Source organism: Bradyrhizobium sp. URHA0013 (assembly GCF_000518345.1).
GTDB lineage: Bacteria > Pseudomonadota > Alphaproteobacteria > Rhizobiales > Xanthobacteraceae > Bradyrhizobium.
The window spans coordinates 333,342-385,795 of sequence record NZ_JADK01000008.1; the positions used below are offsets into that span (position 1 = coordinate 333,342).

Here is a 52,454-nt window from a genome sequence, read left to right on the forward strand (position 1 = left end):
ACGCTGAAAGCGTGGAGAAAGAAGAATCGGCCGGGCTTGGAGTCGGTTGAGGCTGTGTTAGCGACTCTCGGGTACGGCCTTGTCCCCGTCCCCGCGCTTGAAGTACTGCCCCATCCCGAACTCGCGGGTGAACTCACTGCGCTCGCCCTCAAGATGCGAATGAGCATTCCCCAAACTTTTAGCGCGCTGATCGATATCGGAGTCGAGCAAAAGCTTCTCCGCATGCGAGCGGAAGAGCGCGCCGCTGTGCTGGCCGAGCACGATGCTCGCCTTGCTCGCATCCCCGCCAATGACAATGTAAAGCGGTCGCTCGGCAGTGAAACTTCGGCGACTTAAGGGGCGACCAAACTAGCCTCGCCGCCGGTTTCGATCTTTCCCATACTTGGCCCATTAGTTGGTGCTCCTCCACACCAACTAATGGGTGAAACCGAGGCCGGTGCGTTTGATAGCCAGATGCACCGGCCACTTCCAGATGGGACATCATGTCTAAAGTTTATTTCTCGCGCACCCAGGCCGCAAAGCGGGTCGGCCGTTGCGCGAAGACCCTCCGCAACCTCGCCAAGCGTGGCGATGGCCCCCCGTTTCTGTTGATCGGTGACCGGCCTGCTTATCCGGCCGATCAGCTTCAAGTCTGGATAGCAGCCGGCGGAGATGCCCAATGAGCCGTGCCAAGCTTCTCGCCGACCTCAAGGCGGCGTCCGCAGATTACGCAACGGCTCAGCGGCAGCTTGCGGCCGAGCGTTTCAACGTCCAGCACGGAATCGCGCACAATCTGATGTTCGCCGAGAGCCGCGAGCATGTTGCCTATCACCGCTGGCTCGGCGCTCATGAAGCATTCGCTACCAGTGCACCGAAGCCCGCTCCGAAGCCTGCCCCGAAGGCATCGGCCGTCGCGCCGCGAGACCCCGGCGCAGAAGCCGTTTCCGACTACTGGCGGCCGTGATTCAACCCCCTTGAGACCAAGTACAATGAGCATTCTGAAGTCCCTGTTCGGCAAGAAGCCGATTACCTCCACCGCCATCGCTGCCGAGATCGAAAAGGCGCGCGCCGAACAAGACGCTGCCCTTGCTAAGCGCGGCGCAGCGCTGGCCGGTCTCGGCTTGATGGATGATGCCGCCCATCAGAAGGCTGAAGCAGAATACGAAGTGCACCGGCGCGCTGCCGATCGCGCTGCCGCGCGCCTCGCTGCTCTCGATGCTGCGCATGCTAAAGCGCTGGCGGCCGAAGTGGAGGCCGAGAAGAATGCGGAGGAAGAACGTTTCAGTCAGCGTATCGCGGCCGCACGTCGAGCGGTAAACATTGAAGCCGCCGAGCTTCTCGCAAAATATGATCAGCACGCCGCCGCCATCGCCGACATCCTGGCGCGGCTCAATCAAATCGACGCGGAAGCGCAAGCGTGCAACGAGACTGGCCGATACATCTCAGGCTTCGAGGCCGTGCGCAGCACTGATGTCGCCCATCGCAAGAATCCTGACCGCTACGCCAGCGAACGGCGTGAGAAGCGTCTTTGCTGGGTGTTCAGGTACCCCGCCAGTCCGCCGGATACGGAGCGGGTTAGCTTTCACCGAGAGGCCGCACGCGAGGAAGTAGTCCAGGCAACCATCAGCGCAGACACCGGTAGGGCGATTCCTGTCGGCCCGGAACGTTACAACTACTTCGGGCGCGAAATCATCATTAAGCCGGTACTTGAGGAGCGCGAGATCGTCCTTGAGAGGACCAAGTTTAGGGCGGGCGGCCTCGAAGCCAGCCTGAGCGACATTATGCTTCCTGCGGGAATTGCCGGCGGCGTCCGTCACTGGCCGCGCTAGCGTTGCCGGCGCTGCGTCAGTCGATCGACGTGGTCACCGGCATGCCTACGTTCGTTTGCGGGTTCAGCCCAGCTTAGACGCCATTTGCGGATAAGCAGAGATACGCAACGAGCTACCTTTTCAGGCTGCACTCAGCACATTCGCCGCTCTGAATTGCACTTTGTAACTAGTGATTGCAGGGCTAGCCATATGCTAGCTACTATACTTGTACTGCTCTAGGGAATCAGAAGATGCTGCAACGCACAATATCAAGCGACTTAGTTATTTCGTGAAGAAATCCAGACCGCGCGCTTTCAGCCATGGAAAATCCGCCTTCTTACGCCGAACCCGGGTTACCGCCTTCCGAGAGATCGTGAAGATCCGCGATCTGCGGACTCGCAACCTAATTCGTGGAGCGCTTGCCGACGAGCGCGCAACACGGCCGCCGATCGCGGTCATGAACGCGTTGCGGCAGGCGGCGTCACCACGAGATCTAGCCCAGTGCGTGACGCTTCTGCTTGGCAAATCTGGGGCATTCCCGTTCGCGAACCTGGGGCGGGATTACGGCAGCCTCCTCCGCATTCATTCCTTAGAGCCTGCCTCCATCGAAAGAGAGATTGCATTCGTCGTAGGGCATCTAAACGGATGGAAAGAAGAGACCTGTAAGATTGTCGATGCGATCCGCACCTTCGCCGCTATCCCGACCTCCCCAGCGTCCGATGCAATGCAAGCGCTTGCCAAATTCACCGAACAATTTGGCGCTTCGAGTTATGGCGTTCGGAAAGTTGCCTATTTGATGGCTCGATTTCCTGATGACGCCGCGCTTCAGGAACCCTTCCAGCTTATTGCGAACAAAGTCGCTCAATCTCGAAATCCGGGCCCCTATTTCATAGCGATGGAATTGGTCGACGACAATTTCGCTTACTTTCCCGGCGTTTCCACACGCGTCCAGATTCATCAGAAGCTTAAGGAAGACGACTATCGCAAGCTTCTAGCCTTACATGACCTTGTCCCCGCGCCGCTCTCGCGGCCTGATCTGGGCGCGCTACTTCGCAAATCCCATTCGATGTCGCTCATAGATGAGATCTGCGGAATTACTTCTGCGCTGAATTTTGGTGATCGGTGGGATGATATCAGATCGCTCGTCCTCGATTTACTCGACCCAAGCATTGTCGGAGCTCTATCTGCATTCGCAAATACTCCGTTTGATGCCCGCGCACTGTACAACGACGTGTCAGCGGCCGAAGCCGACATGGTCTACTACCAACGCGCCTTCGCATTCACCGAGTTTGTGGATTGCGCGCGCTACCGCGCGTTTGTTGACGCTGTCCTAGCCCCCCGTTTGTTGTCGAAGCTGTCGCCCAAAATCGATCGTTCCTTTGCGGCACACGAGTCTCTCACGGTGCGCGATCTTACGAAGGCGTTGCAGGGCTTTCGGGAACCCAACGATTTCTTGAAGCATCAATGCTGCGGGTCGTTTTTGAAAACCGTTCAACTGATCACATATCTTCAAACGGTTGGGAATGCTGCTCGCTTTGATCAACACGAAATGCGCTTCATCTGCGAGCACACGACTGGTTTGGAATATCTTCTCACCGAAGTGGAGCTGGAGCGGCTGTATGTTTCCGCAGAGGAAGCATCACGGCCTCTAGTGACCGTCTTGGCATTGGCACTTCACAAGGCTCGAAGCCGCGACGAAGATGTTGATTTTAAGTTCCGCTTCGCGCTCTGCGAGACCGTCAACACGCAGTTTCGCGGAAGTCTACAAGAGTTTATCGAATGGCTCCTGAAGGGCACACCCCAGATCGCCAACTACCTAGTCAAAATACTCGACAGGCAGACCCTGCAAAAACTCTACTGGCTGGTGAGTTCAGCGGACGAAGCTGATACCACGAGGCAAGCTCTGTTGAGGGCGGTTGGTCGTCAACGAAACTCTATCGCCTACTTTGTCGAAGCCGACGCAATCGAAGCACAGCGCCAGGTGGCAAAACTGCGAAAATACTTCGATGATAGTCGCCTCTATGTTGATGGCATCGCAATGCAAGAATGGCTCGTCGCAAATCCTAGCACTTACGCGCAACAATACATCAAGATGATCGAGCATAATCTTAGCGTGCCGGCGAGATCTGCTAAGATTGAGCATGGACAGCTAGTGGACACAGGGACGATTGATATTCCGGCCGTTCAGGCCTTTGATTACGTATTGATGGAAGTCGCCAAAATCGCCTATGAGCAATTCTGCACAAACCGTCAATTTGGAATTGAATCTTATCTCGGACGGCGCATCCGGCACAATACCTTGACCGGAATGATGCGCGGAGGCGTCGAAGACCTTATCGAGCGCCCATCGTATCACATCCTTAAGTATGATGATCGATTTGTCGCGGCTAACGACGCGTGGATAGAGAGCTATCAGCGGCTCATTGAGCACCTGCGGCGCGACATTCTGCAATTCCGAACTGACTCGAAACCGCATGGCATCTTCATCGCTTCCCTAAAACGCGATGAGAATACCTTTCTAGGCATCGCGGCGCTGAGCAGCACGATGACTGCCGTACTACCGAGCATCGAACTAATGAATGAGCTTCTGATCCGCTTTTGCTGGCATGAGATCAACCCGCAACTGCAAGCCGCAGCCAGACTCATATCAGTCGACCTTTTGAAGCGGACCTACGACGACATAGAGGCGCATCTCGGGCATTTTGCGGACGATATGCAGGGACAGTACCGAGCGCAATTGCGTGAGGCCGTACACGAGCGATTTACGCGGCTGGCCAGCTGGTTTCGGCAACCGGAAGACGGGTTCGTCAGCGCCACTACGCGTCAAGTCGGCGACCTTATTTTCCTCGAAGCCAATGGCGGAAACCTGATCAACGATCGCGCGATCGATTGGCAAGGCGACGCATTTGAAGTTGTGATCGACGGTCTTTCAGTCCACAGAATGTATGACTGCCTATTCGTCCTTCTACGAAACGCTCTAAAATACGGTGACGCAGAGGCCCCTATTACGATTGCAGCAAATCAGACGGCGAAATCAAGCGAGCGGCTGTCACAATTGCGGGTGTCAGTCACGTCAACGTTTGATGATGTTGCTGAACGTCCTCTGCATGAGACGCGATTAGAAGAGAACTTCAGCTCCGATGACCCCGGAGAGGCAATGGTAGTTGAGGGTTACTCGGGCATAAAGAAATTGCGCTATATAACAAGGAGCAGCGAAGGGACAGCTACCGCTGCGTATAAGATCGATGGCGATCAATGCACGGTATCCTTTTTGTTGACGGTCGAACTCGCAAAAGCAAGCGGATCAACAGAATGAAAGTGCTGTTGATCGAAGATGAAGAGCACAAGGCAGAAGATCTTACGCGACGCCTCCTGAAAACGGGACTCGCGGCATCAGAACTAACGCGCGCGATCGGGGTGCGACAGGCGGTGCTCGAAGTGATGAAGGGAGCTTACGATCTCATCATTGTTGACATGGCTCTGCCGACCTTTTCAAGCACTGGTGACGACGGCAGTGGTGGCGGCGGTCAGGCAGTCGGCGGCATAGAGATCTTACGGGCCCTTTCGAGCACAAAGGTCTCTACAAAGGTAATCATCGTCACGCAGTATCCGGACATTATCGTCGGGGGCGAACGTGTAAGACTGCATCAGGCGGCACGCGTACTGTCCGCCAAGTATCGGCAAGAAGTGCTCGGCGCAGTTCTATACTCATACAAAACACCAGAATGGGAAGCTGCATTTGACGCGCTGTTGGGAAAGCTGAAATGGCAATAGTTGTTTTTGAGGACGACGAAAACAAATGGGCAGTAATACGAGACAGTCTGCGCGCAAAGGGCATTAAGGAGAACGGGATTAAACGCATTGGCAACATAGCGCAGTTCGCCCAATTAGCAGGCAAGCCGATCGATCTCTGCATCATCGACATCAGGATGCCAGCTGTTTCAGGTGGCGAAACGCGGAGCGCCGGATTGGAACTCCTCAAGATGCTCGACTACTCGCGATTGCAGCGGGTGCCTGTATTGGCAATCACGGCTTATCCGGATGAGGCGAACCTTCATCAAAGCGCATTCGCCTCGCGGGGCTGCATCATCTACGACTATAACGATCGCCAGACATGGTCTCAGGCCCTCGATATTTTCATAGCACAGTCAAAGGAAAAGGGCCGCTACGATTTCTTGCTCTTTACCGCACTCAAGAAGGAACGAGACGCCTACCTCAAGTTACCGAGATTCACGGAAGACAGCACCAAAAGAGAGGGCTTAGATCTATGGGAAACTGAGATTGAAGGGAGCGCTGGGGCCATCGTTCTCTTGCCGCGTATGGGTATTATCAATGCGGCCGTGACAACGGCGCGCGCCCTGGAGCTCTACAGCCCCTCCGTTGTTGCAATGAGCGGCATTTGTGCGGGCATCGGAGACAACGCGGAGCTTGGCCAACTTTTGATTGCCGATGTAGTCTGGGAGTATCAATCAGGAAAGTGGATCAAGGAGGCCTTTGAGGCCGAGCCTTATCAAGTAAGCATTCAACAAGATACCCGTCTAACTTTAAGCAAGCTTCTCGAGACGAGGGGTTTGATTTCACGTCTAGAAGCATCGTTTTCCGGAAGCGATCGCCCATCGAAATTATCGACGCCGAAACTGGCGGCATTCACGAGCGGTTCAGCCGTGATTGCAAGCGAAGCGCGCTTAGAAGCCGTAAAAGGTCAGCATCGGAAGGTTGCCGGGATCGATATGGAAGTTTACGGATTTCACCGGGCGGTCGAACTATGCGCCCGATCGATCCACGCTTTCAGCGCGAAAGTGGTCGTCGATAAGGCGAACGAAGCCAAGGGGGACGAATTGCAGGAGTATGGCTCCTTCGTGTCAGCGGCCTTCACAATGGAAGCTGTACGGTTGCTGCTCAACGAGACGAACGAAAGTTCCGGTCGCGCTTAACTCATGTAAGGCTTGAACCACACGGCCTCGCTTCGTGTATTCGGTGATCAGATACGATGGGCGAGTGTCTACCCAACAATCGGCTCCAGCGAGGCCGTTTTTGGATCGTAGCGGTAGTCCGTAATTGTTCCATCCTTGATCCGCTCTACAGCCTCATCGATCACAAATACCGGGACGAGAAACCATTCACGCGGGACAATCGGATGGCCAAAGCGATCCTTGATCATAATATCAAGGCGCGCTGGTTCGAAGACTCGATGGATCAGATTTTCGAGCTTCGTCCGATTGATATTGGACAGCTTGTAGGTGGCAACGATTTCTACGTCAGCCATTAAGAAAGTCGGATCGAGACGAGCATTGACGATCCGCGTTTCGACGTTGCCGCCTGTCACCCCGATCTTGTGCAGAACATCGCGGCTGGCGACGATCTTGGGATCGTCGGATTTGCTGCGCAACACGTAGATCGTGCCGCTGGCAAGGTCTCCATCTTCGCTCACATCGGCGAACAGCGGCCCAGCGACTGGATCAGTAATCCGTCGCCCCGCTCCGTCGCGGTGGAGTGCACGCTGTAGAGACCGCAAAAGCACGTCGCTTTCCGTTCCGTTGTCGTAAATAACGCGCAAGCGGCTGTCGCGCCGGTCGTACTCGGCCATAAATTCCTCGCCGACTTCCGCGACATAAGCGATCTGGCCGCCGACGATGAAAAACTCGCCCTGCTTGATCTCGGCCATCGTCTGGAATAGCCGCGTCTGGCGTATGCCGGCGTCGAGGTCTTTCTTCACCTGAACGAACAGCGGCTTGAAGTTATCGAAGTCCTTGCATGGCGTGCGGTTGGCGATTTCCTCTGCCGCTCGCTTGTCGGCGGCGGTGCGGACATGGCGAAGCTCGGTAATGTCGGACGCGCCCATGCCTTCCAGCTCGGCAAGCAATTCATCGTCATCTATCGATTCGGCAGGCTCGACGGCGGGCGTCGGCGCGCCTGCCAAAAGGCCGTGCGTGTCGAGCGGTGCGAGAAGCGAACGGCATTCTTCGAGTCCGCGCAGGCGGTCGAGGCGCACGGCATAAAGCCGCTCGAATATATCGTTGCTCTCGCCATGCGTTGGCGCGCGGCCGTGGGCCTCGGCGAAGCGCTGAATTTCTTCGAAGCCTGCGATAATGCGTTCCTCGCGTGGGCTACGGCCGCTTTTCTTGTCCTGCGGAGCGAAGTCGGCGAGGTCCGCCGCCAGTTCGTCAAGATCGAGGTCATCCGTCATAGCGGCCCTCCTTCTTGAAGCGCATGAACGCGACGGCGCCCTCGGCCATGCGCCTTTCCCAAGGGTCCTGGGCGTCGATCGAGGGTAACCGGCCGCGCTCCTTCTTGAACCGCGACGCGCGGACGGCAAGCTCCTTAGCGTCCTCCGGCGTCAGGCTGGTGCGCTTGGCGGCGATGGCCGCGGCAACCTGCTTCAGGCTTTCCTCGCTTATAGCCTTGGCGAGGATGGCATAGGCTTCGCCGAATGGATTAATCCGGTCGATGAGGTCGATATCAAGTTCACGAACGTCCATCGCGAATTTCCGCACCCCATCGATCAGCGCAGTGTTGGCGCTCGGCTGGTCATCGCCGCCAGCTCCGTCGCCGCCAAGCGCAATCTGCTTGGCCTTCTGCGTGATATTGAGGGCGGCGATGGCGTGCTGACGCACGGCCTCCTGATCTTCCTCGTCAAGCTCGGGATACTTGTCCTTGATGATCTTCCCCATCCGTACCTGGGTAAGTTCCTCGGGGATCAGTTCCTCGTCGAACAGCCCGCGCTCGATGGTGGTCTTGTCCTGAACGAAAGCGGCGATGACTTCATTCAGATCCTCGGTACAGATGCGTGCGGCTTCCTTGCTCTTGGGTTCGGCAAGCCCCTTGATCTCGATGTGGAACTGCCCGGTTTGCTCATTGAAGCCCACATTACCTTTGCTCGGGTCGTAGCCGCCTTCACCGTAGTCGAAGCCGTCAGCCGGGCCGCTCTGCGTATTCTTCGGCGTGAAGTTGAAGCGCGGCGCGAGCACCTGTTCCATCAGCAGGCTGGCGGCGATGGCTTTCAGCGTGTCGTTGACGGCCTCGGTGACCGCCTCCTCGGAGGCATCCGGCTCGGCGATCAGATTAGTGAAACGGGCGCGGGTTTTGCCCGGCGCATCACGGGTCGCGCGGCCGATTATCTGCACGATCTCAGTAAGGCTGGATCGATAGCCAACGGTTAACGCGTGCTCGCACCAAATCCAGTCGAAGCCCTCCTTGGCCATGCCGAGCGCGATGATGATGTCCACATGGTCGCGGTTGTTCTTTTGCGCGGGGTCTTTCAGCGCCCCCGAAACCTTGTCCCGCTTGGCCGGATCGTCATCGACGAGATCGGCGATGCGCAGCACCTTTCCGTCCGGCCGCTTGACCAATTGGAACCCGGTCGCAGGATCGGTCCCCTGCCATTCGCCCAAGGCCTCGATGATGTGCTCCACCTCCTTGATCTTGTCCTTCGTGCTCTCGCGCGAGTTGACGTTCGGGATGTGGATGATCGTCTTCTCGGCCGGGTCGAGGGCGGCGAGGATGTCGTCGGCATAGGAGCCAGAATAGAAGAAATAGCCTATGTCGAGTTGCTTGAGATATTCGTAGCCGTTGAGTTGTTCGTAGTAGGTGTAGGTGACGGGTTCGAACTTCGTCTCGTCCTGCGGGGCCAGCACCGGCACAGCATCACCCCGGAAGTATGAGCCGGTCATGGCGACGATATGCACCTTGTCGCGGGCGATGAACGCGCCGAGATGCTGGCCGAGCTTGCTCTCGGGGTCGGCGGAAACGTGGTGAAACTCGTCCACCGCGATCAGCCGGTTGTCGAACTTCTCAACGCCGAACTTGTCCACGGCGAAGCGGAAGGTCGCATGGGTGCAGACCAGAACCCTATCATCGCTGTCGAGGAACGCACCGAGAGAATTGACCTTGCCGCCATTGTCAGAGCCGGGCGCGTCGCAAAGGTTCCATTTGGGCGCAACGATCCAATCGGCCGAAAAGCCGAACTTGGTCAGAGGCTCGTCATGGAAGCTCGCGCCGATGGATTTCTCCGGCACAACGATGATGGCTTGCTTCAATCCCTGATTAGTGAGCTTGTCGAGGGCTATGAACATAAGCGCTCGGCTCTTGCCTGATGCCGGAGGCGACTTGATGAGAAGATACTGCTCGCCGCGCCGCTCATAGGCGCGCTCTTGCATCTCCCGCATGCCGAGCGCGTTGGCCTTGGTCGAGGTACCGTTGCGGGCATAGGAGACCGAAACGGAAGGAATGGTTTTCTTGTCGTCGGTCACGTGCTTGCCCCAGCCTTTTTCTTCTTCGTCGCAGCCCCCGGCGACGCGATCATCTTAGTGTAAAGCTCAAACAGCTTTTCCAGCCGTTCCGTATCGTTTCGAAAGCGGCGGCCGATGTAGATGCGCTCAAGCACCTCGTCGTTGCGGTCATGCGCAGCGCGTAAATCGGCTGGCATTCTTTCCGGATCGTAGAGGTCGCCGATGGTCGCGGGGAAATGCGCCTCGCGCGTCAACAGGATGTCCTCGGCGCAGCGAGTTAAGTCAGCTTTGTTCTTTTCTGTGAGCAAGGGGAGCGGAAAAGTGTTCCAGCCGAGAGTGGACGAATATCGAAGTCGAGTTTCCAGTTTTCCGCATACCGTGGCGACCCACGCAATATGCATTTTCGAACATACAACTGCGAACTCCCACAGTGACGGATCATAAACAGCGAAAGCGAGGTTGGAAATTACCGTGTTCTGATCGAAAATATCTGCGGGAAGGTATTCCCTTTCTTCCGATGAAGCTGCCGCCACCGCGATTGCTATGGTATTTTTGTGAGCGCGCTGCGCGAACTTATGGGGGATTGCGGCGTACCCTTTCGTCGTTTTCGCCGGAGACGCCTCCCGAAACGATCTCACCTCTTGAATGCGCTCACACACGGCAGCTATTTTTTGTGCGATCGGCAAACACTCATCATCAATCCAAAGACACTTCCTATTCCTATAGTGCACCAACTCCTTGGACCCGACGAGCTCTCTTAACAATTCCATCGCAGTCGGTTCGTCGTGGATTAGAGCTTTTGCTTCGTCGTGTGTCAGAATGAGGCTACCGCCATCGCGAGCCATGCTGCCAGAAACCATCCAGTTTAGTTCCTGAGATAGCGGCACATCTCTCGTTTTCACGTACAATTCTGGACCAGCTATCAAGTACGGAGAGACCGACTCGACGTCCCTCTTTGTCTCGCCTTCATACAACGTACACCGTGCTGGCTTGGACCTCCCAACGCCAATGATTACGCACTGCACCGCCGCGTTGTTAGATGCGTTGTTTCTCCACTTGAATCCTTGGTGTGCAAAAATGATATGGCAACCGAGCCTATAGAGATGAGACCAAAGATGAGCTACTTGCTCCCCTTCACTAATCGAACTGGTTGAGACAAACGCAAAGATCGCGTCGCAGTCTTCCGCAAACTCGGCTGCCTTTAAGTACCAGGCAGTCACATAGTCACAGTCCTTGAACTCGTTTCCTCCTCCAAAGACATGTGCCATGTCCTCTTTTTGAGCTTTTGTTTGCTTTCGTGCTCCCTTGAACTGGGGGTTGCCGCAGATGTAGGTTTCACCACCCTCGTTCTCGAAATCAATTTGCGCCTGATCAAGCGGCGTATGGAATAGATCATCAGCGTGGAGCTTCAGGCCTGTTCCCGTTGGGGGGCATACACTGAGCCAGTCCAGCCGCAGGGCATTGCCGCAGGTGATCCAGTTTTGCGCGTCGAGCGGCAGGAAGTCCTGCAAGGCTTCCTTTTGCCCGCGATAGAGTACGTCACACTGAAACTCCGCGATGATCAGCGCTAACCGCGCAACCTCAGCCGGGAAATCACGTAGTTCGATGCCGCGAAAATTAGTAAGCGGGATATGCGTGCGCCGGTCGGCCTCGCCCCGCCGCTTGTTGATCTCGGCCTCGATCGCGCGCATTTCCTTGTAGGCGATGACAAGGAAATTGCCGGAACCGCAGGCCGGATCGAAGACCCTGATCTTCGCCATGCGATTGCGGAGGTTCAGCAGTTTACGGGGATTGTCGTCCGCTTCCGCAAGCCGGGCGCGCAGATCGTCGAGAAACAGCGGATTGAGGACTTTGAGGATGTTCGGCACGGACGTGTAGTGCATGCCCAGCGCGCCTCGTTCCTCGTCCTCGGCGACGGCCTGGATCATCGACCCGAAAATGTCAGGGTTGATCTTCGTCCAGTCGAGGCTGCCGATATGCATGAGATAGGAACGGGCGATCTTGGAAAAGCGCGGCGCGTCGACGCTGCCGGAAAACAGTTCGCCGTTCACATAGGGAAAGGCATCGGCCCAACGGGGAATGTCGGCGCTCTCGCGGTCATCGCGCTTGGTGTTCATGGCGCGGAACAACTCGCCGATGATTTCATGGGTGTTGGACGAGTCCTTGGCACTCATGCGTTCGACGGTCTGGGTGAACAGGCCGCTGCCGTGGAAGATGTCTGTACGCTCGGCGAAGAAGCAGAAAATCAGCCGAGCCATGAAGTGGTTCATGTCGTGGCGGCGCGCGGCGGCACCCCAATCGGGATTGTCTTTCAAAAGCTCGACATAGAGCCGGTTCATGCGGCTCGTGGCGCGGATGTCGAAGGAGCTTTCACGGACCTGCTTGACGGTAGTGATTCCGGCGAGCGGCAGGAAGAAACCGAAATGATCGGGGAAGTCGGCATAGGCGCAGGCAATGGTTTCGCCGCTGTCAAAATCCTCCGCCTCGAAATCCTCACCGTCGGTTGAGAGGATGAACCGCGCCTTCGCCTTCGCCGTGGCCGGACTGGCCTTCAGCGCGGCCAGCGTTTTCGTTACCGCGCCGGGCGCAGCGGCGGCGATATGGATGTTATTGGTTTGCAGGACGCCGCCCAGGTCGGACTTGTTCGACGCGCCAGCGCGCAGCCGCTTGATCGTGGTTTCCTTATTCCCGAACGCTTGCAGGAACAGATACGGAAACTCGCCGCCGTTGAAAGGCTGCTCGGCAAGGACCGATATGGCTTCCTCAATCTCGACGGCGTTCATGCTTGTTCTTGATTCCTAGACACTATTCCTACCATTCAAAGCAATACGACTCGGGAACGAGTCAACTGAGTTGCGATTTTCGAGCGCCAGGCGCTGTGTATCAAGGGCTCAAGGGATTCAACCTTAGCTGCAATCACGCCGGCCGGACAGACTGACGGTAGTGAGCTAGTAGGCAGGGGGTAGTGCGCTGGGGAATGGCAGTCGCCAAAACCGGTAAGGCGCTTCATCGGGGCTTCTTCTTGACCTCGACGATGACGTCGCGCATCCGCTCGGCCAGCTTCGCGGCGATCTTCTTCGCTTGCTTCCGAGTCTTCGTCGGATCAACGGCTGGGCGCTGAAGCGCGGCCCTCATCTTCAACTTCTCGGCGCGAGCCGCCTGACCATCTTCCATGTTCTTCAGCTTGCCGCGCAGGCCCTTCAACGCCTTCGCGTCGACGATCATGTCGAGCTTGCGCAGCTTGGCGGCGTGTTCGCTCTTGCTCGACCGACCGACGCGGCGCTGGCTGTTCTGTGATGCACTCTTGAATACTAGCCTTTGCCCCCCTCGGCTCGAATCTGGAGCAGCTTAGGCCGTTACTGTTTCGGTGGCCAAGCTCGTGGACGACGGCCCGGGCCACCCCCGCCCCTTCGTCGGGGAAGGTAGCAACGGGATTAGTGGGGCCTGAAGTGGGGCTCGGAGGGAAAACGGAGGGATTGCGCTCGGAGGCAAAGGGGGGCAAGAGAATTAAAAATTCTCTAGCAATTACAGGATGGTGGGGGAGGCAGGACTCGAACCTGCGAAGCCATAAGGCGGCTGATTTACAGTCAGCTCCCTTTGCCACTCGGGACACTCCCCCGCTCGACGGCAGCACAATCGGGCCGGACCTTGCCGGCGACCGAAGACGGCCATGGAACGTGAAGGCCGCGACAGCCCGGATGGGGGCGCGACCGGGCGCGGTTATCGGCGAAGCGATGGGGTAAAGTCAACCGAGGCGAACAGCTAAAATCGCCCCCGAAGCCACCCAAATTGCCATATTCCGGGACCCGTGACACAAGCGAGCCCATGAAGGATCGAAAATTCAACCCGAGGGGCCCCCGCGGCGGGTCTAAGCCCTTCAACAGGCCCGGAAAATCCGCCGGGCGCCCGGCCCGGCGCGATCGCGATTCGGACACCGACGGTCCTGTCATCCTCTATGGCTGGCACACCGTCTCCATGGCGCTCGCCAACCCCCAGCGGCAGATCCGCAAGCTGACGCTGACCGAGAACGCCGCAAGGCGTCTGGCGGACGAGAACATCGCGATCCCGGTCACGCCCGAGATCGTCCGGCCCCAGGAGATCGACCGGCTGCTGTCGCCGGACGCGGTGCACCAGGGCCTGCTCGCCGAGGCCGACCCCCTGCCCTCGCCCGACATCGAGGATTTGGAGCAGGACGGCATCGTGCTGGTGCTCGACCAGATCACCGACCCGCACAATGTCGGCGCGATCCTGCGCTCGGCGGCGGCGTTTGCGGTGAAGGCGATCGTCACCACCGCGCGCCACAGTCCGGAAGCGACCGGCGTGCTGGCCAAGGCCGCCTCCGGCGCGCTGGAGCTGGTCCCGATGGTGACGGTGCAAAACCTCGCCCGCGCACTGACCACGCTGAACGAGCTCGGCTTCCAGACCGTCGGGCTGGACAGTGAAGGCAGCGCCGATCTTTCCGAGGTCACCCTGCGCGAGCCGCTCGCGCTGGTGCTGGGCGCGGAAGGCAAGGGCCTGCGGCAATTGACACGCGAAACCTGCAGCGTCGTGGCGCGGCTCGACATGCCCGGCGAGATCAAGAGCCTCAACGTCTCGAATGCCGCCGTGCTCTCGCTCTATGTCGGCGCCAGCCGGCTCGGGCTGATGAAGCGGTAACAAAACAAAACGCCCGTCCGCATCGTGGACGGGCGTTTCGTTGGCTCAACCGATCAAGCGATCAGTAATAGCGGCGCAGCACGCGGTGGCCGCCATAGTACGGCGCATGGCGCGGGGCGTAGCCGTAGCGCGGACCGTAGCCGTAATGCGTGCGCGGCAGATAGCCGGCGCGCGGGCCGTAGCCGTAGCGATACGGACGGTAATACGGGCGGCGGTAGGGATAGGCGGCGGGCGCTTCGACCGCGGCGGCGCGATAGCCATGGCCGTGCCCATAGCCATAGCCACGGCCGTAGCCGTAATTGGCGGGCGCAACCACCGCGTCCTCACGGTAGGTCGGATACGGCGCGAAGGCGCCCGGGCCGGTGTAGGTCGGGCCCTGATTGACGTGATAATATTGCGTGGTGGGCTCGGCGAGACGCTCATAGGCGCCATAGCCGTAGCCGTAGCCGGCCCCGTAACCGCCGCAACCGGTGTTGCAGCCGGAATAGACCGGCGCGACCGGCTGGCACGGATTGAAGCCGCAGGCCGCGGCGGGCGCGGTGGCAGCGAACATCACGGCAGCCGCCGCGACCAGTCCCGAAATCATCTGACGCATTACTCTCTCCTGTTGATTTTCGTTTGTTGTTTTCGTTTCTTAACCCGGCGGCCTGCCGGGTATCTCTGCACGCGGCCGCGGCCGAGGACGCCGCGGATAGTCGTTGATCTCAGGCGCGAGGATCACCGGCGGCGGATTGACGGGCACGTCCATCTGCGGCGGCAGCGGCGCCGATTGGGCGCCCCAGCTCTGGTGATAGCTCTCGGGCGGCTTGGGCAATTTGCGGTTCGCGGGCGGCTCGACCTCGAGCCGGCCGTAGCCGGGCCGCAGGCCCAGCGTCGGGTAGTAGTGGCCGACGTCCGTGGGCTGGCGCTCGGCGACATAGCGTCCGCCATAGATGGTGGGCTGCACCTGGACGTTCTTCCCCAAGCCCCAGGTCCCCTCGACCACGGCATAGGACGCGTCGATGTTGTTGATGATGATGGGCACGCCCGGCCGACCGGGAACGACGATATCGAAGCCGCCGCCGGCAAACGCCGTCGCGGGCAGTCCGATCAGAAAGGCAGCGAGCGCCACAACGCGCATGAAGAAATCCCATTTATCCGGCGACAAACCTACCCGATGGCGACGCAGAGAGGGTTAAGGCCCTCTCACCAATTGCCGGTAAGCCTAATGTGTAAGGATTGCGCGCCGCTCAAATGCGCCAAAGCGAGCTAGCGAAGCATTAACGCCGCCGGATCCAGCAGTCTGGAACCAAGGCGCGTGCTCACTTCCGTTTGACTGTTGCTGACAAAAATCCGCCGGTTTCAGCGGAACGTCCGGCGTCCTCGGCGTTTAGCCCCCGTCAACAAAATGGGAGCCAACAATCATGAATATCAAACTTCTCGGAGCCACGGCGATTGCGGCGACCCTGGTGACGGGCTCTGCCATGGCGCAGGCCGTGATCACCAATCCCGGCCGCTGCGCGGCGCAATTCCCCAACGCCAACTGCCAGAACGTCGGACCGGGAAATCCGTACACCGATAGCGGCTATCGGCATCGTCGCGTGTCCTATCGCCAGACCAACAACGGCGATTGGAATAACGACTGGAACAGGAGCCGCACCGGCTTCTGGCCGACCGACGTCGCCGCCGGCGCGGTCGGAGCAGCCGCTGGTGTGGCCGGCGCAGCCATCGGGACTGCGGGCGCGATCGCAACCGCCCCGTTCCGTGCCACCAACGACGCCTACGCCTACGACAATGGCTGGGATAATTCGTGGAATAATTCTTGGGACAACCGCGGCTGGGACACCCGCACCTACGCCCAGCGCAACGGCTTCGTCTGCACGCCCGGCACCTGGTTTAAGGGCCAAGACGGCCGTCGCCACATCTGCCAGTAAGGCGGTTTGAACACCGAACGCGATAGATCAGGCGGCCTTCGGGCCGCCTGATTCATGTCTGGATCGGGGGATCGCGGGTTCTGGCACTTTCCGGTCAAGTCTGGTATTGCGGCGCGCACGGGCGGAGGGCTCCGGCGTATGCTGGTCCCTGCCCGCTTCTCCAGGCGTCGCCGGCTTAGCTCAGCGGTAGAGCAGCGGTTTTGTAAACCGAAGGTCGGGGGTTCAATCCCCTCAGCCGGCACCACTGTTTACAATGACTTAGCCAACAAATGTAGCCCGGGTTTTCTGGGTCGTAGGCCGCGAATGATGTTGGGGGATACACGGGGCTACACTCGGAAACTTGCAACAATCGGATTTGCCCTCCAAAATTCGGGGGGAGTACCGTGGTGAGGACCGGGACGCCAAGCATTTAGCCAAACGCATAACCACTCCCCTTTCCGGCCGCCTTGCGCTGCGCTGAGGTGTCAAGCCAGCGTGAGATGCTGCCAGAACCGCGGGTTAGCGCGACATGCGGCAATAGCTTGGCGACCTGCCCAAGGAGATCACTTCGATCAGCCGCCACTCGATAAGTATCGGATGCTCCCTGCCTTGTTCGGGATCGCTGTGACACCTCAATCAACCCCGATGGCATGGGACCTATTGTGACCTCTCTGCTGTTGGTCGTGTAAAAACGCTGTTGCATGACGCGGACCGGCGCGGTCGAACTCAGGCTATCGCGGTCCGATCAATTTGGGCAAGTTTTACGGCCGCTCGACCAGAACTCATCCTGAGGCAATGTCGGGGCTCTTTTACGCGCCCCATGAACCGCAACGGCGCGCGGCAACGCCCGTATCACGCCCTCACCGCCGCCAGCAGCGGTTTCATCCCGACGATGTTCAGCACGCGTGTCAGATTGTAGCCGAGCACGCACAGCGCCATCTCGGTCGCTACTTTCGGCAGCGTCACGCACAAGAAGTGCGTCGCGCCCATGCGCATCTTCAGTGTGCCGAACGGATGCTCGACGGTCTCGCGGCGTGTGCGCATGGCGTTTGGATTCTTGTCGAGCCGCGCCTGAGCGCGTTCGAGAACGTCCTCGTGCACCCATCGCTTGATACGGCGTCGGCGTGCACTTCAGGCCGCGCGAGGCGACGAACCGCATGACCTTGTTCGCACGAAGAGGAGAATCGAGGCACAATCGCAGTCAAGGGCGGTCGTGATGGCATCGAGAGCGGCGCCGTAGATCTCGTCCAGCCTATTCGCGGCCTGCAGTCGCTCCGAAAGCGCGTGGATGGCCGTCAGCTCGGTCAATCGTTGTGCAAGCGAGGCTCGAATTGCTTTCGCTCGGTGATTTCGCGGCACATGGTCGAGGCGCCCAACACGTCGCCTGCTTCGCAGAGAATGGGTGAGACCGTCATTTCCAGATCCACTGCGGTACCGTCCTTGCGGATTCGCACGGTCTCATAGTGGACGTACGATGCACCAGCCCGGACGCTCGCGATGACGGCCTTGGCCTTGACGAGGCGATCGGACGGGATCAGGCGCAAGAGAGATGTTCCGATCATCTCCTCGGCGCTGTAGCGAACAGATGCTCGGCTGCCTTATTCCAGCGCACGATGGTGCCATCCGGATCCCAGCTCCAGATGGCGTCTCTGGACCCTTCCAAGACGGCGGCGAGCTCCGACCGTTCCGCCTGAAAGCGCTGATTAAGCGCCCGCGCGGAGGCCAGCTCCCGTCGGCAATCTTCGAGAGCCTGCTCGATCGAGCCGGCCGGCGCGCTTCTCGACTCGGACAAAGGCATGCGCGAAAATCGCCTCCATCAGGCGAACCCGATCAAAAACACCAAAAATGTGGCACGGCTTGCGGATGGTGGGCAAGCCGGATCCCTTAAATTCCTCGCCAGTGTATCGAGAGCTTCGGGGCCGCTATGCGCACAAACAACTGTGCAGCCAAGCTCCTTGAGCATAGATGCGGTCACGTCGAGCACGCCGGGATCATCATCTACTGCCAAAACTGTAATGACTCATGGCGAACACCTCGCCGACTTAACCTATATGCATCGCTGAGGTTCCCCGGGGTTGAGCCAGATGCCGTACCTAGAAACTCGGGATGAAGCATATCCGGGAAGCTGTTGAGATTAACCTGGATCAGCAAGTTTTCACGGTGCGGTAGCATTCGGCAATTGGGTGGGAACGGCTCAGAATGCGCGGGGTTGCGGGACATGGACGACACATTGTCTTCCTCCCCTTGACTGACCCGGTCAGCACCGCTGGCCGGGTTCTTCTTGCCGGACAGGTTGGACGCGAAACGGGGCAGCGACTAAGGGCTATGGGAACCCACTTACGATTTGTACCCGACCGGACCGCGATGCGCGACTACATCCATGTTTCCGATCTTGCCGCAGCGCACGTCGCCCCGCTGAAGCTGTTGGAAGAGGGATCTGCCGGCGGCTTCAACCTCGGCACCGGCTCCGGCTTTTCCGTGCGCGAGATCCTGAGTGGGATTCAGCAGGTACCGCACTCGGTCAAGCCGCGCCGCGCGAGCCGACCCCACTATCTGGTCGCCGATCCCTCCGCGGGCGAAAGCTGCTGACTTTCCTGCCGAGCCACCCAGACTTCCCCAGCGTGATCCGAACCGCCCGGCTTGGCACCAGAAGGCGGATCCGTTCAGGTCGCGCCAGTCTGCTGTCGTGAACTCGACCTGCCCGACGGCTTGAACTGCGCCGAGGGACCAAGCCGGTGGAGCGGGCTCATTCCCCAGGCCTGGGGATTACGGAGCTGCTTCTATGGTTTTCACCAGTGGTCTACCTTCGCGCAACTCGGTCGCTAGTGGAATCACGAGGGATCGACGCGCCCGTTTGACCAATTGTTCGTAAGTTGGCGGCCAGCCGCTCTTGATTTCATCGTCCGGAATATCTTGTTTCAGGATGACGTGGCCGGCAATCCACAGATTGCCCTGCTGATCGCGAAACGGGTTTGGACGGCCGATACCCCAGGTCGCATCAATCCTTTCTGAAAGCGAGCCGGTGATGTTGATGAGTTCTCCATCGTCATCAACAGCCGGTGTGAACGGACCGTCCAAGCCTTCGGATTTCAGGCGGTACGCATAATGGCTGCCATACTGGTCCGTGAAAGCGTCTCCTGCACTGAAGAACATGAGGTAGTAGTCCACCCCGTCGATCGCGACGTCTATGAGATGCGGGCCCTCGATCAAAAGCCCGCCTATCGAGCGTCTGGCCGCCTTGAATGGACGATTGGGATCGTCGGGCCGGGTGACCCTCAGCGCAAACCGTTTGGGACCAATTGCGCGCGTCCGCGAGCTATCGAGTTGACGAACGAGGATCTCGGTCCGATACGGCACCGGAGCTCCATTCAGCAGCTTCTGCTCGGTGACTTCATCGAAGAAAAGGAAAGGCCTGCCGCTGCTGTCCTCGATATAGTGGCTGCCATATCCATGCGCATGAGCTGCGCCCAGCCATGGGTCCTCGCTATGCTCGCAAGGCCGGTAGCCTTGCACCGAGCCCAGGTCCTTCCACAACTGATGGACTTTTGAAGTAACGCTGTCCCGCCACAACTGGACATCGAACGCATGGCGATTGCGCGTCCAGTTGTCTTTCGCTCGCACGGGCTCAACACCTTCCTTGCACTTTTCCATCATGCCCGCGTATCCCACCATGCGGCGTCCCGCATCCGAGCGAAAGAACGCCAGATCGGGATCCCAAGGTGCGGCCTTTATTCGGTAGGGCTTCGTGGTTACCTTGGTGCCGTCGGGGTAGAGGAAATCGATGTCATGAAGCGCGTGCGCGCCCCCTCTCAGAAACTCCTCAAGCGAGTTCGCATAAATCACCGTGCCGCCTGAAAAGATGATCATCCAGACCTGTTGCCCGTCGGGCAGTTGGACCTGGATGGGAGCTGACGGGTCCGCGGTATCGTAAGAGCCATCTGTCAGAAACTTCGGTCTCAGTTGCACCGGACCAGCCTCTGGATCGGCTATTTTCATTTGGTCGATTAGCTTTTGGTCCGCTGCGGTGGATGGCATCGCGAAGAGGCAAGCGGCGATCAGCGAGAGAAGAGCGGTGCGGGCACGAGCTCTCATGGACAGGTTCCGTTTGGCGCGTCCGCGCGCGCTGGGACTATACGTCACTTGTAAGGCGGCATGTCTCATGCAGCGATGCCGTCGAGGGAGCGCAAATCTAATCGCGCTGATCGGCTTTCTTGACCGTCAACACTTCTTCACCATTCTCGTCCACAACAACGACCGACTGAACGGGATACTGCGACGCGGCGCTTGCTTGGTCCTTATTCCCCAGAAGCGCCTCGGCGGCTTTTCTTGCGTCACCCAGGCTATCCACCTCGATGCCAAAGTCGTCCTTCGCGACCTGGCCGCCGCCTTTAAGATCCAGATAAAACTTCGGCATAGTCACCTCTTCCTGATCAGGCGCGTCCCAGAGGCTTGAGCGGTGACTGAATGCCTGGCCGAACTCATTCAGGGGCGCAATCTACCGAGCCGCCAACTGACGGGGATCGCGGTGAGGCGCTACAGGAGCGCTCCTCGTTCCGAACACCGCGCTGGGCGTGCCGTCCTGGACGACGCGGCCATGTCGTAGCACGACAATCCTGTCGAACACATCCAGCGTCGCAACGCGGTGAGTCGCCGCGATGATGGTCGTGTCCAGGCAGGCCTTGGCCAAGCCTGCGCGGAGCTTCTGTTCGGTCTCGATATCGAGCGCCGATGTTGCTTCATCGAGCAGCAAAATGGGGCATTTCTTCAGCAGCGCACGAGCGATTGCGATGCGTTGGCGTTGCCCGCCGGAGAGGATCGTTCCACCTTCGCCGACCACCGTGTCATAGCCGTCCGGCAGTTCGTTGATGAAGCCGCACTGAGCGATCTCTGCGGCGGCAAGAACTTCTTCATGGCGCGCATCCGGATGGCCATACCGCAGATTGTCCAAAATGGAGCGATGAAACAGGCCAACGTCCTGCGGAACGAACGCGACGAGCTCGCGAAGGCTTTCTTCCGGCAATGCGTTCAAACTCCGTCGAGCCAGTCTGATCTCGCCGCTCTGGGGCTCGTGAAGGCCATGCAGTAGCGCGAGCAAGGTCGACTTCCCGGCGCCCGATTCTCCGACGATCCCTATGCGTTGTCCCGGCGGGATATGAAGGCTGATATCGTTCAGAACCGGAGCATCGGTTCGATAAGCGAAAGACAGGCCAGCGACTTCAATGGATGGTGGTGAATTTCGGGCAAGGCCGGCCGGCTCTGGTCGGCGCGGGATTTCGGGACCCAGGACAGCAAGTGTTTCCTTCACCACCGCAATCTGATTGCTGGTGCCTATGAGTGCCATCGCAAGGTCGCGCGATCCGTGAAGAATGCGGAACGTCAACGCGCTGACCAGGACCACATCTCCTGGCGAAAAGCGGCCTTCGACCCAACGCAGGATGGCCCAGGCAAAAATACCGGCCGCAGCGAGCCACAAAAGGCAATCATGCGCCATGCGGCTCTTCTCGAGATAGGTCCAGCTCCGCCTCTGCGCTTCCGCCTCCTCGGAGAGGATTTCGGAAAGCCTTTGATGCTCGCGGCGGCGCATGCCGAACATCTTGACGGCCCGGATGTTGGCGATAGTGTCGATCAATTCCCCGGAGGCGCGCCCGGCCTGTTTGGCATACGCTTGGTGAAAGCCTGTACCCCTGCTGCCAAGGATCAACAACCCGCCACCAATGGCCAGGACGAGTGCACAGACCGCAGCGGCCATCCAAATGTCCATCAGGCTGAACAAGAACAACGCGCCGGCAAAATCGACGACGGGTGGCATGACGTTCCAGATCAGCGTGTTCATGATAGCCCCGAACGCGCCGCTGACGGCGGTGATGCGGCCCCCGAGCGCGCCGGAGAATGACGCGGAGAAGAACGTCAGAGGCCTCTCCGACAATCGTTCAAACAGGTCCAAACGGATCCGAACGCCGGTGTCGACGATGGCTCGCGCTCCTAGCCAACCCGCGGTGCGCCACAAAGCGGTCTCGATCGCGACGATGCCGATGAACAGGAGGAAGGCCTGGACGACGGCGCCGGTCTGGCGCGTCGGCAATGCCATTGCATCGACCAATGCCTTCATTTCGTACTGGACGGCAACGGCACAAACACCCGCCAGGATGACAAGCGCGAAGAGTGGCGCAAAGCGACGGCGCGCTACCCACACGTAGCGCGCAATGAAGTGAAGGGGACCAACTCCGTTCTTGGCGAGCGCAGCACCCTCGTCGGAATCCTCCGGAGCCATTGCCTCCGCCCTAGGCCGAAACCAATGCGGGATCGGCCGCTTCGGCGGTGACGCGAGACTCCGCCTCCCTGATCCGCCGAAAGGCCGAGAGTGCCTGGCCGACGACCTGATCCATGTTGTAGTATTGGTAGGTAGCGAGCCTGCCCACGAAGTGTACGCCGGTCTGCCTGGACGCCAGTGCCTGATACTGCCGATAAAGCGAGCGATTTTCCTCGCACGGGATCGGGTAGTAGGGATCGCCCACATCGCTGGGGTATTCGTAAGTCACAGTCGTGCAGGGATGAATCTGGCCTGTCAGGTGCTTGTATTCGCTGACGCGGGTGAACGGTTCGTTCCCAGGGTAGTTCACGACCGCAACTTCCTGATGCCTCTCCTTGGCAAGGGATACGTGCTCGAAACGAAGAGACCGGTAGGGTAGCCGCCCGAAGCAGCGGTCGAAATATTCGTCGATGGCGCCGGTATAGATCAGGTTGCGGTACGGCAGCATCTGCCTGACCTTGTTGAAGTCGGTCTGCAGCATGACCGATATTCTCGGGTTGTCCAGCATCCGCTCGAACATCCGCGTATATCCCTGCTTGGGCATGTACTGAAACTTGTCCCCAAAATACCTGTCGTCGGTGTTGACGCGCGTCGGCACGCGCGCGGTCACCGACTTGTCCAGTTCAGAGGGATCACGACCCCATTGCTTGCGCGTGTAGCCTCGGAAAAACAACTCGTACAACTCGCGGCCGACCCGGTCGATGACGACGTCCTCGGAGGTGCGGATCGTTTCCACCTGCTCGCGATGGCTCTCGTAGAACGCCTCAGCTTCCTCGTCGGTCCCGAGTTTCATGCCGTAGAGAAGATTAAGTGTCGTGCGATTGATCGGGATGGGCAGGAGCTGTCCCCGCACGTGGGCGCGAACCCGATGCTCATAAGGCTGCCACTCCGTGAATTGCGACAAGTAATCGAATATTTCACTGGAGTTCGTGTGAAAGATGTGAGGCCCGTAACGGTGCATGAGCACACCGGCCTCGTCGAAGCAGTCATAGGCATTCCCGCCGATGTGCGGCCTGCGATCAATGATCAACACCGTCTGCTTCAACTGACTGGCGATGCGCTCCGCCAATACACTGCCTGCAAAGCCCGCGCCTACGATCAACCAGTCAAACATTTCTGAAAACTCCTCGTTTATTGGCGGACCAAGCTGCGAGGAAATTGAACGTTCCTAACCGACGAAAACGTCGAACACGAACTATCAAAGGTTAACTTCAGCGGCTTGGTTTCGCACATCCGCAGCTGACGAGATCAGCTGGTCGAGCAGTGGCTTGTAAAAGTGACGCACTGCGTTTTGATCCAGAGGCCCAAGTAGCCCGGTCTGACAAATCCTGTCATTCAGCCAACCCGGATAATCCAGCACGGGGTAAAGGCAGAGCCCCTCCACCTTCACGCCTGACCGGCGCGCGGCCAGCGTCTCTTGTACGACGTAGTAAAGCCACGCCGGCCGCGCGGTGCCCTCCGCGCCGGTTTCAGACAGGAAAAGTGGCCGCCGATAGCGCGCGTAGCATTCCTGCAACAGCTCGCGCATCGGGCGGTAGCGGTGGTGCCCCATCGGGATCGTGTTGCCGCTCAGGAGCCATTGGTTGTCAGGATAGTAGTTCACCCCCAGCACGTCGACATAGTCCGGCTTGCCGCCCAGTTCAGGCGCCATCCGCCCCGTCAGCATGTCCATCGCCTGATATTGCCACTCGTGTACTGTGGCTGCCCTGTCCACGCCTTCCCAACATTCTGGATCATCCGGCGCGACATGCACCAGCGGTTCGGCGTGCACGATGCGCGCGGCGGCATCGACCGAGCGAACCGCCTCTATCGCCGCGATCGAGGCGCGAACCAGCTGCCGCTTCAATGCGTCACCCTGGTCCAGGCAGAATGGGTTCATCAGCGCTTTGTCGCCGCCGGCCCACGCGAAATAAGAGATCTCGTTCACCGGACAATAGAACGGGGTATGACGACATTCCTGCTGGATTACGCCTGCTGCGGCAGCGGCGAACCTACAGAAGCGCTCGACGAACTCCGCCGAGAATATATCCAGACCATCGGGCCAGCCGTAATGCATCAGATCCCAGATGATCTGGACCTGAGCCTCTTCCGCGGCACGTATGAGCGCAAGCAGGCTCGACCAGTCGTAGTGACCCGGCACTTTCTCGACGAGATGCCAGCGCATCCCGTCGCGAAACGTCTTCAGTCCCGCCTCTGTGAGCTGCCGATAATCTTCGAGCGCCGAGTGATCATGGCCGCTCCCGGCAGTGAGGTCGAGACGCTTTCCGTCAGGCCGGCGGTGGGTTGAGCATTCGAATCCGCCTAGGAAGAAGCTTTCAAAGATCGCCGACGGCGCGTAGGCGGCGGTTCTATGCGAGGGTGCCAATTGCTAGGCCCACTCCGGTGCGTCGAGATCAGCTTGCGCGCGCGTCATCCTCCATTTGGCGCCGCTCTTCCGCAAGATTTGAAGCATATCGTCAAATGTCGCGTCCCAGGATTTGTCGGCCAAAAATTCATCGACACGATTGAGCCGTCGCTCATCGCCCCGAAGACGAATGCTGCGCTCGATTTCGTCGACGAAATGGTTGGGATTGGCCGCGATGGAGACAAGGCCCATGTCCCCATACGGCCTTCGAACGTCATTGATGTCGGTCGACACGACCGGCAGGCCACCCGCCAAATATTCCGGGGTCTTGGTGGGACTGATGAACCGCGTGCTCTCATTGAGCGCAAACGGCATGATGCCGCAATCCCAACCCGCCAAATACGACGGCAGCTCATCGTATTGCCTGGAGCCCAGCCAGTGCAGGTTCGGCAGCTTCGGTAGCTCGGACGCACTGATCTTGGCGAGCGGACCGACCATAACGAACTGCACGTGCGGGGCTTGCAGCGCCGCTGTTCGAAGCAGGTCCATGTCCATACGCTCGTCAATAACCCCGAAAAAGCCTGCCCGTGGTGTCGGGATTGCTTCCTGGTCCTGCGGGCCGGCTTTTCCGCGAAGACGGCGCGCCTGCTCGAAATGTGCCTTGTCGATGCTGCTTGGAAAGCAATGCAGATTTGGATGCAAACCCGCCTTGGCCTCGAACAGGCTCTGCCCGCCGGTGAAGACCGCGTCGCAGCGCGCCAGCAACTCGATCTCGCGGGTGACCAGCTGGGCCGGTGCGAAGCGGAACGACTTCAATTCGTCCATGCAGTCATAGACGCAAACACACGGCTGCAGATGGCTCGTAAAGCCAAACGCCATCGGCGTATAATACCAGATGATGAGCTCAGAAAAGGATTGCGCGGCCAGGAATTGGTCCAAGAGCTGGCGCTGTTCGGCCTCTGCCGCTTCCACCGACGATGCTGCGGGAAGATGGGGAACCAGCACCTGGATCCCTGCGCCAACCTCGGTCGCAACCAACCTCGGTTCAGCGGAATCGAAGACTGGCTCCTCGAAGTAGAAGACATCCGCATGCCGCGCTGCCCGGGAGAGCAGATGCTGAGGGCGCTGATAGACGAAGTTCCAGCGGAGATGCGACAGACAGATCAGAGCGGGGCGACGTCCAAGACCAGCGAAATCCTGCTGCAGCATGTTGGCTCCTTTGCGGCTGCACACCAAGGTTGCGCTGAGGTGCTCGTTCCTAAATCATGCCGCAGAGTCTCCGGTAGTTAACAGACGTTAAGAGCGAGCAGAATGGCGACTGTTGCGGTGACGTGAGTGTGATCGGCTTTGCAAAGCGGCGATCCTTATCCCGTGCTGTTGAAATGCTCAGCCTTGCTGATTGAAAACGGCTGAGGGATTTTGCGTGAGACTTCGTCGGGCGCAGGGGCCACCCGAGCCGCGGTTTTGATCAGCGCGTCGAGCAGGAGGGTAGCGGTCGGATCGCTCCCGACCTCTTGACCTAGAGGGCGGAACGTCGAGACCAGCAGCCGTCCCTTTCCGTAGGCTCGCTCGGCCACCAGCGCCACCGGCTTGTGGACCCAACCGACGACGAGACCCGCGTGAACTCGCGCCTGAAAATCCAGTAGGTTGCAGCCGCTGATGACGAGCTTGGGAATGACCCGGTCGAAGGTTGCATCAACGAGTGGTCCTCCGGGCAGCCCGGCGAACTCTCCCCGGCGACGTAACCAGGCAAACGATGAGACCCAGTCCCCGCTCCAAAGGGCACCTGCCCTGGCCTGCACCTTGACGTTTTGCCAGTGCGGGAAGAAGGGATAGAGCGACATCTCAATTTCAGGCAGTAGCAACAATGTTCCCCCGGAGCGCACGAAGCCCGCCAAGTCCTCGTCATGGCTCGCGGCGACGACAACATCAGCTTGCTCGATGGTGTCGGCCATCCCGTAACCCGTCAGCCGCAGCCGCTCGAGAAGCGCACCGGAGGGGGACCACACGGATTTACTTGGCCTCTCGCCCCGCAGCCGATGCGGATGCAGAGCGATGTCCAGACCGTTCGACGCGATGACGTTGGCGTTCGGCCCACGCAGTTCCATCGACACAGCCACCATCCGCCCCGTTTCGACGTGAGGCAGAGCCAGCTCAAACGGATAAGCCGCGCTGACGACCCCGGGCGCGAGGGTGCAAGCGCAGCTTACACTCACCCCCTCCACCGCGACCGTCAGCTCCGCATTTTCCAAATGGCTTGGGCCATTTGCGACGACCACTTGCAGGGTAGGCTTTTCGTCGTCCCAGAAGCTCAGCCGCTGCCAGACCGGAATAATAATCGTATCCGAGTTGATGGTTCGAAAGACATCATGGAATACGCGCGGGTTTCGGCACAAATCGAGCAGCCCATTGGATTCCCAATTGACGTCGGTCAGCTCCGTAATGACATATCCAGCCAGCTCCGATCGTCGGCGCATGCTCTCAATCTCATATTTGAGGGCATGAAATTGCTGCCACTGAGCCGCCTCGATGAATGCCTTTAGAGATCCGAACACACGGTCAAGGCTCCAGTCTCGAAATCGGTTTTCGATACCGTGCGCGTACATGACGCCTTCGCCCCAATCGTGCCCCGTCTCAAACCACCAGGGTTCTTCGCCCTCTGGCCCGGCAAGTTGCTGAGGGTCCGGCAGGCCCCAGTTCCCGAACTCTGAGCACACAAGAGGCTCCTCGCCGGAGCGGACCGCATCCCCATAAGGGCTGAACAGCCAGTCCGCTCGCTGAGCCAAGCCTTCCACAAACCCGTCCCAGGCACCGCGACTGTCCGGAAAAGCAGCATAATAGTGATAGTCGGCGATGTCGGTGCAGATATGGAAGCTAGGCGCCACGGGAGAGTTATCGACCACCAGGCGCAACGGATCGTAGGTCTTCAACCACGAGTACAGGGAATGCAGCCAGTCCCGATGTTCAGCATCATGGACCAGATCGACACCCCAGTTTTCATTGATGATCGTCCAGCACACGATCGAGGGGTGATTGCAATCCCGGTCGACGATGCCTGTCAGCATGCGCCGCTTGCGGGCGCGGGACCGCTCGGTTGAAAATCCTCCGTTGGGAAGCTCGGCCCAGATCAGCATGCCGAGGCGATCGGCCACCTCGTAGTATCGTGGGTCGGGAGCCTTGATGTGACACCGCAGGCAATTCAATCCGAGTTGCTTCGCTTTCAAGAGCTGATCCTCGAGAAATGCGACCGAAGGCGGCGTGCAGATAGTGTCCGCATAATAGTCCTGATCGAGAGCACCGCGCATATAGAAGACTTCATCGTTCAGGTAGAACCTGCCGCCGTGGGCTTCAAACGTACGGAACCCGAACGTTTCCTCCACTTTGTCGACAAGCTGCCCGCCGCGGAGGAGGGCAAGCTGAGCGCGATAGAGGTTTGGCTGCGCGGGCGACCATTTGCGTACGGGCTGGACCAGAGCATTGGCTCTCACGGCGTCCTCGCCCCTCTTGGCCGCACCACTCGCCTCCGCCACGATCTCCCCATCAGGCGCTACGATTTTCATCTCGAGCAACGCGTCGTCCGGCAGCGGCGAGGCGAGGCGAAGCTGAACCGAGACTTCGCCGGTTCGCGCGTCGCTTAGGACTTTGGTGTGCGCAATGTGATCCGCGGGGCGCTGTTCAAGCCAGACCGACTGCCAGATCCCGGACAGCGGCCCATACCAGCTCTGCTTGCCGAACGGGATCTCGGCAAAAGGGGCCTCAAACTCCTCAGGGTCGTCAGTCGGACTCTCGACCCTGACCACGATGTCGTTGGCGCCTTCCTTGGCCCAGGGGGTTATGTCGAGCAAGAACGGCAGAAAGCCGCCCTCGTGATCGCCGACATGATGATCGTTGATCCATACCCTGGCGTGGTGAAACACGGCCCTGAAGCGGACGAACAGCCTGTCACGGAACCAATCCCGGCTGAGGGTAAAGCGCCGATGGTAGATGCCTATCCCTGCTTGCGTGCGCAGATCCGCAAACTGGGCCTGCCACACCCCGGGAACCGTGATGGAGCGCACTTCAGCCGGCGATACGCTGTCATTGGGCACGTGCAGAAACGACCATTTTCCGTCAAGCATCAACCGATCATCTGTCACGATTACTTCTCCAGTCCGCGGTCCGCCGCCGAACCGCGACGTGCGTAAGCAGGAAGGCGATTGAAGCAGATGGGTTCCGGTATCTGCCTTCGATTGCTCCAAGCGAGATAACTCCCGAGTGCGCAGGGGGCCCAAGCATGACGGCATGTTTTCCTTTGGTCATCGCCCTCGAGACAACTGCCTAGGAACACGCAGGCGGCCGACACATTACGTGCAGGTGAGCGGCCAAGCGGGCCCCAAAATAAAGCGGCATCGCCTAGCGATCGCCCGTAACAGGACATCCAGGGTATGCCTGACTTGGAGATGTGGGGCGGCCTTGAGTGCTCGGTCGCTCGCATCGGCGATCGGTTTCGGAACCAGGTCATCGAGACCGGCCATCAAAATCGAATTGCTGACCTCGACCTCATTGCCGGTTTAGGCCTGCGAACAGTGCGCTATCCGGTCATCTGGGAGACAATCGCGCCCGACCGCCCCGACGTTTGCGACTGGCGTTGGCACGACGAGCGTCTGGGACGCCTGAAAGCGCTTGGCATCCGCGTCATCGCGGGGCTGCTGCATCACGGCAGCGGCCCGCGTTATACGGACCTGCTCGACCCTGCTTTTCCTACGCTGCTCGCCGGGCACGCCCGCAACGTAGCCGGTCGCTATCCCTGGATCGATCTGTTCACTCCGATCAACGAGCCGCTCACGACAGCAAGATTCTGCGGCCTGTACGGACATTGGTATCCCCACGCCCGGGACGACCGCAGTTTCCTTCGTGCTCTTTTCAATCAATGTCGAGCGATTGCCGAAGCGATGAATGCCATCCGGCGAATCACGCCGTCGGCGAAGCTCGTCCAGACCGAAGACGTTGGAAAGGTGTTCGGCACGCCTCGGCTCCGCTACCAGGCCGACTTCGAGAACGCGCGACGTTGGCTGAGCCTCGATCTTCTATGCGGCACGGTGCACCGTGATCACGTCCTCTTTCCGTATCTCGCCGCACAGGGTATTTCCGTCGAAGAACTCGAGTTGCACCGTCAAAACCCCTGCGTCCCCGATCTCATCGGAATGAACCACTATCTTACGAGCGAACGCTTTCTCCACTCCCGCGTCCCAGCATTTCCGGCCTGCTTTGCAGCCAGCAATGGCCGTGATCGTTACGCTGACCTGGAAGCGGTTCGGATGGAGCTACCGCGGAAGCACCTTGGGCCTGAGGCTCGCCTCTCGGAGTTGTGGACACGATATAAACTGCCGATCGCCATCACGGAAGTGCACCTCGGCTGCACCCGCGACGAACAGCTGCGTTGGCTGCTCGAGGTCTGGGAAGCCGCCGTCCACTTGCGCCGGGCGGCAGTGGATATCCGTTCCGTTACGAGCTGGTCACTCTTCGGAGCTGTGGACTGGAACTCTCTGTTGACGCGGGACTCCGGGTTCTATGAGTCCGGGGCCTTCGATGTGCGCGGTGACCGTCCGCGCATGACGGCGGTCGGTGAAGCGGTCCGATGTCTCGCAAAGCAAGGCACCTTCAGCCATCCAGTCGCTGCCAATGCCCCCGGCTGGTGGCACCGGCCTGAACGGCTCTACACGAGCAACGACAAGGCCGACTCTAGGCGACGCCGGAAGCGTCGTCCGTCCCTCGTCCTTGCGGGGGACAATCGGGAATGGATACAGGCCTCCATCCGCTCGGCCCGAAGCCGCGGGCTCGAATATGCCGTTGTTCCCGGCGGCAGGCTGAGGGCAGGCGCCGAGGAGCCCCTGCTGGCGAGCCTCCGACGACTGCGCGCCTGGGCTCTGATCGATGTGCGAGGGTATGCCGCTGGGCCGCATGAGGGCAAAGATCGCTCGTCCCTCTACCGTACTTGCCACCAGATCGGTGTCCGCGTCGCACAAGTTTCAGACAAACTGGAATATGAAAGTGTCGAGGCCCTGCGAGAGCAACCAGTCCCAATTCGCTTCGCTGTGAGCGGAGCCAAGGACGCCCCGCTTTCGCATGCAACGGCACTGATCTTTCTGGGCAGTCCCAATTCGGTCGATACTCTTATCGACCTCTTGATTGACGGTGAGCAAGGAGTTTGGACTTGCAGCAGCAATGGGTTCAAGACCGGACAATCAGAGACCACCATTCATTCTGCCAAGCCGTAACACCGGACCGAAGGCGGCCCGAACCTAGACCCGTGCAAGCCAGGGGTGCGGTCCAAGGGCTGGCCTACCTCTTATCCCCACCTTCCAGTCTCACAATAAGAAACCGGCCGCCGGCCAAGAGTACAGGCTAGATTTACTCAGCTGCCTCTCCTCCTCGCCCCTCCTCGGAGAAGTCAGCTTCTGGACCAGGAAACTTGTTGCTGAATATCTCGTACATGCCTTCTTGCATACGAGCACTAAGCACAAGACGACCCGCTTCAGCATGAGACTCTAGAACCTCGGCGTTGCTATAGAGCCAGGAAACCGCGTCGCTTGCAGCCGGGTCGAGAAAGACTCGCACAATCCTTCGGCCCTGAATCAGGCGCTTTTCGATACCCCCCCTGAGTGCATCGACACCACTGCCACTCTGCGCGGACAGAACGAACACTTGCGGAGCGCCCGGCGGACGCGCAGCCTTCTTGTACAGGGCGGACCGCGCGTCCAGATCAAGTTGATCGACCTTGTTCCAGACCTCCAGGAATCGCTCTCCATCGTCAGGCTCCAAACCAATTTGTCTCAGCACAATCCGGACGTCTTCGCGCTGGGATTCGGTCTCCGAGTTGGCAATGTCTCGGACGTGCAAGACCAGGTCGGACTGCGTCACTTCTTCCAACGTCGCCCGAAATGCAGCGACCAAAGTCGTCGGCAAGTCGGAAATGAAACCGACAGTATCGGAGAGGACCGCCTTGGTCCCGTGAGGCAACCATAACGACCTGACCGTCGGGTCGAGGGTCGCGAATAGCATCGGACTGGATTCGACATGCGCTCCCGTGAGCCTGTTGAAGAGGGTCGATTTTCCTGCATTCGTGTAGCCTACCAAGGCGACGCTGCGAAAATCGCTACGTCGGCGCCGCGACCGATGCATCCGACGCTTGGACCTGACCTCTTCGATCTGGATCTTTATGCGGCCTATTCGCTCCCTTAGATTTCTCCGATCGGACTCGATCTGGGTCTCTCCGGGACCTCCCAAAAAGCCGAAGCCGCCCCGCTGCCTCCCCAAATGTGTCCATGACCTAACCAGTCGACTGCGCTGATATTCGAGATGCGCGAGCTCGACCTGAAGTCGCCCCTCCCGCGTCTTTGCGCGTCTACCGAAGATTTCGAGAATGAGCCCTATCCGATCAAGCACCTTGACCTGCCAGGATTGCTCGAGATTTCGCTGCTGAACAGGCGATAGCGCTTCATCGAAGATCACTAGGGAAACATGATGAGCATCGATGAGAGAACGCAATTCCTCAACCTTTCCGGTCCCGACGTACGCCCGGGCGTGGGGCCGTTCCAGCTTGACGAGCATGGAGCCTTCGACGCGCAGCCCGATTGCCTCGGTAAGTCCCACGGTCTCCGCGAGCCTTTGCGCCGGATCTCGCGAGAAGCGCGCATTCCGCGCCCCGTCGGCCGACAAGGTCGGCAGAACGACGAACGCTCTTTCAGTAACCTCATCCCGAACCATATCCAACACGGCTCACACTCCGGGCTGCACAGTCGCGTTCGCAATCTTGCCGGACGCGGCACTATTCATGACGGGTGCACGAGCCGGAGCGCCTTCGCCGTGACGGGAGACATGCCAGGCCCATGCGCTCGACACGATGGTCCGGAGGTCAGATGCCGCGGCCCTGAAATGGATGATCCGCCTCGCCGCGGACGGGTCCGCAACAAGAACCGGAGGATCCCCAGCCCGACGTTCACGGACGGCACGCGGAACATTGCGTCCAGCAACGTCTGCAATAGCGTCGAGCACCTGCTTGACCGAATATCCACGGCCGGTGCCGAGGTTGCAGCAAGCTCCACTCTGTCCCGCCAGCAGGGCCTGCACCGCGCTGACATGGGCCGCAGCAAGGTCCATGACATGGATATAATCGCGGATGGCCGTACCGTCGGGGGTGGCATAGTCGGTCCCGAATATGGCGAACTCGCCAAGCTGTCCCGAGAGAGCCGACATGGCTCGCGGTATCAAATGCGTCTCGTTTTGGCGTTGCTCGCCGATGCCCGCTTCTGGTCGTGCGCCGCTCGCGTTGAAGTATCTCAGGGCGAATGAGGTTAAGCCGTAGGCTGCCTTGTAGTCGGCCAAGGCCTGCTCAACCATGAGCTTGGAACGGCCGTACGGAGTGACAGGAGAGCACGGCAATTGCTCGGACAGCGCCTCGCTGCCGGCGTTCCCGTACACAGCGCCCGTGCTTGAGAAAACCATATGGTTGCAGCCGGTCTCGCGCATAGCACGGAGTACTGAGAGGCTGCCTTCCACGTTGTGAGAATAGTACTTCTCCGGATCGACGACGGATTCGCCGACCAGACTGGCGGCGGCGAGATGGACCACAGCGGCGGCCTTGTGGTCCGAGATGGCTCGGTTCACACTTGCACAATCGCGCACGTCTCCAACGACCAGCGGCCCCCATTTGACGAATTCAGTGTGGCCCGTGCTGAGATTGTCAAATGTTATTGGCACGAAGCCGGCATCCGCCAAGGCGTTGCAGCAATGGGCTCCGATGTATCCGGCACCGCCGGTGACGAGAATAGGCAATTTCATGATCAGATCTTCGCCCGCCTTGCTCAGCCTTGTGGCTGCTTCAGCAAAGCTAACATGGCCGATCGTGGCGCGTTCCTAGAAGTGATTCTCCGCAGCAGAAACGCGCTGTTCGGAAGCATTGCCTTACGTGCGCTGTTCTGAGCTACCACGCGGGCTCGGCAAGTAGCGGCTGCGCAGGGAGATCGCTGCCCTGAGCGTCGCAATGACCGTTAACACAGGTTATGTGATTGGAATAATCTTGAAAGTGGCAGACCTGAACACCAGCGCGCGCGCCTTGGGACAACGGAGTACCCGTTCCAGTCGCCTATGTTAGCGCCGCGGCGGCCTACCGAGTTGAGCGGCAACAAACCTTTCCGCCTGCTCGAGGCACTTCGCCGCATTCAGAAGATCATCGGAATCGAGACGGTCGGTGTGCATGTGATCATCTCTTTCCGGGAAAGTTTTTGCCAGGACGGTGCTGTACGATTGACCATCGCGCCAGACCGTTGCGACAACTGAGCCGAGGCGGAACTGAGCCGCAGGTTCATTTGCTTTCTGGGCAATCCGTGCCGATGGCTTGCGGGTGCGGGATGACTTGCCAAGCAGATTTCCGCGCATGTTCGGGCTCTTTTGCAGGAAGCCGCTCGCTCCTGGCCAATCTCAAGCACAATGGGAATTCGGATAGAGAGCTGGCTCACCGGCGCGACCGGCGCAAAGGTTATTACCGGGAGGAGCGGCTCTTGCAGTCAGGCTCGTCTGAGCTGTGCCCGGAAGGGTAATCGGAAGGCTTCGGAACGGCCCGCTCGGCGCGCCTTCCGTCCCATATTGCTTCCACTCGAACGAGCTCCGTTGGTGTTCAACGGTCCACCGCAAGATGGCCGGGTCCCTGTCGAGGAGGTAGTGCCATCCTTCGGCGAGGCGAACTAGCAGTTGGTCCGGCGTAAGCGCAACATCTGCAAGCGCCTCATCGATGCCGCTGAAGGTCGTCATTTCCTGTCGGCAGCCGTACTGCTGCAGCAGCCGATCGGATTCCTCCATCACACGTCTTCCGAGATCCGGATCCCTGAAACTGCCGACAGGACGCGTGTGAAGGACTGGAACACCGTCCAGGATTCCGAGCCCTTCGTACCCCAGGAGCTTCGGCCATACGGAGTCCAAACCCCAGCCCCACCCCGTTGTCGTAAGCTCCAGGGTCGGCAGCAAGCGCTCCAAGGTTTCGCTTCGAAAGCAAGGGACCATGATCTCGACAAAGCCGACGCGCCTGGCGAAGAAGCTCTGATTTGTCATCGTGATGTAGTGGGCGTAGTACGAGCCCTCCTGCAACGCCGGCGCAAAAAGCTCGAAATTCAAGGCCCCTCCAAGCCTGAACATGGCGTTGATGTCATCCTGGTTGGTGAAGATGTCGTCGTCCGGAAACCATACGTATTCGTAGTCTTTCCACCCGCTCCAGATGTTGAGCAGGGTTCTCAACCCGGCCCATTTCGGACCAGGCACTACATCGCCGACCTCACAGTCGGCACCGTGAGCCGGATCAAGCTGCTGGAATGGGCATAGGTAAAGGTCCCAGCTGCGGTCCCTGGCGGGCTCGAGCCAGAACGGATGCAACGACCTTCTGCCGACACGGGCGATGACGAGATGCTGTCTCACTGACCGTTTCCTCCTTCAGTGGTGGAGAGCCAATGCCTTTCGAAGACGTTGGTTGCTGTTTTTCTGAAGAGCGCCTGTCAAATAGCAACCAGCCTCACACACCGGCATTGCCAACTCGCATTCACGGAAAAGGCGATGACCAAGGCATTTCATCGAAGCTCGTTTGCAATAAGTCTCGGCGCGCGGACACGGCCGGTGCAGAGGCTTGGTATTGCCAACGGAAGGTGTGAGAACCAAAACATCCGATGGCCGTCTTTCGACCACCAGACGCTACGGCCAGGCATTTTGCATTTTGGCTGCGGCGCGTTCCACCGGGCACATCAGAACGTCTTCACCCAGAGGGCCATCGAACTGGAAGGTAGCTCCGCGTGGGGCGTGGTCGGGGTGAGCTTCCGCAGCAGAAAAATCAGGCAATTGCTTGCGCCTCAGGATTTCCTCTACACGGTGCTTGAGCGAGGCGGCGACCACGTCAGTGCGCAAGTGGTCGGCGTGCTAAGGGACGTCCTTTTCGCACGGGCTCAACGCTCGCGTGTAATTGCATCGTTCGCTGACCCTCGGACACGCATTGTCACCCTGACGATCACGCCCTCGGGATATTTGCCGGACGCCGCGCCCGTCGAGGTGCCGTGGGACTCTCCTGTTGATCCGATAGGGATACTGGTCGAGGGCCTCGCAACAATACGCGCTCGTGGAACAGCCCCGCCCGTTCTAATCTCCTGTGACAACATGCCGGCCAACGGCCGCCGCCTGCGCCAGACGCTACTCGAGCGAGCCGACCGTGAGAGCGCTTCGTTGGCGCATTGGATCGACCGGAACGTACAATCCCCGTCGTCAGTCGTGGACCGCATCGTGCCGGTACCGACCAGCGAGGACGGCGCTGCAGCCACCGGCCTCCTGGGCCTCCAGGATCTGGCGGCCGTCGCAACCGAGCCTTTTCGCCAATGGGTGATCGAAGACTTTGAAGGACCCCGGCCGAGCTGGGAACGGGCGGGCGCCACATACGTCTCCGACGTAGCCGCATGGGAGGCTTCAAAGCTGAGGCTTCTTAACGGCACACACATGGCCATTGCGTTCCTCGGCATGCTGTCACAGCTGGAGACTGTCTCCGACTTCGTGCTTGACCCGCTTTACCTGAGGTATGTATCGCGTCTGATGGTGGACGAGCAGGTCCCGACGATTCCCCCGAGCAATCACGACCTGATCGCCTATTGCTGTCAATTGTTGGAACGCTGGCAGAACAGGTACATCGTGCACCAGCTACAGAGGATCGCCAGAAATGGAGCGGAAAAGCTGCAACCGCGCTTGCTGGACTCCGTGAGAGAAAACATCGTCGCGGGCCGGTCATCACCATGTACGGTGCTGGCGGTGGCTGCGTGGGCCTGTTGCACTGCCAGAATGATGCCTTATGCCGGCAATCTCGAGGATGATGCCGCTCCCGCATTGCAAGATCTCGCCGCCACGTCGGGCGACACCAGAGATTTTGTCCGGCGACTGCTGTGCAGGAGAGACATATTCGGGACCGAGCTGCCGCAGGTCCCGGCATTTGGCGATCAACTGGCCGAAGCGATAGACCTTCTGAGGCTGCTGGGCGCACGCGGAGCCGTGTCGAGAGTGCTGATGACGGCCGCGAGGGTCTCAACGTGAACCTGTCAAATGTCCGCGGCGTCATCTTTGACATGGATGGATTGCTTGTCGATAGTGAGCGGCTGGCACGCGAAGCTCTCGTCCAAACAGCAGGGGTATTCGCGATCGAGCCTGACGCCGAAACGTTCACCGGCATGATCGGTCTTCCTGAAGACGGCTCGCTCAGTCTATTGCGACTGCGCTACGGTCTGGATTTTCCGGCGGAACAATACGTCAGAGAGACGGCGGTTGCGTGCGAAACGCTGGTAAGGGCAGGTCATCTCGCTCTCAAGCCGGGAGCTGAAGAGCTCCTCACGCTTCTGAAGCGCCTGGGAATTCCCAAGGCCCTCGCAACCTCCTCCTCCCGAGAAAAGGCCATGCGGACGCTGACCGCGGTACAGGCAACGGAATGGTTCGAGGCTGTTGTCACCCGAACAGATGTTGCAAGGGGAAAGCCGAGCCCCGACCTGTTTGCAAAGGCGGCGTGCGAGTTGGGTTTGCCAGCTGATAGATGCATCGCGCTAGAGGATTCATACAACGGCGTTCGCGCGGCCCATGCCGCGGGAATTAGGGTCATAATGGTTCCGGACTTGCTTCCCGCGACAACGGAAATGATAGCTTTGTCAGAGGCGATCGTCGGCAGCCTGTCCGACGTGCATCAAGCCTTCCTGACCTCGGGCAGGTTGCTGGAGCAGTCTTCAGGCTCAAGCGCTGCCCGGGTCATTCGCTCTTGATCCATGGATCGCAGCTAGTTGCTGCCCTCTGACCCGCTCTTGGCCCGAGATTCTGGACTGGTCGGCAGGCCGGACGTCGGGTAGGACGAATCCGATAAGAGGCACCGCTGCTGATCAAAGAGCCATCGCAGTGCTTCGGGACACCCATCAAAGAGGTGTTGCCATCCTCGCACGAGCTGCATCAGGAGGGCCTCCGGGGTGAGATTGACTTCACACATGTCGGCACCGATTCCCGCGAATGTGACCATACGCTGGCGACAGCCGAAATGCGCGAGGATGTCATCGGACTCCTGCATCACGCGATTGCGGAGTTCCGGCTGCTTGAACGTCCCGACGGGGCGGGTGTGCACGACAGATACCCCGTCGATGATGCCGAGGTGCTGGTAGCCCAGAATCTTCGGCCATGCGGAATCGAGTCCAAAGCCCCAGCCTGTGGTCGAGAGCTCAAAAGTGGGAAGGAGCTCCTGGAGCGTCGTACGGCGGAAGCACGGGATCATGATCTCCACGAAACCCACTCGCCTGGCAAAGAAGCTCGTGTTTCGCATCGCGATGAAGTGAGCGAAATACGAAGCCTCATGCAGAGCGGGCGCGAAGAGATGAAAATCGAGCGCACGGCCAATGTCAAACATCTTCGTGATGCCGTCTTGCGCGGCAAAGATGTCATCGTCCGGCATCCATATCTGATCGTAGTCATGCCAGCCGGACCAAGAGTTCAGCAGCTTGGTGAGGCCTGTCCACTTCGGGCCGGGGATAACCTCTCCAACTTGGCACTCCAAATCGGTCTGGGATGCAATTTCTTCGTAGGGACAGAGATAGAGATCCCAATCACGTCTCTTGGTGGAATCGATCCAGCTTCTGTGAAGCGACGTTCGGCCAACCCTTGCGATCACGAGAGAGCGGCTCATGAACAATACATGTCCCAACGACGCGTAAGGCGGCTCCGCCGCGCCCATCTCCAACTGCCGACAAAGTCGGAACGAAGCTTTGCGCCGGCAAGACCTTCAGCCAGCTCGCTAAGAGCGCCTCTAAGCGCAATCATCGAACATTCCTGCACGCACGTCTTCCCACTTGTGCCTGTCAACGAGGAGGCGAATTGATCGGCGGCCCCTCTCCCTCGCCGCCGCCTCTAGTCAGCTGAACCCACCACGGAAACACCATTTTGCCACTGCTACAGAAATCAAGCATGGCTCCATCCACGAGATCCAAAGCCGGGATCGGGATGTATGGAAGCTCGTGGGCGCGGGAAAACTATTGGCCACGGCCAGCGCAGTCGGTTCATTTGTCTCGAGCGCTATTTTCTGACTGAGCATCACATCGCCTTCAGCCAAGCCCCCCACCGGTACGAAGCACCATCCTCGGCCGAGCCTTCCGCGGCTATCGACCTCGTTGACATTGGCTGACGTCCCCCGCCCGATACGGTATCGCTTGCGGGTGTCGCTTCCTACCACCTCGAAATATCCCTTTCGAGCGAGCTGAACGTTTTGCTCGGGCGAAAGCCAGCTGCGAAGCAGCCGCCACGAGCGCGCATGGCTCGTCTTTTCTTCGCAACATGCGCCATACAGCTTGGTGATCGCAAGGGTCTGCAGCCCATATCGGAGCGGGTGCCGTCGGTTGGCCAACGTCCGCTCGAGCAACCTCCGACCAGGCGCCGGTTGAACTGCGTCTCTTCCGTAAGCGGGTCGAAATTTCCGAGTCGTGTGACCTCGCGGGCCCCCGTCCGTACCGCCGCCGTATAACTCCTTGGCAGTCAGTTCATTGAAAAAAGTCTCGGCTCGGAGGATGGCTTCCGCGTTGACCCTGTCGAAGACGTGGCGGCTGTCACCGCTGTTGTCCAGTACGACTCGCGTGGCCATGTCAGATTCCAAGCTGCAATTAACCAGGGAAATGGTCAGGCGCACCGATCGTTCCTCTTAGTTTGTGCTGCCACAGGGCTCCCCAATCATAACTTGCGAGTACCTCTCTCTCTTCATTCAGGGAAAGATTTTCGACCATTGCGACCGTCTCCGTTCGCGTTCCCCGCCTGAGCATTGATCACCGTTCCCAAAGCACGGGAAGGGCGGAAAGGCGGCCGATGGCGTAGCTCAGGCACATGTATTAGTAGAAGACAAACCGCGGAAACGACGAAAACGGCTCCGCCTGCTCGCCCTCCTTTACCTGCAATTGGTTTTCCAGGAAAGTTATCGCCTTATTAGCGATCGCCAGTGGTCGCTCTTCCCTTCTCGAGTGCATCAGCATGATCGCGTCACCCAGCAGCATGATCGCGTCACCCAGCGCGCGAGAGCTGGCTAGATCGGCATAACCTCGACGCCCGAAGTAGTTTCGGGCGATCGTAAGCGCCAACCGGTAGTCGTGCGGATGCATGCAGAGTCGAACGGGAAGATGCGACGGTCGTTCCTAGCCGCTGTTATCCTGCAGCCAAGTGGCTGCCGATTCCGGGCGTGGCTGCTTTGTCCCCGCGCAGGATGCGTCCCGGCATCCGGGTCAAAAGAGCCCCGCAGGCCCAGAGTTCGGGCTCAAAGGCTAGGGCGGCTCGGCCACGATCGAGCGACAAGCAACAGGATGCCCTCCTGTACTTCGCGTCTCCGGGCTCCCCGGTGCCGGTCACGATTGTGATTATGGCGTGCCAGTTTGACGCTCAGCTCAGGCCACAGAAGCCAATCGTCTGGGGCTTGGACCAGTGTCGCTCATTGCTTTCGGCGTCCGTTCAGTGCGCTTGTCCTACGGTCTGCTCGCGGTGGTTGCGATCTGCCGTATGCAAGTCACCGTCCGCCCAGCGGCCTATCATGACAGCTAACGCGAACATGAGCGCGATGAAGGCTATCCTCTGCATGCGTGTCAACGCCAAGAAGCCGCAGATGTTGCTTCCGTGGCAGTCGTTTGGCGCAGGCGCTCGCTCGCCGAGCACACCCGGTGACCAATTCATGGGGCGCCTGGGAGTCGTGCCGGGCCCACCTGTTAAACCTCTCTCAAGGCCGGCAGCACGTGCTCCCCGAATGCGTCGATAAAGCTCAGTTGCCGCCGCCCGACTTGGTGCAGGTGGATTTCGGCGAAACCCATTCCCGCGTACTCGCCCAGCCAGGCTCGGTGCTGTCCCAGGTCCGCGGAGATCAGGACTGACCGGCGAATGTCCTCCGCCTTCACGAGACGGCCGATTGTGTCAAAGTCCTGTGGCCGGCGCAGGTCCCAGTTCACCTCTCCGCCGGCCACGTTTGGAGCCCATTGCTGGAGCGCCTCGGCTTCAGCCTCTTGCTCGCTCGGTGCCCATGATAGCGCCGCCTGCAGGATGACAGGCTTGCCGTGCCCGCCGCCGCGACGGAACGCCTCTAGCACCTTTCCAAGCTGCTTCGGGCGCGCCTGAACGGTGATGAGAGCGTCGGCCCAGCCGCCCAGCCATTCTGCCGTCTTCTCCGTCACGGCCGCACCGACCAACATGACCGGCTCTTCGGGGCGGCTGTAGAGCGTTGCCTCGATGACAGTGACGCGGCCACGATGAGTAACGGTCTCGCCGGCGAAAAGCGCCCTGATGATCTCTACACATTCAAGAAGGCGTGCGTTGCGCTCCTGCTTTTCGGGCCATGGCAGACCAGTGATAGATTCGTTGATCGCCTCACCGCTGCCGAGCGCCAGCCAAAAGCGACCAGGGTACATCTGCGCCAGGGTTGCAGCGCCCTGAGCTAGTACGGCGGGGTGATAACGATAACCCGGTGCCGAGATGACGCCGAAGGGTAGCGAGGTCCCTTCCAAAGCGGCCCCAAGCCACGACCAGGCGAACCCGGATTGGCCTTGGCGTTCGCTCCACGGATGGAAATGGTCGGACGACATCGCGCAGTCGAAGCCCGCCTCCTCGGCGCGCTTGGTCCAACGCAGCAGATCCGAAGGCGAAAACTGCTCGTGTGAAACGTGGTATCCGAAGCGCGCCATCTCTTCTTTCGGTCCTTGCAGATGAGATTCCGTCGGCACCTCAGCGCGAAAACGGTTTGCTGCAGGTACAGCAGACCTGATGCAGGTGCGGGCCGTGTGCCTGCAACTCCTCAGCGAAAGCGGCTGTTCCTAAGCTCGCGAGAGGCGCGAACTGTTGGACGCGAACTCTCGGACGCGAATTCCTGGACGCGAAACTCTCGGACACGAAACTCCTGGATTCGGATATCACCCGCCTGATTGAAATGAACGAGTTCGGGTCTGCATCTGGGACGTGACCGCGCACTCGCGGACTTGAGCATAGGTGATGTTTCGCAGCTGGCACTCTGGCATCAGCCGGTCGCGAGTCTCGCGGCGGACTGCCTCCGAGATGAGGAAGCCCGCGATCAGCAGCGCAAGCAGCACAACCGAGATCACCCGCGCATCTCGCACAATAGTCCCTGTGACTTGTCGACCCTCTCAAGCAGGGTCGTGCTTTTGAACGCTCAACGACCTGCACGTTCCTATTCGCGTGGGGTCACCACGCCCGGCAGTGAATAGAGGATGGTGTTTGCTTCCCAGCACCGCGGCCAGCGACTTGCTGCGCTGGCAAGTAGGAACGCCTGAACGTGCGGCGCGTCGTCACAGGTGCGCGTTTCTCGCGCTCGCCATCAACCAAAAGAGACCATGAAACATTTGTTAATTCCGCCTACTCCAATCGATACAGCGATAGCGACTTCGGCAGCCCGCCACACCACCCCCGTTCTTCAGGACTTTGCGAGATCTATGACATGGGCGGCTGATGCTCGTGTACTCGGTACGTTGGCGGCCGTGGGTTGGATCATGTCGCGCGGAGGCGATAGGCGGCAACGCGTTGTCGCAAATCACGTAGCTGTATCGCTCACGGCAGCAGTCATGTTGCCGAAGATCATCAAGCGAGTGATCGATCGAACACGACCGGACCGAGTGGTCGTAGGCGAGGACCGACGCGGTGTTGGGACGTCAGGCCAGCCGCATGACTCCTTTCCCTCGGGCCATGGTGTGCATATTGGTGCAATCGTCTCGGCTCTGAGTTGGGCCTATCCCAAGAAAACCGCAGTATTCCTGGCGATTGGGGGCGCATTGGCGGCAACCAGAGTGGCCGTACTTGCGCACTGGACGACCGATGTCGTGCTGGGACTGACCTTGGGCGCGGCTGTCGAACGAGCGGCCAGACGCGTCAGTGGAGCGCGACGCGGGAGTACCCGCGCCTGAGACAAGCAATGACCGACAAGCCGTTCGTTCTCTTTCCCGGGATGATCGAGCCGCTGCGAGTGGCCCGTGTATACGGCTACCTGGTTCAGTACGGAGACGCGCTCTACCATCCCGGCGGCACTCAGCCGATATGCACAATGGCTCTGGCGCGGAAAATGGTCGAAGGCGGCTGGCTTGAGCAGCACGGCCAACGCTATGAGCCGACAAAGCAGGGTCTGCGGGCGACGGAGTGAGGCCGTCGGAATTGACGAAACGGCCCCAGGCCTGGGGGAAAGACCCAGGGCTGAGGCCGCTCCGGACTACCGTACAGGTAGCCTCATGCGTCTGAAACGCATGCAGAAACAAAGTTGGCTGCTGCACATCGTTCCTATCCACCGTCTTGTTCGTTCCGGCCGTCTCATCCCTTACCGCTTGACGGAAACACCACGATCCTCCCCCGACGCAACTGAGATCACGAGCACGCGTGACGTCCAGATCATGGACGGCTGAGCAGATCTGTGCGAGCGCTGGTTTCGTAGCGGGAGACGCTCACCCAAACCTCATCGAGAACGGCCCGCAGGATGGCCGTAGTTTCAGCGTCGAACATGGGAACTCCTCTTCCGGCACCCGAAGCGATACCGGAATCCGGGATTTCAGTGATTCAATTGAGTTAAAATGCGAGAACTTTTTTTGCGATGGGCGTCGTTTGCGCCCACGTGCAAGATGCTCGAGCATCGGCTTCCCTTACCTTTTTGCCATCACTCAAGAGAGCTCACTCAACCTCGTCCTTCAAACGGGTCAGGCGCACGACCCGCTCCAACGTCAAACCCTGCACAACGATCGAGAACACGACTACCGCGTAGCAGATCGCCAGAGTTCGCTCTTCCATTCGCTGGAGCCGGTACTCAGCGCCAAGGCGACCGAAACCGCTCCGCGCAACCCGCCCCAGGTCAGGATCACGATTGCGCGCCAACGGTTCGGATTCTTGGCATGAAGCCACAAGGCGGTGCCTATGATGCTTGCGGCTCGGACGAGCAGACCGAGCGGGATCGCAAGTGCAATGACGAACAAGGTCGAGCTTTCGAGACGAGCCAGCCCGAGCATCTCGAAGCCAATCAACATGAACAGCAGCGAGTTCAGAATCTCGTCGACCACTGACCAGAACAGAGTACGATTGCGGCGCGTCTTTTCGCTCATTGCCTGGCGGGGTCCGCGACTGCCAATCAAAAGCCCGCAAGCACCACCGCGATCGGGCCGGAGGCGCCGAGACCGTTGGCAAGCGTATAAGACCCACTCGCAACAGCCAATGACATGGTGAACTCCAGGGGATAGTCGTCGATGCGCTTCATGGCCAAATAGCCAATCCAGCCAGTTCCTGCGCCGATGATGACGCCGCCACCAATCTCCCGCAGAAGATCGAAACTGATGGAGCCGAAGGTGGGGTGCGCCCCTACCGCGTAGGACAGCGCGGTCTGAAAAAGCACCACCGCAACGCCATCGTTGAACAGGCTCTCTCCGGCCATCACCGCCTGCAACTTCTTGGACAATCCAACTCGCGACAGTATCGTACCGACAGCCACGGGATCCGTTGGCGCCAGAATTGCACCAAGCACGAGGCACCAGGAGAGCGGCATCTTCACACCGGTGAGGCCGAACGCGAAATAGATTCCCAGCCCAAACAGCGCGGTTGCGATCACTACGCCGGCCGTCGCCAGAAGAAACACCGTGATTTTGCGGGACCACAACGCAGAAACATCGACCTGCAATGTACCGGCAAAAAGCAGGAAGCAGAGGACGCCGTTCAACAGCGTGTCCGGCAACTCCCGGGCCCCTAAAATGTCCCGGAGCGCCAGTCCCAGATTCAAAGCGGGAAAGACAGCGCCGACCGCGATCACAGCAAGCGATGCGATGAGCGCGACCACCGTCAGCCCAACGTACCGGGAAGCAGCAGAACCGTCCGGTCGAGGAGACCCAAGGTGGACGCGAGACACAACAGCACTGCTGTGAATGAAAGTGGCGACATCCCTCGCCCCTGATCGCGGCCGCATGCTCGATAGTCCAGGCTGGCACGTCACGACGGCGAAACTGGAGAGCCAGTATCCGGGTGCAGCACGCGACTTGAGCCGCGCCCGCTCGTCCGACTTCGCCGGCGGGCTACTTGCCGCTGCCCTGCCCCGATGAGCCGGACGTGGCGTTGCTCGTCGCAGGTTGGCTTGTCCGATCCCTTCCTGGACTGATCCCACCCGCCGCATTGTTGCCGTAGCTGTTGCCCTGGTTGGTATGGATGGTGCCGCTGGCGTTCGTGCCCGCGGTACCCTGCACGCTCGACGAATTGGTCGTTGTTTGTCCCGCTGCCGACCCGCCCGAATTGCTCTGCGCGAGGGCAAAGGGCAAACTGCCAAACATGAGGCTCAGAAACATCGCGATATACTTCATGTTCTATCTCGGCTCCGTTTTCGAAATGGATCTGCAGCCTCGTCGTAGCCGCGCCGGCTGCTAAAGAACATCAGCGCCATCAGTCCGCAGCCAATCGCGAGCGAAAAGAACGATCCAAGACCAAGTGCGATCCAGCCGTTCTCGTCCATGGCGACGTCGTCGACGCCATTGGTTGCATCCGAGACCCACACGATACCGACCACGACAAGTGCGAGCATGGCGCACAACGCGACGATGAGAATTGCCTGACCTAGGCTTAGGCTTCGCATGGGCGGCTCCTTCGACCGGCAACTGCAACGATGCGCGGCGGTTCCTAAGACACTTTCCGGCTGGGAGGCCGCTTCGCAATCTCTGCTTTCAGATCACAGCAGACACGGCCGCCTGCGTCGGAAGGGCCGGCATGCGCGAACGAAGGTAACGGCGGTACGCACGGCAGCTTAGAAGACGATCAACAGCTACGTACTTCTGAAGCCGTCAGGGTGAGGAAGCCGGCGGCTTTCTCTGTTCGAACGGGCGGCCGACGCCAGCTCACTAGGAACTGCGGTGCCGTCCACATTGTTCATCTCCGATGGAAATCATCGCGTTTGCAGTCCTTGCGCTGGTACTTGTCTTCGCCATCGCTCGTCTGACCGCCGGTCGACGAAAATCCCCGCAGGAACTTGGCCGGGGCCAGGCCGCGCGCGAGTCCCGCCAGATCCTGAAAGAGCTCGCGGCACGAGCCGGAGATACCAGCGCGGCGGCGCAAGTCGCAGTCGATCGCAACAACCGCATCGTCCCCAGCGATCTGAGCCGCAAAGGGCAGCGAACGAATGCGCCACCTCGTGACGACGAGCCCATGGCCTGATCGCTTCTTCGGGCGGCGTCCCTGTCGAAGCGCTTTCAAGCGCTCGACCGAGGGGGAGCCATCTGCGCGAGCCTCGCCACATGCAAAAGGCCCCGGCCGAGGCCTTGCGGCTCGTCAGGGGTACATCCGCCCTGCACGGCCGAAGCAGGTCTATACGTCTTGTGTAGACGAAACGGCGGAGACCGAAATAACATGTGATGAGGGCAACGGAAAAATGCGACTTCCGGTCGATCCGCCCCACCCGCATCTACGTGCGCCGGCAGACGTACTAATTTGAAGCCATGCCGCGCATCGCTTGGGTGAACCATAGGCCGCGTGAATCGCGGAAGGGCTTATAGCCGAGATTTGCCAAAATGCCGCTCCCGATCAGGAGGAATGCAATCGTCAACGTCAATAAACGTCCCGTATAGCTCATCGCATTGCTCCAGTTCGGCTACAATCTGCGAACGCAATGCAGGCGATTGGGGGAGCGTTCCTCGCCACGGTCGCCGTTTTGAGATTTGATAGCGAAGCTCCTGAGCCAGGCCTTTCGGACGACATCCGCCCAACTGATCTGCTCGCGATCGGTGGCTGGAGTTGTTCCGGCCTCCCGTCATCCGAAGCTCGATCTGCGAATGGCGACAAGCGATCGCCAGCGCCCGCGCTCGTTCAAGCCATTGGCTACTCGACGGCCGGCAGTGATCTTGCGCCCGCGCGAACCGGGCCCCTTCACTCGCTCTCGCGCATTCTGGAAGAATATATAAACCATCGGGATCAGGAATATGCCTATCAAGCTTGCCGCCAGCATACCCCCGAAGACCGCGGTGCCTACCGCGCGCCGGCTCATTTGGGCAGCCCCCGTTGCGATGACTACTGCGACAGCGCGGTCTGCACCCGGTTGTTAACGTTGACCGTATCGATGTTCGGGTCGGAGCCGAGAGCAAAGGATACGGTGAGGCTGTAGCTGCCGTCATTCCCGCTCGTGGATTTCATATAGAGCATCTGGTCGACGCCGACGATCTGCGCCTCGAGCGGCTGCGCGACACTGGATTCGACGACGGCGGCGGACGCTCCGGGGAACGTACCGTACACCGTCACCTGGGGCGGCACGATGTCCGGGAATTGAGCGACGGCGATGCGCAGCAACGCCAGTCCGCCGGCGATGGTGATAACAAATGCGATCACGATGGCGAGACGCGGTCGGTCGATGAAAATCGCCGAGATCAAATCAGTGCCCGCCGCTCTTGCTGTTTGGACCTGCTGCCCCCCGCCTCCCTGGCCAGCGCCTTGGCCACGGTCGTGGATCCGCCCGAAGCTGCTGCCGACCCGTGTGCACGGCCAACCGCTGCTGTGCCGCCGCCCTCCCCCGCACTTTCCTTCATTTGGGCCTGGATCTGAGAGCTTCCCGGTGCTGGCGAAATCTTGGCTCCAGCTCTGATCCGTTGCAGGCCCTCGACGATGACCTGATCGCCTGACCGCAATCCACCGATCACGCCGGCCAGCGTCGTCGTCGATTGCCCGACCTGGATGCGGCGCTGCTCCGCCATATTATCCTTTCCGACCACGAAGACGTAGCTGCCCTGCTGGTCCGACAGCACAGCCGAGCGCGGCACCGCAAGGACTTCGATCGGCTGTACGCCCTCGAGCAGCACGGTCACGAACTCGCCATCAAACAGCTCGCGAATCGGCGTGCCGCTGCCCTCGATGTGCTGGGTGGGAGGGTTTTCGATCTCGCCCCGGAGGGTGATGGTATCCGTATTGGTCGTGACCGTGTTGTTCGCGAAATTCAGATGGCCGGTGCGCTCGTAGGCTCTGCCGTTTGGCAGGCGCAGGCGAATGACCACGGCGTTGAAGCCGCCGCGCCGCGCATAGCGGTCGCGCAGCGTCAGAGCCTCACGAACCGATACGGAAAAGTCACATACATCGGATCCTGGCTGACGATGGTCGTGAGCACACCCGAAGACGGGCTGACCACGTTGCCCTCCGTCACAGCGGTCCGGCCGATCTTGCCGTCGATGGGGGACGTGATGTCGGTGTAGCCAAGATTGATCTGCGATGCCTCTACCTGCGCCTGCGCGGCCTGGACCTGGGCTTCGAGGCTTCGCTGGTTAGCGATCGCCGCATCATAGTTGGACTGCAATCCGGCAGGGCCGCTCAGCAGGCCCGCGCACGCTCGGTGGTCAGTCGAGCGTTCTCCAATGTCGCCTGCAACTGCGCGAGGGCAGCCTGCCGGGCGGCGAGGTCGGCCTCGAACGGGCCCTTCTCGAGCTCGTAGAGCTTGTCGCCGCCCTTGACCTCGCTGCCTACATGTTCATGGGCACCGAACGCAACGCGGCGCCGCTGCAGCCGGGGCGCTACTGCGAAGGCCCTTCGCTCGACGGCTAGGGGTCGTGCAGCTTCCGGGCCGGGTTCGAACCTTTGGGCGACGAGCCTGTGCTCGGATCGGCGCGGCCGGATAGCGGCGCACAGGTGGAGCAGATGAAGAGCCGGCCGGTGACGAACGCGTTGGCCTGATTCTCGTGTAACGGCCGGGGTCGTCCGATGAAAGGGACGGCCCCGGCCGACGTCTAGCGACGCCGAGCCACCAGAACGCCCAACAGAAACGCCGCAAAGACCACTTGTAGCGGTGCTGCCCTGGTCATCTTCCGCAGTTGGTCGGCCAATTGCGCCGAGGGCGCCTGGGAAGGCGCATCGAGTCCTGTTCTTGTATCAGCGTGCGGCGCCTGCGAGCCGTTCTGCGCGGTGAACTGATCGTCCACGAGGCCGGACGCTTCGGTCATGGCGGAGCTTTCCCTGATATCCATCCTGATCCTCCATTGTAGCTTTCCAGTCAGCGATCGACCTCGCCGAAGACAATATCCAGCGACCCGAGGATCGCCGAGACGTCCGCGAGCAAATGTCCCTTGCAGAGAAAGTCCATCGCTTGCAGGTGGGCGAATCCCGGCGACCTGATCTTGCACTTGTAGGGACGGTTGGTCCCGTCCGCGATGAGGAACACACCGAACTCGCCCTTCGGAGCCTCGACGGCGACATAGACCTCGCCGGCGGGAACGTGGAAGCCCTCGGTGTATAGCTTGAAGTGGTGAATCAGCGCCTCCATCGAACGCTTCATCTCCCCACGTCTAGGCGGCGCGACCTTGTTGTCCTGCACGAGCACCGGACCCTGGCCGTCGGCAGACTTCAGCTTCTCGATGCACTGCTTCATGATGCGCACGGATTGCCGCATCTCCTCCATGCGAATGAGATAGCGGTCGTAGCAGTCGCCGTTTCGTCCGACGGGGATGTCGAAGTCCATCTGGCATAGCAGTCGTAGGGCTCTGCCTTTCGCAAGTCCCAAGCCGCGCCCGACCCCCGCACCATCACGCCGGAGAAGCCCCAGGCCCAGGCCTGCTCGAGCGTTACCCGACCAATATCCACGTTTCGGGCCTTGAAGATGCGGTTGAGCGAGAGCAGCCGATCCAGGTCGTCGACGACGCGCAGGAACGGATCGCACCAGGCTTCGATATCATCGATCAGTTTCGGTGGAAGGTCCTGATGCACGCCGCCGGGACGATAATAGTTGGCATGCATCCGACTGCCGGACGCACGCTCGTAGAACACCATGAGCTTCTCGCGCTCCTCGAAGCCCCAAAGAGGTGGCGTCAAGGCCCCGACGTCCATCGCTTGCGTCGTGACGTTCAAAAGATGAGACAAGATGCGGCTGATCTCGTGATAGAGCACCCTGATCAGCTGCCCTCGCCGCGGAACTTCAAGGCCGATCAGTCTTTCGATTGCCAGGCAGAACGCGTGCTCCTGCGTCAGGGGAGCGACATAGTCGAGCCGGTCGAAATACGGGATCGCCTGAAGATAGGTCTTGGCCTCGATCAGCTTCTCGGTGCCCCGATGCAAAAGACCGATGTGCGGATCGACGCGTGCGACGATTTCGCCGTCCAGTTCAAGCACGAGCCTAAGCACGCCATGGGCGGCGGGATGCTGGGGACCGAAGTTGATGGTGAAGTTTCTCAAGCTGGGAGACTGCTCAGGCATATCGCTTCCGATCGAGGACATCCCTCACCTTAATCGTGATCGACGTCGGACGGCTTCACACAGGTTAACGATTCGCCTCGAACCTGGAAAAGGAGCCATGAACGTTGCACTTTGGAATGCCCGGCTTTCGGGTGGTAAGCGAGCGTCTCTCAGACCGACCCTCTCACTAGCCCGAGCGAACCCATGGCAGCAGAGCCAACGCTCACGGCCGTTGTGTTCGCCGGCGGTCTCGGCCTTGGCGCGTATCATGGCGGCGCATTTGAAGCCCTCACTTCTGTCTCGCCGCACATCGACTAGGTGACCGGTTCGTCCGCGGGCGCGATCACGGCGGCATTGATCGCGGGATGTCCCATCCCCGACCGCCTCGCGAATTTGCGCGGCTACTGGCATGCTCCTGCCGCGCCTGCCGTCACAACGAGCCCCAGCCGCCACCTGTCCGCTTGGCTGAGTTCAATCAATACGCGCCTGCTTGGCCACACCGGCTTTTTCCATCCCCGCCTACCTCTACCGTCCTTCCCCTTCACGGGTCTGTACGATCTCGGCCCAACACGCGAACGCCTTCAGCGATTGATCGATTTCGGGCGTGTGAACATTGGCGAGCTGCGCATTTCCATCTGCGCAACGGACCTCGAAAGTGGCGATGCCGTGCTGTTCGATTCGTCTTCGGAGCCGATCGAAATGGATCACATCCTGGCCAGTTGCGGATTTCTCCCGAATTCGGTCCGGTGCAGGTTGCCGGGAGATGGCTCGGCGATGGCGGGTTTTCGCTCAACGCGCCGTTCGATCCGGTCCTCGAAGCTCCAGCCTCGCTTCGCCTTTGCGTCGTCGACCTCTATGCACGGGACGGCAACGTCCCTGACGGCCTCGAGGCCGCGGCTGAGCGCAAGAGCGATCTCACCTTCGGCAATCAGACCTTTCAGCGCCTTCGTCACGCCCTCGAAGCTCGCCAGCTTCGCGCCGAGCTACAGGGCCGGGATCGCAACGACAGGATCTATCTCCTGAGCTACCGACCCGGCCGCGAGGAAGCCGGCCCTGAAAAATCTTTCGACCTGTCGGAGCGGCCATGGCGCAGCGTTGGCGCGCGGGCTTTTTGGACATGCAGCATGCCGGATCCGTGGCTCTCCGGAACGGGCTATGCAGCGTAAGGCGAGGCTCGCAGCGTTTCAGCGCGCCAGAGTCCGGCTAGGTCTCTCGGTCGATACGCTGGCGGATGTCCAGCAAGAACCGGCTAACACCTTCATCCGGGCTGACGCCGTCAGGCGGCGCGATGGTGGTGATGCCCCAGTTCGCCAATACGGCCTCCTGCACCGGATTGCGTTGCGTGACGAAAGCGAAGGATCTCGGTCGGTCCTGGCGGTGCCCGGACTCATCCCAACTCTGCCAAACCCGATGCAGCAGGAGCCGAATGTTGGGATCCGACATGCTGTATCCGATGAAAAGCAGCGTGCTGCCCAAGGCATCGGCGCGAAACCGGATATCGAGCGGCGAGTCGAACGCGAGTCGGTTGAGGAAATCGGTTTCGGTCAAGACGAGCGAGGCATCGTCGTCGAAGTCACCATGGAATTTGATGATGTGCGTGACGCCGGAACGCGCGCCTGCAATGTCCTTTGCGTTGCTGATCTTGGCATAAGGCTTTTCCAGGACGTCGAAGGCTGTCTCGAGGTTGCGGTCGTAGTTCGTGGTGTAAATGGTCGGAAAATCGAGCTCCACGATCAGCTTGTGGAGCCGTGAGGCCGCGATCCTGTCCGGGTCGACGCGCCAGTTGCGGTCGAGCCAGCTGCGAAGCGGGCCAATTCCGCCGCGCTTCAGCCGGTAGTACTCCGCCAGCATCTGATAGCCGCCGTGCATTCCATCGATCACGTTGCGCTCAAGTCCAAGGTCATCCAGCAGATGGTCGATCAGAGATTGCCAGGACGGCAGGCCGACAGCCATCGAGACGCCGGCACCGACGAACAGGATGGCGCAGCGCCGCTTGATCGCAGCGGCCAGGACCTCATGAGGCGGTCGCTCCTCGAATGC

The 52,454-nt window shown here is 59.9% G+C and carries 44 protein-coding genes, 2 tRNA genes and 6 pseudogenes (1 of these 52 only partly in view); 16 read left to right on the forward strand and 36 right to left on the reverse strand.

Annotated elements, in window-relative coordinates; genetic code table 11:
* The 6 genes from N551_RS36560 to N551_RS0114510 form a co-directional block, all read left to right on the forward strand.
* On the forward strand, positions 1-336 hold the 3' portion of the coding sequence (locus N551_RS36560) for a hypothetical protein (RefSeq protein ID WP_051462711.1). It extends 201 nt beyond the left edge of the window; only the last 336 of its 537 coding nucleotides appear in the window; its start codon lies off the left edge, out of view; its stop codon occupies positions 334-336.
* Between the two features lie 322 nt (positions 337-658).
* The gene (locus N551_RS0114490) at positions 659-943 is read left to right on the forward strand and encodes a hypothetical protein (protein ID WP_027567558.1); all 285 of its coding nucleotides are present in this window, start codon (positions 659-661) and stop codon (positions 941-943) included.
* Positions 944-968: 25 nt separating this feature from the next.
* A complete protein-coding gene (locus N551_RS0114495; protein WP_027567559.1) occupies positions 969-1,808 on the forward strand; it encodes a hypothetical protein in 840 nt (279 codons plus the stop codon).
* 352 nt (positions 1,809-2,160) lie between these two features.
* Complete coding sequence (locus N551_RS0114500) at positions 2,161-5,103, forward strand: hypothetical protein (protein ID WP_155809685.1); 2,943 nt, start codon at positions 2,161-2,163, stop codon at positions 5,101-5,103.
* Complete coding sequence (locus tag N551_RS0114505) at positions 5,100-5,561, forward strand: response regulator (RefSeq protein ID WP_027567561.1); 462 nt, start codon at positions 5,100-5,102, stop codon at positions 5,559-5,561. Before N551_RS0114500 ends, N551_RS0114505 begins: the two co-directional genes overlap by 4 nt.
* Positions 5,552-6,721 (forward strand): response regulator, encoded by a 1,170-nt coding sequence (locus tag N551_RS0114510; RefSeq protein ID WP_027567562.1) that lies wholly within the window; start codon positions 5,552-5,554, stop codon positions 6,719-6,721. The genes N551_RS0114505 and N551_RS0114510 overlap by 10 nt, the downstream gene beginning before the upstream one ends.
* A gap of 68 nt (positions 6,722-6,789) precedes the next feature.
* On the opposite strand, the gene N551_RS0114515 is transcribed toward N551_RS0114510, so the two are convergent.
* The 5 genes from N551_RS0114515 to N551_RS0114535 all read right to left on the reverse strand — a co-directional run bounded on the left by N551_RS0114515 (position 6,790) and on the right by N551_RS0114535 (position 13,634).
* Positions 6,790-7,974: a GIY-YIG nuclease family protein gene (locus N551_RS0114515; protein ID WP_027567563.1), complete on the reverse strand. Its 1,185-nt coding sequence runs from the start codon at positions 7,972-7,974 to the stop codon at positions 6,790-6,792.
* The gene (locus N551_RS0114520) at positions 7,964-10,036 is read right to left on the reverse strand and encodes a DEAD/DEAH box helicase (protein ID WP_027567564.1); all 2,073 of its coding nucleotides are present in this window, start codon (positions 10,034-10,036) and stop codon (positions 7,964-7,966) included. Before N551_RS0114520 ends, N551_RS0114515 begins: the two co-directional genes overlap by 11 nt.
* On the reverse strand, positions 10,033-12,798 hold the full coding sequence (locus tag N551_RS0114525) for a DNA methyltransferase (protein ID WP_027567565.1): 2,766 nt from the start codon (positions 12,796-12,798) through the stop codon (positions 10,033-10,035). The genes N551_RS0114520 and N551_RS0114525 overlap by 4 nt, the downstream gene beginning before the upstream one ends.
* A gap of 223 nt (positions 12,799-13,021) precedes the next feature.
* Positions 13,022-13,240, reverse strand: a complete 219-nt coding sequence (locus tag N551_RS0114530) for a hypothetical protein (protein WP_027567566.1) — start codon at positions 13,238-13,240, stop codon at positions 13,022-13,024.
* Positions 13,241-13,548: 308 nt separating this feature from the next.
* A tRNA-Tyr gene (locus N551_RS0114535) sits at positions 13,549-13,634 on the reverse strand.
* A gap of 206 nt (positions 13,635-13,840) precedes the next feature.
* On the opposite strand from N551_RS0114535, the gene rlmB reads away from it, so the two are divergent.
* Positions 13,841-14,671: a 23S rRNA (guanosine(2251)-2'-O)-methyltransferase RlmB gene (rlmB, locus tag N551_RS0114540; RefSeq protein WP_027567567.1), complete on the forward strand. Its 831-nt coding sequence runs from the start codon at positions 13,841-13,843 to the stop codon at positions 14,669-14,671.
* A 61-nt stretch (positions 14,672-14,732) separates the two neighbouring features.
* Here rlmB and N551_RS0114545 read toward each other — a convergent pair whose 3' ends face one another.
* Both N551_RS0114545 and N551_RS0114550 read right to left on the reverse strand, forming a co-directional pair.
* On the reverse strand, positions 14,733-15,266 hold the full coding sequence (locus tag N551_RS0114545) for a hypothetical protein (protein WP_027567568.1): 534 nt from the start codon (positions 15,264-15,266) through the stop codon (positions 14,733-14,735).
* A gap of 39 nt (positions 15,267-15,305) precedes the next feature.
* Positions 15,306-15,791, reverse strand: a complete 486-nt coding sequence (locus N551_RS0114550; protein WP_027567569.1) for a hypothetical protein — start codon at positions 15,789-15,791, stop codon at positions 15,306-15,308.
* A gap of 283 nt (positions 15,792-16,074) precedes the next feature.
* Here N551_RS0114550 and N551_RS0114555 point away from each other — a divergent pair, with 283 nt between their 5' ends.
* Both N551_RS0114555 and N551_RS0114560 read left to right on the forward strand, forming a co-directional pair.
* Positions 16,075-16,584 (forward strand): hypothetical protein, encoded by a 510-nt coding sequence (locus N551_RS0114555; RefSeq protein ID WP_035961364.1) that lies wholly within the window; start codon positions 16,075-16,077, stop codon positions 16,582-16,584.
* 169 nt (positions 16,585-16,753) lie between these two features.
* Positions 16,754-16,828, forward strand: a tRNA-Thr gene (locus N551_RS0114560).
* A gap of 587 nt (positions 16,829-17,415) precedes the next feature.
* Here the strand turns inward: N551_RS0114560 and N551_RS0114565 are convergent.
* From N551_RS0114565 to N551_RS39665, 3 genes and pseudogenes are all read right to left on the reverse strand, one after another.
* Positions 17,416-17,682, reverse strand: a pseudogene (locus N551_RS0114565) (transposase); the annotation flags it as partial.
* 185 nt (positions 17,683-17,867) lie between these two features.
* Positions 17,868-18,137, reverse strand: a pseudogene (locus tag N551_RS39270) (PAS domain S-box protein); the annotation flags it as partial.
* Positions 18,122-18,361 (reverse strand): PAS domain-containing protein, encoded by a 240-nt coding sequence (locus N551_RS39665; protein WP_027567573.1) that lies wholly within the window; start codon positions 18,359-18,361, stop codon positions 18,122-18,124. The gene N551_RS39665 and the pseudogene N551_RS39270, both read right to left, overlap by 16 nt.
* Before the next feature lie 551 nt (positions 18,362-18,912).
* Here N551_RS39665 and N551_RS36985 point away from each other — a divergent pair.
* Positions 18,913-19,276: pseudogene (locus tag N551_RS36985) on the forward strand (UDP-glucose 4-epimerase GalE); the annotation flags it as partial.
* 53 nt (positions 19,277-19,329) lie between these two features.
* Here the strand turns inward: N551_RS36985 and N551_RS0114590 are convergent.
* The 7 genes from N551_RS0114590 to N551_RS35435 all read right to left on the reverse strand — a co-directional run bounded on the left by N551_RS0114590 (position 19,330) and on the right by N551_RS35435 (position 29,353).
* Entirely contained in the window at positions 19,330-20,655 is a 1,326-nt protein-coding gene (locus N551_RS0114590) for a hypothetical protein (RefSeq protein ID WP_155809689.1), read from the reverse strand.
* A gap of 97 nt (positions 20,656-20,752) precedes the next feature.
* The gene (locus tag N551_RS0114595) at positions 20,753-20,977 is read right to left on the reverse strand and encodes a hypothetical protein (protein WP_027567576.1); all 225 of its coding nucleotides are present in this window, start codon (positions 20,975-20,977) and stop codon (positions 20,753-20,755) included.
* Positions 20,978-21,058: 81 nt separating this feature from the next.
* Complete coding sequence (locus N551_RS35425; RefSeq protein WP_051462713.1) at positions 21,059-22,834, reverse strand: ABC transporter ATP-binding protein; 1,776 nt, start codon at positions 22,832-22,834, stop codon at positions 21,059-21,061.
* A 10-nt stretch (positions 22,835-22,844) separates the two neighbouring features.
* Positions 22,845-23,987: a UDP-galactopyranose mutase gene (glf, locus tag N551_RS0114605; protein ID WP_027567577.1), complete on the reverse strand. Its 1,143-nt coding sequence runs from the start codon at positions 23,985-23,987 to the stop codon at positions 22,845-22,847.
* Positions 23,988-24,071: 84 nt separating this feature from the next.
* Positions 24,072-25,238, reverse strand: coding sequence for a beta-glucosidase (locus N551_RS0114610; protein WP_027567578.1), 1,167 nt, complete (start codon positions 25,236-25,238; stop codon positions 24,072-24,074).
* A 3-nt stretch (positions 25,239-25,241) separates the two neighbouring features.
* Positions 25,242-26,426, reverse strand: coding sequence for a glycosyltransferase (locus N551_RS35430; RefSeq protein WP_051462715.1), 1,185 nt, complete (start codon positions 26,424-26,426; stop codon positions 25,242-25,244).
* A 155-nt stretch (positions 26,427-26,581) separates the two neighbouring features.
* Positions 26,582-29,353, reverse strand: coding sequence for a glycoside hydrolase family 2 protein (locus N551_RS35435; RefSeq protein WP_051462717.1), 2,772 nt, complete (start codon positions 29,351-29,353; stop codon positions 26,582-26,584).
* Positions 29,354-29,641: 288 nt separating this feature from the next.
* On the opposite strand from N551_RS35435, the gene N551_RS35440 reads away from it, so the two are divergent.
* Positions 29,642-31,474 carry a hypothetical protein gene (locus tag N551_RS35440; protein WP_051462719.1) on the forward strand — a complete coding sequence of 611 codons (1,833 nt, stop codon included), beginning with the start codon at positions 29,642-29,644 and terminating at the stop codon, positions 31,472-31,474.
* A 133-nt stretch (positions 31,475-31,607) separates the two neighbouring features.
* Here N551_RS35440 and hflX read toward each other — a convergent pair whose 3' ends face one another.
* From hflX to N551_RS36565, 4 genes are all read right to left on the reverse strand, one after another.
* Entirely contained in the window at positions 31,608-32,963 is a 1,356-nt protein-coding gene (hflX, locus tag N551_RS35445) for a GTPase HflX (protein WP_051462738.1), read from the reverse strand.
* A 12-nt stretch (positions 32,964-32,975) separates the two neighbouring features.
* Entirely contained in the window at positions 32,976-34,037 is a 1,062-nt protein-coding gene (gene galE / locus N551_RS35450; RefSeq protein WP_081747833.1) for a UDP-glucose 4-epimerase GalE, read from the reverse strand.
* Positions 34,038-34,346: 309 nt separating this feature from the next.
* Entirely contained in the window at positions 34,347-34,634 is a 288-nt protein-coding gene (locus N551_RS37940; RefSeq protein WP_155809691.1) for a hypothetical protein, read from the reverse strand.
* A gap of 42 nt (positions 34,635-34,676) precedes the next feature.
* Positions 34,677-35,663, reverse strand: coding sequence for a hypothetical protein (locus tag N551_RS36565; RefSeq protein ID WP_027567579.1), 987 nt, complete (start codon positions 35,661-35,663; stop codon positions 34,677-34,679).
* A gap of 135 nt (positions 35,664-35,798) precedes the next feature.
* On the opposite strand from N551_RS36565, the gene N551_RS35460 reads away from it, so the two are divergent.
* Together N551_RS35460 and N551_RS35465 are read left to right on the forward strand one after the other, a co-directional pair.
* Positions 35,799-37,307 (forward strand): mannitol dehydrogenase family protein, encoded by a 1,509-nt coding sequence (locus tag N551_RS35460; RefSeq protein WP_081747834.1) that lies wholly within the window; start codon positions 35,799-35,801, stop codon positions 37,305-37,307.
* The gene (locus N551_RS35465) at positions 37,304-38,020 is read left to right on the forward strand and encodes an HAD family phosphatase (protein WP_035961365.1); all 717 of its coding nucleotides are present in this window, start codon (positions 37,304-37,306) and stop codon (positions 38,018-38,020) included. Before N551_RS35460 ends, N551_RS35465 begins: the two co-directional genes overlap by 4 nt.
* Before the next feature lie 14 nt (positions 38,021-38,034).
* On the opposite strand, the gene N551_RS36570 is transcribed toward N551_RS35465, so the two are convergent.
* The 3 genes from N551_RS36570 to N551_RS0114675 all read right to left on the reverse strand — a co-directional run bounded on the left by N551_RS36570 (position 38,035) and on the right by N551_RS0114675 (position 41,941).
* Complete coding sequence (locus N551_RS36570; RefSeq protein WP_155809693.1) at positions 38,035-38,925, reverse strand: hypothetical protein; 891 nt, start codon at positions 38,923-38,925, stop codon at positions 38,035-38,037.
* A 1,189-nt stretch (positions 38,926-40,114) separates the two neighbouring features.
* Complete coding sequence (locus N551_RS0114665) at positions 40,115-40,381, reverse strand: hypothetical protein (protein ID WP_027567580.1); 267 nt, start codon at positions 40,379-40,381, stop codon at positions 40,115-40,117.
* Between the two features lie 594 nt (positions 40,382-40,975).
* Positions 40,976-41,941 (reverse strand): TIGR03885 family FMN-dependent LLM class oxidoreductase, encoded by a 966-nt coding sequence (locus tag N551_RS0114675; protein WP_027567581.1) that lies wholly within the window; start codon positions 41,939-41,941, stop codon positions 40,976-40,978.
* Between the two features lie 819 nt (positions 41,942-42,760).
* Between N551_RS0114675 and N551_RS39670 the strand changes: the two genes are divergently transcribed.
* The gene (locus N551_RS39670) at positions 42,761-43,171 is read left to right on the forward strand and encodes a phosphatase PAP2 family protein (protein WP_371180062.1); all 411 of its coding nucleotides are present in this window, start codon (positions 42,761-42,763) and stop codon (positions 43,169-43,171) included.
* An 8-nt stretch (positions 43,172-43,179) separates the two neighbouring features.
* The gene (locus N551_RS0114685; protein WP_027567583.1) at positions 43,180-43,404 is read left to right on the forward strand and encodes a hypothetical protein; all 225 of its coding nucleotides are present in this window, start codon (positions 43,180-43,182) and stop codon (positions 43,402-43,404) included.
* Between the two features lie 598 nt (positions 43,405-44,002).
* Here the strand turns inward: N551_RS0114685 and N551_RS36575 are convergent.
* The 4 genes from N551_RS36575 to N551_RS0114700 all read right to left on the reverse strand — a co-directional run bounded on the left by N551_RS36575 (position 44,003) and on the right by N551_RS0114700 (position 45,855).
* Complete coding sequence (locus N551_RS36575; protein ID WP_051462729.1) at positions 44,003-44,347, reverse strand: hypothetical protein; 345 nt, start codon at positions 44,345-44,347, stop codon at positions 44,003-44,005.
* Positions 44,348-44,373: 26 nt separating this feature from the next.
* A complete protein-coding gene (locus tag N551_RS36580; RefSeq protein ID WP_051462733.1) occupies positions 44,374-45,072 on the reverse strand; it encodes a cation:proton antiporter in 699 nt (232 codons plus the stop codon).
* 232 nt (positions 45,073-45,304) lie between these two features.
* Entirely contained in the window at positions 45,305-45,586 is a 282-nt protein-coding gene (locus tag N551_RS38790) for a hypothetical protein (protein ID WP_027567584.1), read from the reverse strand.
* The gene (locus N551_RS0114700; RefSeq protein ID WP_027567585.1) at positions 45,583-45,855 is read right to left on the reverse strand and encodes a hypothetical protein; all 273 of its coding nucleotides are present in this window, start codon (positions 45,853-45,855) and stop codon (positions 45,583-45,585) included. Before N551_RS0114700 ends, N551_RS38790 begins: the two co-directional genes overlap by 4 nt.
* 299 nt (positions 45,856-46,154) lie before the next feature.
* Here N551_RS0114700 and N551_RS0114705 point away from each other — a divergent pair, with 299 nt between their 5' ends.
* Positions 46,155-46,430 (forward strand): hypothetical protein, encoded by a 276-nt coding sequence (locus N551_RS0114705; protein WP_027567586.1) that lies wholly within the window; start codon positions 46,155-46,157, stop codon positions 46,428-46,430.
* Between the two features lie 268 nt (positions 46,431-46,698).
* On the opposite strand, the gene N551_RS37945 is transcribed toward N551_RS0114705, so the two are convergent.
* From N551_RS37945 to N551_RS35495, 8 genes and pseudogenes are all read right to left on the reverse strand, one after another.
* Positions 46,699-46,845, reverse strand: a complete 147-nt coding sequence (locus tag N551_RS37945; protein WP_155809695.1) for a hypothetical protein — start codon at positions 46,843-46,845, stop codon at positions 46,699-46,701.
* Positions 46,846-47,022: 177 nt separating this feature from the next.
* Positions 47,023-47,256 carry a hypothetical protein gene (locus N551_RS39675; RefSeq protein ID WP_155809696.1) on the reverse strand — a complete coding sequence of 78 codons (234 nt, stop codon included), beginning with the start codon at positions 47,254-47,256 and terminating at the stop codon, positions 47,023-47,025.
* Between the two features lie 26 nt (positions 47,257-47,282).
* Positions 47,283-47,636: pseudogene (locus N551_RS0114715) on the reverse strand (efflux RND transporter permease subunit); the annotation flags it as partial.
* Positions 47,633-48,887, reverse strand: a pseudogene (locus N551_RS35480) (efflux RND transporter periplasmic adaptor subunit). The pseudogenes N551_RS0114715 and N551_RS35480, both read right to left, overlap by 4 nt.
* A gap of 89 nt (positions 48,888-48,976) precedes the next feature.
* Positions 48,977-49,213, reverse strand: a complete 237-nt coding sequence (locus tag N551_RS0114725) for a hypothetical protein (RefSeq protein WP_027567588.1) — start codon at positions 49,211-49,213, stop codon at positions 48,977-48,979.
* A gap of 26 nt (positions 49,214-49,239) precedes the next feature.
* Positions 49,240-50,435: pseudogene (locus tag N551_RS35485) on the reverse strand (NADH-quinone oxidoreductase subunit D).
* Positions 50,436-51,118: 683 nt separating this feature from the next.
* Positions 51,119-51,367, reverse strand: a complete 249-nt coding sequence (locus N551_RS39280) for a hypothetical protein (RefSeq protein WP_245287776.1) — start codon at positions 51,365-51,367, stop codon at positions 51,119-51,121.
* Positions 51,368-51,617: 250 nt separating this feature from the next.
* Positions 51,618-52,424, reverse strand: coding sequence for an SIR2 family protein (locus N551_RS35495; protein WP_051462740.1), 807 nt, complete (start codon positions 52,422-52,424; stop codon positions 51,618-51,620).
* Positions 52,425-52,454 lie beyond the last annotated feature (30 nt).

Coding starts and splice junctions, on each gene's coding strand:
- N551_RS0114490 (WP_027567558.1), top strand. CDS start 659: ATGAGCCGTGCCAAGCTTCTCGCCGACCTCAAGGCGGCGTCCGCAGAT.
- N551_RS0114495 (WP_027567559.1), top strand. CDS start 969: ATGAGCATTCTGAAGTCCCTGTTCGGCAAGAAGCCGATTACCTCCACC.
- N551_RS0114505 (WP_027567561.1), top strand. CDS start 5,100: ATGAAAGTGCTGTTGATCGAAGATGAAGAGCACAAGGCAGAAGATCTT.
- N551_RS0114510 (WP_027567562.1), top strand. CDS start 5,552: ATGGCAATAGTTGTTTTTGAGGACGACGAAAACAAATGGGCAGTAATA.
- N551_RS0114515 (WP_027567563.1), bottom strand. CDS start 7,974: ATGACGGATGACCTCGATCTTGACGAACTGGCGGCGGACCTCGCCGAC.
- N551_RS0114525 (WP_027567565.1), bottom strand. CDS start 12,798: ATGAACGCCGTCGAGATTGAGGAAGCCATATCGGTCCTTGCCGAGCAG.
- N551_RS0114530 (WP_027567566.1), bottom strand. CDS start 13,240: ATGATCGTCGACGCGAAGGCGTTGAAGGGCCTGCGCGGCAAGCTGAAG.
- rlmB (WP_027567567.1), top strand. CDS start 13,841: ATGAAGGATCGAAAATTCAACCCGAGGGGCCCCCGCGGCGGGTCTAAG.
- N551_RS0114545 (WP_027567568.1), bottom strand. CDS start 15,266: ATGCGTCAGATGATTTCGGGACTGGTCGCGGCGGCTGCCGTGATGTTC.
- N551_RS0114550 (WP_027567569.1), bottom strand. CDS start 15,791: ATGCGCGTTGTGGCGCTCGCTGCCTTTCTGATCGGACTGCCCGCGACG.
- N551_RS0114555 (WP_035961364.1), top strand. CDS start 16,075: ATGAATATCAAACTTCTCGGAGCCACGGCGATTGCGGCGACCCTGGTG.
- N551_RS39665 (WP_027567573.1), bottom strand. CDS start 18,361: ATGCCTTTGTCCGAGTCGAGAAGCGCGCCGGCCGGCTCGATCGAGCAG.
- N551_RS0114590 (WP_155809689.1), bottom strand. CDS start 20,655: ATGAGAGCTCGTGCCCGCACCGCTCTTCTCTCGCTGATCGCCGCTTGC.
- N551_RS0114595 (WP_027567576.1), bottom strand. CDS start 20,977: ATGCCGAAGTTTTATCTGGATCTTAAAGGCGGCGGCCAGGTCGCGAAG.
- N551_RS35425 (WP_051462713.1), bottom strand. CDS start 22,834: ATGGCTCCGGAGGATTCCGACGAGGGTGCTGCGCTCGCCAAGAACGGA.
- glf (WP_027567577.1), bottom strand. CDS start 23,987: ATGTTTGACTGGTTGATCGTAGGCGCGGGCTTTGCAGGCAGTGTATTG.
- N551_RS35430 (WP_051462715.1), bottom strand. CDS start 26,426: ATGCTGCAGCAGGATTTCGCTGGTCTTGGACGTCGCCCCGCTCTGATC.
- N551_RS35440 (WP_051462719.1), top strand. CDS start 29,642: ATGCCTGACTTGGAGATGTGGGGCGGCCTTGAGTGCTCGGTCGCTCGC.
- hflX (WP_051462738.1), bottom strand. CDS start 32,963: ATGGTTCGGGATGAGGTTACTGAAAGAGCGTTCGTCGTTCTGCCGACC.
- galE (WP_081747833.1), bottom strand. CDS start 34,037: ATGAAATTGCCTATTCTCGTCACCGGCGGTGCCGGATACATCGGAGCC.
- N551_RS37940 (WP_155809691.1), bottom strand. CDS start 34,634: ATGCGCGGAAATCTGCTTGGCAAGTCATCCCGCACCCGCAAGCCATCG.
- N551_RS35460 (WP_081747834.1), top strand. CDS start 35,799: ATGACCAAGGCATTTCATCGAAGCTCGTTTGCAATAAGTCTCGGCGCG.
- N551_RS36570 (WP_155809693.1), bottom strand. CDS start 38,925: ATGAGCCGCTCTCTCGTGATCGCAAGGGTTGGCCGAACGTCGCTTCAC.
- N551_RS0114665 (WP_027567580.1), bottom strand. CDS start 40,381: ATGCATCCGCACGACTACCGGTTGGCGCTTACGATCGCCCGAAACTAC.
- N551_RS0114675 (WP_027567581.1), bottom strand. CDS start 41,941: ATGGCGCGCTTCGGATACCACGTTTCACACGAGCAGTTTTCGCCTTCG.
- N551_RS39670 (WP_371180062.1), top strand. CDS start 42,761: ATGTCGCGCGGAGGCGATAGGCGGCAACGCGTTGTCGCAAATCACGTA.
- N551_RS0114685 (WP_027567583.1), top strand. CDS start 43,180: ATGACCGACAAGCCGTTCGTTCTCTTTCCCGGGATGATCGAGCCGCTG.
- N551_RS36575 (WP_051462729.1), bottom strand. CDS start 44,347: ATGAGCGAAAAGACGCGCCGCAATCGTACTCTGTTCTGGTCAGTGGTC.
- N551_RS38790 (WP_027567584.1), bottom strand. CDS start 45,586: ATGAAGTATATCGCGATGTTTCTGAGCCTCATGTTTGGCAGTTTGCCC.
- N551_RS0114700 (WP_027567585.1), bottom strand. CDS start 45,855: ATGCGAAGCCTAAGCCTAGGTCAGGCAATTCTCATCGTCGCGTTGTGC.
- N551_RS0114705 (WP_027567586.1), top strand. CDS start 46,155: ATGGAAATCATCGCGTTTGCAGTCCTTGCGCTGGTACTTGTCTTCGCC.
- N551_RS37945 (WP_155809695.1), bottom strand. CDS start 46,845: ATGAGCTATACGGGACGTTTATTGACGTTGACGATTGCATTCCTCCTG.
- N551_RS39675 (WP_155809696.1), bottom strand. CDS start 47,256: ATGAGCCGGCGCGCGGTAGGCACCGCGGTCTTCGGGGGTATGCTGGCG.
- N551_RS0114725 (WP_027567588.1), bottom strand. CDS start 49,213: ATGGATATCAGGGAAAGCTCCGCCATGACCGAAGCGTCCGGCCTCGTG.